The 57,671-nt window shown below is 38.5% G+C and carries 54 protein-coding genes, 1 tRNA gene and 1 riboswitch (2 of these 56 cut by a window edge); of the genes, 13 read left to right on the forward strand and 42 right to left on the reverse strand.

Going from position 1 to position 57,671, the window contains the following annotated elements; all coding sequences use genetic code 11:
* From gpmI to ASE01S_RS07715, 10 genes are all read right to left on the reverse strand, one after another.
* Window positions 1–94 carry the 5' end (the start) of a 2,3-bisphosphoglycerate-independent phosphoglycerate mutase gene (gpmI, locus tag ASE01S_RS07675; RefSeq protein ID WP_067840641.1) on the reverse strand. Its footprint begins 1,442 nt before the window's first position, so the window shows 94 of its 1,536 coding nt (coding positions 1–94); it begins with the start codon at window positions 92–94; its stop codon lies off the left edge, out of view.
* On the reverse strand, window positions 94–849 hold the full coding sequence (gene tpiA, locus ASE01S_RS07680) for a triose-phosphate isomerase (RefSeq protein ID WP_067840643.1): 756 nt from the start codon (window positions 847–849) through the stop codon (window positions 94–96). The genes gpmI and tpiA overlap by 1 nt, the downstream gene beginning before the upstream one ends.
* Window positions 850–887: 38 nt before the next feature.
* Window positions 888–2,078 (reverse strand): phosphoglycerate kinase, encoded by a 1,191-nt coding sequence (locus ASE01S_RS07685; RefSeq protein ID WP_067840645.1) that lies wholly within the window; start codon window positions 2,076–2,078, stop codon window positions 888–890.
* Window positions 2,079–2,181: 103 nt separating this feature from the next.
* Complete coding sequence (gene gap, locus ASE01S_RS07690) at window positions 2,182–3,183, reverse strand: type I glyceraldehyde-3-phosphate dehydrogenase (protein WP_067840647.1); 1,002 nt, start codon at window positions 3,181–3,183, stop codon at window positions 2,182–2,184.
* Window positions 3,184–3,214: 31 nt separating this feature from the next.
* A complete protein-coding gene (locus tag ASE01S_RS07695; protein WP_067840649.1) occupies window positions 3,215–4,246 on the reverse strand; it encodes a sugar-binding transcriptional regulator in 1,032 nt (343 codons plus the stop codon).
* Window positions 4,247–4,695: 449 nt separating this feature from the next.
* The gene (locus ASE01S_RS07700; protein WP_157065169.1) at window positions 4,696–5,658 is read right to left on the reverse strand and encodes an L-lactate dehydrogenase; all 963 of its coding nucleotides are present in this window, start codon (window positions 5,656–5,658) and stop codon (window positions 4,696–4,698) included.
* Window positions 5,659–5,865: 207 nt separating this feature from the next.
* Window positions 5,866–6,066 carry a hypothetical protein gene (locus tag ASE01S_RS07705; protein WP_067840653.1) on the reverse strand — a complete coding sequence of 67 codons (201 nt, stop codon included), beginning with the start codon at window positions 6,064–6,066 and terminating at the stop codon, window positions 5,866–5,868.
* A gap of 96 nt (window positions 6,067–6,162) precedes the next feature.
* On the reverse strand, window positions 6,163–7,521 hold the full coding sequence (gene mgtE / locus ASE01S_RS07710; RefSeq protein ID WP_067840655.1) for a magnesium transporter: 1,359 nt from the start codon (window positions 7,519–7,521) through the stop codon (window positions 6,163–6,165).
* A gap of 406 nt (window positions 7,522–7,927) precedes the next feature.
* Window positions 7,928–8,091: riboswitch (M-box (ykoK) riboswitch) on the reverse strand.
* 315 nt (window positions 8,092–8,406) lie between these two features.
* Window positions 8,407–8,559, reverse strand: a complete 153-nt coding sequence (locus tag ASE01S_RS15765; protein ID WP_157065170.1) for a small acid-soluble spore protein O — start codon at window positions 8,557–8,559, stop codon at window positions 8,407–8,409.
* Between the two features lie 904 nt (window positions 8,560–9,463).
* A tRNA-Arg gene (locus tag ASE01S_RS07715) sits at window positions 9,464–9,536 on the reverse strand.
* A gap of 261 nt (window positions 9,537–9,797) precedes the next feature.
* Between ASE01S_RS07715 and clpP the strand changes: the two genes are divergently transcribed.
* Window positions 9,798–10,379 (forward strand): ATP-dependent Clp endopeptidase proteolytic subunit ClpP, encoded by a 582-nt coding sequence (clpP, locus tag ASE01S_RS07720; RefSeq protein WP_067840657.1) that lies wholly within the window; start codon window positions 9,798–9,800, stop codon window positions 10,377–10,379.
* A gap of 153 nt (window positions 10,380–10,532) precedes the next feature.
* Here the strand turns inward: clpP and ASE01S_RS07725 are convergent, their stop codons facing one another.
* The gene (locus ASE01S_RS07725; RefSeq protein WP_067840661.1) at window positions 10,533–10,877 is read right to left on the reverse strand and encodes a YlbF/YmcA family competence regulator; all 345 of its coding nucleotides are present in this window, start codon (window positions 10,875–10,877) and stop codon (window positions 10,533–10,535) included.
* 251 nt (window positions 10,878–11,128) lie between these two features.
* Here ASE01S_RS07725 and ASE01S_RS07730 point away from each other — a divergent pair, with 251 nt between their 5' ends.
* The 3 genes from ASE01S_RS07730 (at window position 11,129) to ASE01S_RS07740 (ending at window position 13,898) form a co-directional block, all read left to right on the forward strand.
* Window positions 11,129–11,518, forward strand: a complete 390-nt coding sequence (locus tag ASE01S_RS07730; protein WP_067840663.1) for a hypothetical protein — start codon at window positions 11,129–11,131, stop codon at window positions 11,516–11,518.
* 237 nt (window positions 11,519–11,755) lie between these two features.
* Window positions 11,756–12,661: a PucR family transcriptional regulator gene (locus ASE01S_RS07735; RefSeq protein ID WP_067840664.1), complete on the forward strand. Its 906-nt coding sequence runs from the start codon at window positions 11,756–11,758 to the stop codon at window positions 12,659–12,661.
* 133 nt (window positions 12,662–12,794) lie between these two features.
* Window positions 12,795–13,898 (forward strand): ABC transporter ATP-binding protein, encoded by a 1,104-nt coding sequence (locus ASE01S_RS07740; RefSeq protein ID WP_067840669.1) that lies wholly within the window; start codon window positions 12,795–12,797, stop codon window positions 13,896–13,898.
* Window positions 13,899–14,013: 115 nt separating this feature from the next.
* Here the strand turns inward: ASE01S_RS07740 and ASE01S_RS07745 are convergent, their stop codons facing one another.
* From ASE01S_RS07745 to ASE01S_RS07755, 3 genes are all read right to left on the reverse strand, one after another.
* Window positions 14,014–14,214: an alpha/beta-type small acid-soluble spore protein gene (locus tag ASE01S_RS07745; protein WP_067840671.1), complete on the reverse strand. Its 201-nt coding sequence runs from the start codon at window positions 14,212–14,214 to the stop codon at window positions 14,014–14,016.
* 93 nt (window positions 14,215–14,307) lie between these two features.
* Window positions 14,308–15,690, reverse strand: coding sequence for a class II fumarate hydratase (fumC, locus tag ASE01S_RS07750; RefSeq protein ID WP_067840674.1), 1,383 nt, complete (start codon window positions 15,688–15,690; stop codon window positions 14,308–14,310).
* A gap of 445 nt (window positions 15,691–16,135) precedes the next feature.
* Window positions 16,136–16,375: a hypothetical protein gene (locus tag ASE01S_RS07755; RefSeq protein ID WP_067840676.1), complete on the reverse strand. Its 240-nt coding sequence runs from the start codon at window positions 16,373–16,375 to the stop codon at window positions 16,136–16,138.
* Window positions 16,376–16,641: 266 nt separating this feature from the next.
* Between ASE01S_RS07755 and ASE01S_RS07760 the strand changes: the two genes are divergently transcribed.
* Window positions 16,642–17,556, forward strand: a complete 915-nt coding sequence (locus ASE01S_RS07760; protein ID WP_067840678.1) for a cation diffusion facilitator family transporter — start codon at window positions 16,642–16,644, stop codon at window positions 17,554–17,556.
* Here the strand turns inward: ASE01S_RS07760 and ASE01S_RS07765 are convergent.
* From ASE01S_RS07765 to ASE01S_RS07780, 4 genes are all read right to left on the reverse strand, one after another.
* On the reverse strand, window positions 17,512–17,805 hold the full coding sequence (locus ASE01S_RS07765; protein WP_067840681.1) for an AzlD domain-containing protein: 294 nt from the start codon (window positions 17,803–17,805) through the stop codon (window positions 17,512–17,514). The two genes, ASE01S_RS07760 and ASE01S_RS07765, sit on opposite strands and share 45 nt — an antisense overlap.
* The gene (locus ASE01S_RS07770) at window positions 17,805–18,497 is read right to left on the reverse strand and encodes an AzlC family ABC transporter permease (RefSeq protein ID WP_067840683.1); all 693 of its coding nucleotides are present in this window, start codon (window positions 18,495–18,497) and stop codon (window positions 17,805–17,807) included. Before ASE01S_RS07770 ends, ASE01S_RS07765 begins: the two co-directional genes overlap by 1 nt.
* Window positions 18,498–18,765: 268 nt before the next feature.
* Window positions 18,766–19,518, reverse strand: coding sequence for a type I methionyl aminopeptidase (gene map / locus ASE01S_RS07775; protein WP_067840685.1), 753 nt, complete (start codon window positions 19,516–19,518; stop codon window positions 18,766–18,768).
* A 429-nt stretch (window positions 19,519–19,947) separates the two neighbouring features.
* Window positions 19,948–22,212, reverse strand: a complete 2,265-nt coding sequence (locus ASE01S_RS07780) for a glycoside hydrolase family 127 protein (protein WP_067840687.1) — start codon at window positions 22,210–22,212, stop codon at window positions 19,948–19,950.
* 158 nt (window positions 22,213–22,370) lie between these two features.
* Here ASE01S_RS07780 and ASE01S_RS07785 point away from each other — a divergent pair, with 158 nt between their 5' ends.
* Window positions 22,371–23,249 carry an AraC family transcriptional regulator gene (locus ASE01S_RS07785; RefSeq protein ID WP_067840689.1) on the forward strand — a complete coding sequence of 293 codons (879 nt, stop codon included), beginning with the start codon at window positions 22,371–22,373 and terminating at the stop codon, window positions 23,247–23,249.
* Window positions 23,250–23,281: 32 nt separating this feature from the next.
* On the opposite strand, the gene ASE01S_RS15520 is transcribed toward ASE01S_RS07785, so the two are convergent.
* The 6 genes from ASE01S_RS15520 to nadB form a co-directional block, all read right to left on the reverse strand.
* Entirely contained in the window at window positions 23,282–23,386 is a 105-nt protein-coding gene (locus ASE01S_RS15520; protein WP_083512051.1) for a YjcZ family sporulation protein, read from the reverse strand.
* A 194-nt stretch (window positions 23,387–23,580) separates the two neighbouring features.
* On the reverse strand, window positions 23,581–24,339 hold the full coding sequence (locus ASE01S_RS07790) for a (S)-benzoin forming benzil reductase (protein WP_067840691.1): 759 nt from the start codon (window positions 24,337–24,339) through the stop codon (window positions 23,581–23,583).
* Window positions 24,340–24,604: 265 nt separating this feature from the next.
* Window positions 24,605–25,759, reverse strand: coding sequence for a trans-sulfuration enzyme family protein (locus tag ASE01S_RS07795; protein WP_083512052.1), 1,155 nt, complete (start codon window positions 25,757–25,759; stop codon window positions 24,605–24,607).
* 180 nt (window positions 25,760–25,939) lie between these two features.
* The gene (gene nadA, locus ASE01S_RS07800; protein WP_067840694.1) at window positions 25,940–27,043 is read right to left on the reverse strand and encodes a quinolinate synthase NadA; all 1,104 of its coding nucleotides are present in this window, start codon (window positions 27,041–27,043) and stop codon (window positions 25,940–25,942) included.
* Window positions 27,036–27,887, reverse strand: a complete 852-nt coding sequence (nadC, locus tag ASE01S_RS07805; protein ID WP_067840696.1) for a carboxylating nicotinate-nucleotide diphosphorylase — start codon at window positions 27,885–27,887, stop codon at window positions 27,036–27,038. Before nadC ends, nadA begins: the two co-directional genes overlap by 8 nt.
* On the reverse strand, window positions 27,884–29,380 hold the full coding sequence (gene nadB, locus ASE01S_RS07810) for an L-aspartate oxidase (RefSeq protein WP_067840699.1): 1,497 nt from the start codon (window positions 29,378–29,380) through the stop codon (window positions 27,884–27,886). The genes nadC and nadB overlap by 4 nt, the downstream gene beginning before the upstream one ends.
* A 182-nt stretch (window positions 29,381–29,562) precedes the next feature.
* Between nadB and ASE01S_RS07815 the strand changes: the two genes are divergently transcribed.
* On the forward strand, window positions 29,563–30,699 hold the full coding sequence (locus ASE01S_RS07815) for an IscS subfamily cysteine desulfurase (protein ID WP_067840702.1): 1,137 nt from the start codon (window positions 29,563–29,565) through the stop codon (window positions 30,697–30,699).
* 386 nt (window positions 30,700–31,085) lie between these two features.
* Here the strand turns inward: ASE01S_RS07815 and ASE01S_RS07820 are convergent, their stop codons facing one another.
* The 7 genes from ASE01S_RS07820 to ASE01S_RS07850 all read right to left on the reverse strand — a co-directional run bounded on the left by ASE01S_RS07820 (window position 31,086) and on the right by ASE01S_RS07850 (window position 38,224).
* A complete protein-coding gene (locus tag ASE01S_RS07820; protein ID WP_067840704.1) occupies window positions 31,086–32,165 on the reverse strand; it encodes a GerAB/ArcD/ProY family transporter in 1,080 nt (359 codons plus the stop codon).
* 13 nt (window positions 32,166–32,178) lie between these two features.
* Window positions 32,179–32,307, reverse strand: a complete 129-nt coding sequence (locus ASE01S_RS16330; protein ID WP_281176890.1) for a hypothetical protein — start codon at window positions 32,305–32,307, stop codon at window positions 32,179–32,181.
* A gap of 112 nt (window positions 32,308–32,419) precedes the next feature.
* Window positions 32,420–33,628, reverse strand: a complete 1,209-nt coding sequence (locus tag ASE01S_RS07830; RefSeq protein ID WP_169793096.1) for a Ger(x)C family spore germination protein — start codon at window positions 33,626–33,628, stop codon at window positions 32,420–32,422.
* Between the two features lie 4 nt (window positions 33,629–33,632).
* Window positions 33,633–35,195: a spore germination protein gene (locus tag ASE01S_RS07835; protein ID WP_067840711.1), complete on the reverse strand. Its 1,563-nt coding sequence runs from the start codon at window positions 35,193–35,195 to the stop codon at window positions 33,633–33,635.
* 345 nt (window positions 35,196–35,540) lie between these two features.
* Window positions 35,541–36,905, reverse strand: a complete 1,365-nt coding sequence (locus tag ASE01S_RS07840) for a dipeptidase (RefSeq protein ID WP_067840713.1) — start codon at window positions 36,903–36,905, stop codon at window positions 35,541–35,543.
* A gap of 27 nt (window positions 36,906–36,932) precedes the next feature.
* The gene (locus ASE01S_RS07845) at window positions 36,933–37,397 is read right to left on the reverse strand and encodes an S-ribosylhomocysteine lyase (protein WP_067840715.1); all 465 of its coding nucleotides are present in this window, start codon (window positions 37,395–37,397) and stop codon (window positions 36,933–36,935) included.
* Between the two features lie 173 nt (window positions 37,398–37,570).
* Complete coding sequence (locus tag ASE01S_RS07850; RefSeq protein ID WP_067840717.1) at window positions 37,571–38,224, reverse strand: YhcN/YlaJ family sporulation lipoprotein; 654 nt, start codon at window positions 38,222–38,224, stop codon at window positions 37,571–37,573.
* Window positions 38,225–38,388: 164 nt separating this feature from the next.
* Between ASE01S_RS07850 and ASE01S_RS07855 the strand changes: the two genes are divergently transcribed.
* Window positions 38,389–38,619 (forward strand): YhdB family protein, encoded by a 231-nt coding sequence (locus tag ASE01S_RS07855; protein WP_067840720.1) that lies wholly within the window; start codon window positions 38,389–38,391, stop codon window positions 38,617–38,619.
* Window positions 38,620–38,729: 110 nt separating this feature from the next.
* Here the strand turns inward: ASE01S_RS07855 and ASE01S_RS07860 are convergent, their stop codons facing one another.
* Window positions 38,730–39,554 carry a S1C family serine protease gene (locus ASE01S_RS07860; protein WP_083512054.1) on the reverse strand — a complete coding sequence of 275 codons (825 nt, stop codon included), beginning with the start codon at window positions 39,552–39,554 and terminating at the stop codon, window positions 38,730–38,732.
* Between the two features lie 121 nt (window positions 39,555–39,675).
* Between ASE01S_RS07860 and ASE01S_RS07865 the strand changes: the two genes are divergently transcribed.
* Window positions 39,676–40,227, forward strand: coding sequence for a beta-class carbonic anhydrase (locus tag ASE01S_RS07865; protein WP_067840725.1), 552 nt, complete (start codon window positions 39,676–39,678; stop codon window positions 40,225–40,227).
* Window positions 40,228–40,357: 130 nt separating this feature from the next.
* On the opposite strand, the gene murG is transcribed toward ASE01S_RS07865, so the two are convergent.
* The 5 genes from murG to queG all read right to left on the reverse strand — a co-directional run bounded on the left by murG (window position 40,358) and on the right by queG (window position 45,629).
* Entirely contained in the window at window positions 40,358–41,428 is a 1,071-nt protein-coding gene (gene murG, locus ASE01S_RS07870) for an undecaprenyldiphospho-muramoylpentapeptide beta-N-acetylglucosaminyltransferase (RefSeq protein ID WP_067840727.1), read from the reverse strand.
* A gap of 75 nt (window positions 41,429–41,503) precedes the next feature.
* Window positions 41,504–42,007 (reverse strand): hypothetical protein, encoded by a 504-nt coding sequence (locus ASE01S_RS07875; RefSeq protein WP_067840730.1) that lies wholly within the window; start codon window positions 42,005–42,007, stop codon window positions 41,504–41,506.
* Between the two features lie 1,047 nt (window positions 42,008–43,054).
* Window positions 43,055–43,534, reverse strand: a complete 480-nt coding sequence (locus tag ASE01S_RS07880) for a tRNA (cytidine(34)-2'-O)-methyltransferase (protein ID WP_067840732.1) — start codon at window positions 43,532–43,534, stop codon at window positions 43,055–43,057.
* Between the two features lie 35 nt (window positions 43,535–43,569).
* Window positions 43,570–44,436: an amidase domain-containing protein gene (locus ASE01S_RS07885; RefSeq protein WP_067840735.1), complete on the reverse strand. Its 867-nt coding sequence runs from the start codon at window positions 44,434–44,436 to the stop codon at window positions 43,570–43,572.
* 59 nt (window positions 44,437–44,495) lie between these two features.
* The gene (gene queG / locus ASE01S_RS07890) at window positions 44,496–45,629 is read right to left on the reverse strand and encodes a tRNA epoxyqueuosine(34) reductase QueG (protein WP_067840737.1); all 1,134 of its coding nucleotides are present in this window, start codon (window positions 45,627–45,629) and stop codon (window positions 44,496–44,498) included.
* A gap of 418 nt (window positions 45,630–46,047) precedes the next feature.
* On the opposite strand from queG, the gene ASE01S_RS15770 reads away from it, so the two are divergent.
* Together ASE01S_RS15770 and ASE01S_RS07895 are read left to right on the forward strand one after the other, a co-directional pair.
* A complete protein-coding gene (locus tag ASE01S_RS15770; protein ID WP_157065172.1) occupies window positions 46,048–46,197 on the forward strand; it encodes a lmo0937 family membrane protein in 150 nt (49 codons plus the stop codon).
* A 154-nt stretch (window positions 46,198–46,351) separates the two neighbouring features.
* Window positions 46,352–46,792 carry a hypothetical protein gene (locus tag ASE01S_RS07895; protein WP_067840740.1) on the forward strand — a complete coding sequence of 147 codons (441 nt, stop codon included), beginning with the start codon at window positions 46,352–46,354 and terminating at the stop codon, window positions 46,790–46,792.
* Window positions 46,793–47,220: 428 nt separating this feature from the next.
* On the opposite strand, the gene ASE01S_RS07900 is transcribed toward ASE01S_RS07895, so the two are convergent.
* The 3 genes from ASE01S_RS07900 to ASE01S_RS07910 form a co-directional block, all read right to left on the reverse strand.
* Complete coding sequence (locus tag ASE01S_RS07900; protein WP_067840742.1) at window positions 47,221–47,841, reverse strand: SGNH/GDSL hydrolase family protein; 621 nt, start codon at window positions 47,839–47,841, stop codon at window positions 47,221–47,223.
* Window positions 47,842–47,947: 106 nt separating this feature from the next.
* Window positions 47,948–49,600 carry a sensor domain-containing protein gene (locus ASE01S_RS07905; RefSeq protein ID WP_067840744.1) on the reverse strand — a complete coding sequence of 551 codons (1,653 nt, stop codon included), beginning with the start codon at window positions 49,598–49,600 and terminating at the stop codon, window positions 47,948–47,950.
* A 399-nt stretch (window positions 49,601–49,999) separates the two neighbouring features.
* The gene (locus ASE01S_RS07910; RefSeq protein ID WP_067840746.1) at window positions 50,000–52,663 is read right to left on the reverse strand and encodes a cation-translocating P-type ATPase; all 2,664 of its coding nucleotides are present in this window, start codon (window positions 52,661–52,663) and stop codon (window positions 50,000–50,002) included.
* A 398-nt stretch (window positions 52,664–53,061) separates the two neighbouring features.
* On the opposite strand from ASE01S_RS07910, the gene ASE01S_RS07915 reads away from it, so the two are divergent.
* On the forward strand, window positions 53,062–54,192 hold the full coding sequence (locus tag ASE01S_RS07915) for a Fic family protein (RefSeq protein ID WP_067840749.1): 1,131 nt from the start codon (window positions 53,062–53,064) through the stop codon (window positions 54,190–54,192).
* A 451-nt stretch (window positions 54,193–54,643) separates the two neighbouring features.
* On the opposite strand, the gene ASE01S_RS15525 is transcribed toward ASE01S_RS07915, so the two are convergent.
* A complete protein-coding gene (locus ASE01S_RS15525; protein ID WP_083512056.1) occupies window positions 54,644–54,820 on the reverse strand; it encodes a YjfB family protein in 177 nt (58 codons plus the stop codon).
* 184 nt (window positions 54,821–55,004) lie between these two features.
* Here ASE01S_RS15525 and ASE01S_RS07920 point away from each other — a divergent pair, with 184 nt between their 5' ends.
* Window positions 55,005–57,509: a YheC/YheD family protein gene (locus ASE01S_RS07920; RefSeq protein ID WP_067840752.1), complete on the forward strand. Its 2,505-nt coding sequence runs from the start codon at window positions 55,005–55,007 to the stop codon at window positions 57,507–57,509.
* Between the two features lie 122 nt (window positions 57,510–57,631).
* Here ASE01S_RS07920 and ASE01S_RS07925 read toward each other — a convergent pair whose 3' ends face one another.
* On the reverse strand, window positions 57,632–57,671 hold the 3' end of the coding sequence (locus ASE01S_RS07925; protein WP_245630337.1) for a hypothetical protein. 1,055 nt of this gene lie beyond the right edge of the window; the window shows 40 of its 1,095 coding nt (coding positions 1,056–1,095); its start codon lies off the right edge, out of view; it ends in the stop codon at window positions 57,632–57,634.

The following is a 57,671-nucleotide window of genomic DNA, read 5'->3' on the forward strand; positions in this document are numbered from 1 at the left end:
GCGTATTTGCTTGTTTAACCGCATTACCTTTTTCCTCATCACGAAGAGCAAAGCCATCTAATATAATTAAAGCTGCTAGTTTGTCTTGACTCATTATGCACCAGCCTCCACTAATTTAAGGAATGAATCAGCTTCTAAGCTAGCACCACCAACTAACGCACCATCAATATCAGATTGTGCTAGTAACTCATCAATGTTATCAGGTTTAACACTACCACCATATTGAATACGAACAGCCTCTGCTGCATCAGTAGAGACAGCTTCAGCAACAGTTTTACGTACATGTGTACAAACTTCGTTAGCTTGCTCTGAGGTAGCTGTTTTACCTGTTCCAATTGCCCAAATGGGTTCATACGCAATGACAGCTGCCTTAACCTGGTCTTCTGTTAGACCAGCTAACGCTTTTTTAACCTGATCAGCAACTAAATCCATTGTTTGATTAGCTTCACGCTGTTCGAGTGTCTCACCTACACAGATAATGGGTGTAAGACCATATTCAAAAGCAGCATGAGCTTTTTTATTGACTGTTTCATCTGTTTCAGCAAAGTATTCACGGCGTTCAGAGTGGCCTAAGACGACATACTTAACACCTAGATCTTTAAGCATAGCTGGGCTTACTTCTCCAGTAAAAGCACCATTTGCTTCATAGTGCATATTTTGTGCAGCAATAGCAAGGTCAGTTCCTGCTGTTTTAGCAACTAATGTGTGTAAATATGGAAACGGGGCACATACAATTGAATCAACCTTATCCTGTGACGGTACTTTATCCTTTGTATTAGCCACAAACGCTTCTGCCTCTGCCAATACTTTATTCATTTTCCAGTTTCCTGCAATAATTGGTTTACGCATAATCTGCTCCCTTTCTTGCCTGGTTTTTTGATGCTGTATTATTTATCACTAATCGCAGCTAAGCCAGGTAATTCTTTGCCTTCTAAGTATTCTAATGATGCTCCACCACCAGTAGAAATATGTGAGAATTTCTCTGCAAAGCCTAATTGCATCGCTGCAGCAGCTGAATCTCCACCACCAATAATGGTTGTCGCATCGTCTAAATTCGCGATCGCCTCACAAACGCCGATCGTACCTTTAGCAAAGTTAGACATTTCAAAAACACCCATTGGGCCATTCCAAACAACTGTTTTTGCTCCAGCTAGTTCTTGCTCAAACTGTTTGATAGATTCAGGCCCAATATCTAGACCCATTTGATCTGCTGGTATTTGATCAACTGACACGACATTAATATCGCCTTCGTTAGAAAATTCCTTATTAATTGTTGCATCAACCGGTAAAATAATCTTACCGTTTGCACGCTCTAATAAATCTCTAGCAAGTTCTACTTTATCTGCTTCTAATAGAGAAGTCCCAATTTCTTTTCCTTGTGCTTTAAAGAAGGTATAAGACATACCACCACCGATGATAACTTTATCAGCTTTTTCAAGTAGATTTTCGATCACACCGATCTTATCACTTACTTTAGCACCACCAAGAATCGCAACAAATGGACGAACTGGGTTATCAACTGATTCACCAATAAACTTAATTTCCTTTTCCATTAAGAAGCCTGCAGCTGATTCAAGGTTAGAAGCAATTCCTACGTTTGAAGCATGGGCACGATGTGCTGTTCCAAACGCATCGTTAACAAATAAGTCCCCTAAACTTGCCCAATACTTACCAAGTTCAGGATCATTTTTACTCTCTTTCTTCCCATCAACATCTTCAAAACGTGTGTTTTCGAACATTAAAACATCGCCATTGCCCAAAGCGTCAATTGCGTTTTCAAGCTTCTCACCACGTGTTTCACCAACAAAGGTTACCTCTTGTCCGAGTAATTCAGCCAAACGGTTGGCTACGGGTTGAAGTGATTTACCTTCTTTATCTGCTTCTTCTTTTACACGCCCTAGGTGTGAGAAAAGAATCACTTTTGCACCTTCACTTATTAAATGCTTAATGGTTGGAAGGGCTTGAACAATACGATCATCATTCGTAATCTTGCCATCTTTCATTGGGACATTAAAGTCTGCACGAACAAGAACTTTTTTAGCTGTTACATCTAAATCGGTTACGATCTTTTTTGCCATGTTATAATCCTCCATTTATCAAATTTACATAGAAAAACGGGAAGCGCGATCGCTCCCCGCTTTCCTGTGAATGCTATTGGACCTAGCTTATTATTGTTTTGAATTATAATTTAGCAAAGTATTCTAAAGTACGAACCAATTGAGCTGTGTAAGACATTTCATTGTCATACCAAGCAACTGTTTTAACTAATTGCTTGTCACCAACTGTCATTACTTTAGTTTGGGTTGCATCAAATAATGAACCGTAAGAAATTCCAATAATATCTGAAGAAACAATTTGATCTTCAGTGTATCCATAAGACTCATTAGCAGCTTTTTCCATCGCTGCGTTTACTTGATCAGCAGTGACTTCTTTTTCAAGTACAGTCACAAGCTCAGTTAATGAACCTGTTGGTACTGGAACACGTTGAGCCGCACCATCTAATTTACCTTGTAACTCAGGAATAACAAGTCCAATCGCCTTAGCAGCACCAGTTGTGTTAGGAACGATATTGCTAGCTGCCGCACGTGCACGACGGTAGTCACCTTTAGGGTGTGGCGCATCTAAAGTATTTTGGTCACCTGTATAGGCGTGGATTGTAGTCATAAGACCTTCAATGACACCAAATTCTTTGTGTAATGTATCAGCCATTGGTGCTAAGCAGTTTGTTGTACAAGAAGCACCAGAAATAACAGTTTCATTACCTGTTAACGTTTTGTGGTTAACATTGTAAACAATTGTTGGCACATCATTACCACCTGGAGCAGAAATAACAACACGTTTTGCGCCACCTTTAAGGTGAAGCTCTGCTTTTTCCTTAGAAGTAAAGAAACCTGTACATTCTAAAACAATCTCAACTCCTAAGTCAGCCCAAGGTAATTCTGCAGGATTACTGTTTGAAAGGATTTTAACATCCTTACCATTTACTGTGAAATAACCTTCTTTAACGTCAACATCGCCATCAAAACGACCTTGAGTTGTATCATATTTTAATAAATGAGCAAGCATGTTAGCATCAGTTAAGTCGTTGATTGCAACCACTTCGATCCCTTCTACTTGTTGAATACGACGGAAAGCTAAGCGGCCGATACGACCAAAACCATTGATACCTACTTTTACAGTCATTCTTGTTTCCTCCTTGTATTATGCTTTTTATTTATCTAAAGGGAAATCCCTTTATTAATGCCTTAGCAGCCCCCTCATCAGTAATGAGGACATTGCTTTTTCCTTGTCTAAAATAAGAGGCTATAGCAGCTGCCTTAGATTCACCACCGGCAATGGCGATTACCGTTTTAATCTTAGACAGTTCCTCTAATTGCATACCGACAGTTCGAACTTTATAGACAACTTGACCTAACCGATCAAAGTAATAACCAAATGCCTCACTTACTGCGTTACCCGAACTAAGCTTTGCCAAAACATGATCTGACGTTTTTCGCCGCTTTGCCATTGTTAGAGCATCTCCAATACCGTGCATAACAATATCAGCCTGTCTAATGATTTGCAAAACGTCTTTAACGCCTGGCTCATGGATGATCGAGTGGTAAGTCTCTTCACTAAGCGGATCAGGAACATAGAGTAAGCGATAGTTACTTTTGATCTTTTTTGCCATTTCAGCACAAATTGTGTTTGCTTGATTTTCTACCCGTTCACCTAGTCCACCTCGTGCTGGGACAAATAGGCAATTGGCTACATTAGGCAATGGTTGGATCATCTCAGCAACGGTTGCCATGGTAGTCCCACCTGTAACAGCAATCGTCTGATTTGATTTCAATTGAGTACGCAAAAACTCACTAGCCCGACGACCTAAATCAAGCTTAACCCAGTCCTGACTATCACTATCTCCAGGTGTAATTATAACATGGTCAAGTTTTAATGTCTGCTTGATTTGTTCTTCTAATACACGAAATCCATTAACTTCTTCAATATAAGGTGTTAATTCGGAAAGGACTTCTTTACCAGAAGGGGTTAATGAGACACCTTTTGTACTCACTGAGAGCAAGCCTTGTTGCGTTAAAAAATCTAGCTCTGTTCGAACAATTCGTTCTTTTAATGCAATTTGTTCTGCTAAGCTTCGTCGTCCAATTGGCTCAAGCAATTGGATTGTGTGAAGGATGCGATAACGTCTTTGCATGGCTTTTAATAAATCAGGGCATAATAATTTTTGCAAGTCAATCAGCGTAGGCATGATTTATCTTCCTTCCCTTCAATTCCCGGGATAAATTCTATCCCGCCATGACACAATCCGTCCCACATACGACAAAAAATTTTTCTTACACTCTCATTTTAGCAGAAGCTAGTTGATTGCTCAAGCTATTTATTTCTGTCGATATTCAACTTTTGTAGAGAGAGAAAAGAAGTGGATAACTGCTTGTTTTCCCTGATAAAGTGAAACTTCGTTCAGGGGTTCGACGCATTGGATGTGCTCGTGCAGACGTTGCAACACGATGTCGCGAACTTAGTCAGCTTCCTCTCTCCTCCACTAAACGTTAGTTAAAACCAATCGGGCCGTTACTAGCTGTTTGATCTCCCACTTAGACTGACGTGTTCCCTTATTGCTTGAAAGTGGGAGTCAAACAAAAGACCTTCGATGGGGCGAGTAATCGCAGCCCCAGCCAGTTACACTGCGATAAATAGTTAGGTCTGTAAAGCTTTATTGACCATTTCCTTCAATATCTCTGCTGACTTATTTAACTGCTCTTGCTCACGATCCGATAATTGCAGCTGAATAATTTCTCGTACACCAGAAGCATTTACAATTGCAGGGATCCCTAAGAAAATTCCGTTTAAACCATATTCTCCTTCAAATAAGGTTGATATCGTCAGAATGGAGTTTTCATTGTATAAAATAGCTTTTGTCAATCGTGCCAATCCCATCCCAATCCCATAATGTGTCGCTCCTTTTCGTTCAATAATATCATAGGCAGCATCTCTCACGTTTTCAAATGTTTGTTGCATATCTTGATCTTGATAATAATTATCTATTTTGCCATATACATTAAGTGGCAATCCTCCGATTTGAACATGACTCCAAACTGGCAACTCAGAATCACCATGCTCTCCAATAATATAGGCATGAACATTGCGAGAATCAACTTGGAAATATTCACTTAGTAAGTATCGGAAACGCGCCGTATCTAATATCGTACCAGAACCAATAACACGCTCCTTTGGTAATCCTGATGCCTGATAAACGACCTGAGTTAAGACATCGACCGGATTTGTTGCCACTAATAATATCCCATTAAAACCAGTCCTCATAATGTGTTCAACGATATTTTGCATAACTTTTGTATTCTTCGTCACCAAATCTAAGCGTGTTTCTCCTTGCTCTTGGTTTGCACCTGCTGTAATCACAACGAGATCTGCATCTCTACACTCATCATAGTGACCTGCTCTAATCTTCATAGGTGAACCAAAAGGCATACCATGATTTAAATCTCGTGCTTCGCCATCGGCCCGATCGTGATTTAAATCGATTAAAACCATTTCATTCACAATCCCTTGATTTAAAAGTGCGTAAGCATAACTTGATCCAACTAAGCCTACCCCAATAATCACGACCTTACGTGTTTTGGTATTGTTATGTAGCTCTGCCATAATCATTCACTCCCTTTACTCAATGTAATTAAAATGCTGACCTATCTTATCGGAGATATCTTAGATTTGGTGACATTCTGATCCAGCTCTTATCGTTACAATACCCGCTATTCAGTATAATTATGTCTATATTTAGTGATTTGTCTCCAAAATCGAATCCATAGCCATAATAAAAGGTGTCCACTTCTGAGGTGGACACCAGATTTGTTAACTGACCTTTCGTTGGCGTAAATATTTATTTGTTAGTTTATTAAAATCAATTTTTATATTCAATAAATATGCAAAGTAACCGACACTGATAATATTGGCTACGTGCTGCCAAACTGGCGAAAAGTCGAAAATATCTTGTAGGGCATGTGTTTCCCATACTACTAATAATGATAAACAAACCCAGTAGATATATTTCATTGTGTCACCCCCACACCCCTATAATAAACAGATGTCTGTTAGCCTATTATAACCTAAATTGTTTAAAAAGGAAATATAGCAGGTAATCGTATCTCCTTACAAGTAAGAAAGTAGGTGTGTAGCAATTGTAAAATATATCGATAAGCCTAAAATATCGTTAATAGTCGTAATAAACGGACCTGAGGCAATTGCCGGATCAAGATTTATTTTATTAATAATTACCGGTATGACTGATCCAACAATAGCCGATACACTTAATGTCAACAATAATGATACGGCTACAATCACTGATAACATAAAGTTACCATATAAGATTGGTATAACAACAAAAAGAAAAAGTGCTGTGGAAACGCCGAGTAGTAGCCCTGTAAAAAACTCGCGCTTCACCGCATGGAGCAGGCCTTTCTTGGCAAACGTATCAGTGGCTATTGCTCGTACAACAACAGCTAACGATTGTGTCCCGACATTTCCTGCAGAATCCATAATTAATGGGATGAACACAGCTAATAAAACAACCTCTTCTAACGCTTGTTCAAACTGTCTAATAATACTACCGGTAATTAAACCAAATATAAGTAGCAAAATAATCCATGGAGCCCGTTTACGTGCTGCTTTGAAGGAACTAATATTAATATCCATACCCCCATTAGCAGCCGTAAATTCATCAAAATCTTCAGCGACCTCTTCGTCCATGACATCCATCACATCATCAACTGTAATTATACCTGTTAGTATATTATCTTTTGTGACAACTGGTACAGCCAAAAAATCGTAGCGTTTCATAACTTTAGCGACATCCTCTTGATCCATACTGGTTGTGACAGTAACAAGGTCTGTTCTCATAATATTTTCAACCGTTTCAAATACTGGCGCTACTATTAAATCTCGTAGTGATAATACCCCAACCAGACGTGATTGCTGATCTAGCACATAAAGATAATAGATTGTTTCGGCATTTGGGGCTTTGAAACGTAAATTATCAATAACGTCACCCGCTTTATCGGTAGTGTGGACAGCCATAAATTCTTTGGCCATAATCCCACCAGCGGTTTCTAGTGGATAACTTAATAACTCCCGGATCACCATCGCCCGTTTTTTATCCATAGCGTTTAAAAGTCTCGTAACATCCTGTTTTTCTTGATTTGCTAAAAAATCGGTGATTTCATCTGTTGGAAGAGTATTTAACAAAGCAACTAAGTCTTTATGATCTAATTCAAAGATCACCTGTTTTTGCTTTTCAGGTTCTAAACCTTCAAACACCGGAGCAAATTCCTCGGCTGAAATCATTTGATAAAGACGCTTTCTTAAAGGCTGATTTAATTGTACAAAAATACTAATTTGATTCGTTGGGTGTATCGAAAGAAATAATTCTCGAAATTCCTCTGTTTGATTATCTTTGATATATTTTAAAATCTCTAAAGCATAGTTTTCGTAATTAAGTTTTTCCTTCACCATATATTGATCCTCCTTCTAAGCTACCTGGTGATACAGATGAGCTCATTATCCGTTGTTTACTTTTCCTATAACATGAATCAGAATCCTGACTCCTCATCATGTATCCCCCCTTTCAGATCAATGAGTTATAAGAATTTATCTAACAGATAAAATTCTCATAACATTATGGTTTTTTTGATAAACTGATTCCTCTCTGCAAAGGTCGATAAAGGCCCCTTATCCTAACAGCAATAGACAGCTTTTAGGATTGCACTTTTGACGCTTGTCTATCCATTTAAATTCCTTGAGCATCCTTAATCCATCATCAAAAATCCTACGGAAAAAAGCATCTGATTTTTCTAAAAAAAACCAAAAACGCCCACCTCTAATAATGAAGGTGAGCGTAAAAAGCGCAACTTTAACAAACCAATGCCTCCATTCGTAGAGCTTTAGCACTGTGCGGCATAGGATAAACCAGCTACATTAAAAACTACCTTAATTCGATAGTTCCTGTTGACCCATTGGCGTCTTTAGACGTTTTTGGGCAGCAGCGTATCTCCAGCACAGGAGCCTCACCTAACGAGGTTTCATTCAATTATCACTAATAATGTTAAAGCAAGATCAGATGAATGTCAATAAACAAACTTTATATAGCATATTGTCTAAATAAGTACTCGCAAAGAATAAAGACGATAAATAATTGCCTTAATTCTTGAAGTCATTGATACGTATAGATCCTTATTGTATATGCTAAACTGTTCTTGCCCTGCATTGGGGCAAAGGCTCCTTCGTCAGAAAACCTAATATATCTTATTACATCTTTGATCCCTCGCTGTAAGCTCTCTGGAATTTGGGCATAGCCAAAAAAACTTCTCCATTCCTGTGAATGGAGAAGCAAAAGTTATACTAACATCTCTTCTGTATTTTATTTCGATCCAATTCCACTGGTGTCATTGGTTCGTTAGCAAATTCATGCTCAAATTGTCTCGGCGATGTTTCTTTAATTGTTTCATGATCATTGCGTCCTTTTTGTTTACGCTCTTTCTTGTCATGTTTCATTTTATCACCTCCACATCTATAGCTTGCTTAAAAGGAGTTAAACTATACAGAGGTTATAAGCACCAACTGAACCACAAAAGGGGAACAGATGACACGACAAAATGCGCTTTGGCTTATTACGCCTAGATTTTTTTCAGCTTTGCTCGATCAATCTCCCGCAGAGCTTAGAATTTGATCTTTTTTAGGGCAATTTTTTAACAGTAAAAAACCAACGGCTCAAACACAGAAGAAACCGTTGGTCATCATTTGTTTAAACCAAACACGCTGGGAGGGATTATAAAAAATGAACAATATAGCATGATTTCAATTTTAGTGTAAAAAAAATATGTGCGAATTAACGGGGCTTGCAACTATATCATTCCCAAAATAACAGGAAATACCAATAACATAATTAGTATAGTGAAAACTATTCTATACTTCATTTCTTTATGAGTATTTGATTTTTTCTTTCTTGCATAAACAAAAAAGTATACAGCACATACCACCATTAAACATGATGAAGCCAAAGTAAGTAATGTTGCGTTCATGGTTTTACACACCTTCCGATTTTTATAATGGCTCTACATTAAAAATTCCTACCCAAGTTACACCGACATAAACACCATTTCCTTTATTATTTGCATTTACTCTTGCAGCCACAAGAGACCAATCTGAAGGGAAGCTCTCGCAGAAACTTAAGTAGGGAAATCCGCCCAATGATCTCCTTTATTACTACATTATATTCAACGCTATATGTTAAAAACCTCTCTCTTTAATACAAAAAAATATTTTATTTTCGAATATGTATAAAGGTGCTGTGTAATTTATGATTTTCTAATAAAAATAAAAAAAAGCTAAAACATTGATGCAACAACGTTTTAGCCAATTCAGAAACCTTCTAAGCTAAACAAAGTTAACTTAAAAACACGCTCGGAGGGATTCGAACCCCCGACACACGGTACCGGAAACCGATGCTCTATCCCCTGAGCTACGAGCGCATAGTCTTTTTTAAGACAAAGATCATTATAACCGATCTATCATTATATTTCAATTGAAAAAATTTTTATCCAGTTTAAGATTTATTTAGCATATCATGATAAGGGTCTGTTATAATTTTAATCAAGGTTTATTTTGCCAATCATTCGGGGAAAATATCAACTAGGTTTATTGAAGTTATTTTATTTGACCTTTATTGACCAATTAGATATTATAAGGTTAATGAAGCAATCAAGTACACAATGAAGGAGGAAAAATAAAAAATGAATTTAATTCCAACAGTAATTGAACAAACTAATCGTGGAGAGCGCGCTTATGATATTTATTCTCGCTTGCTAAAAGATCGTATTATTATGTTAGGAAGTGCGATTGATGACAATGTAGCTAATAGCATTGTTGCTCAATTATTATTTTTAGAAGCTGAAAGCTCTGATAAAGATATCTCACTTTACATCAACTCTCCTGGAGGGTCGATCACAGCTGGAATGGCGATCTATGATACTATGCAGTTTATTAAAGCAGATGTGTCAACAATTTGTGTAGGAATGGCAGCATCGATGGGAGCTTTCTTATTAGCAGCTGGAGCTCCTGGTAAGCGTTATGCTCTACCAAATAGTGAGGTCATGATCCATCAACCACTTGGTGGAACTCAAGGTCAAGCATCAGATATTCAAATCCATGCAAAACGTATTATTGAAATGCGTGAAAAATTAAATCAAATTTTATCTGATCGTACTGGTCAACCAATTGAAGTTATTGAAAAAGACACAGATCGTGATAATTTCATGTCTGCTACGGCTGCCCAGAAATATGGGTTAATCGACAAAGTCATGGAGAAAAAGTAATAGATAGAAAAACCCGCTAATCTCACGGCTCCAATTCATTTTGGAGAACAGACTTAGCGGGCTTTTTTTCATTTCTATCGCAGTGTTACTGGCTGTTGGCTCAACTAACGTTCAGTTGAGGATGGAAAAAAACCCACTGCACGAAGTTTCACTTTATTGGCCACCATACAGCTCTTCTAAAGGCTTGGTAATGGTACGACTAATATTGTTAATAAGGTCATTAACACGTTGTTCTTGCTCCATTAATTGTGAAATTTGTTCATGTTGCTGAACAGTCTCAACCACTTTACGTGCTTTATCTACTTCTTCTTCAGTAATTTCTAATCCTTGCATTTGTTTTTGTTGAAGTTCGATCTGCGTATTACGAAAATCATCAAACATTCTCTTTGCTATTTCATCATTCATAACCGCGTCATAAGCTGATTTTAATGCATTAAATTCTTCACTTTTACGAATCGCTAGCTCGAGGGCTACTGCACTTTCCTGAATTGCTGACATAAATAAATCCTCCTAAAATATAGTGACCAAGATGGCCGTTCACCTTACACTGTTCCACTATAACAAACTTCGCCTATTAATCCAAATATATTCATTCTTAAAATTCCAATTTTATCTGGGTTCCTTCCTATTCCTAAAACTGTATGATTTGGTTTAACGGTCTTTTTAAACCATAGTAAAAATAGATAAGTCTTTACAAATCTTTGCTATGATTAATAATATAATTAAAGGCATACAAGGAGTTGAAAATCATGAATAAAAAGTTAATATACGGAATAGTTCTCCTATTTACAATGATGAGTCTGGTTGCTTGTAGTGGCTATCAAGCTACATTATACACGTTCCAGCAAACAAATAATCCTGATCAAATATCACTCACTATTAAACGGTTTAGCGGAGATAAAACAGAGCAACTGACTTTGAATCGTTTCTCATCGATTGACCTTGAAGCAACAATTGAACAAGGGGATCTCAACATAAGCTTAATTAGTCCCGAAGGTCAGGTGATATTTGAAGAACAGCTTAATAAAGAATCCGCATTAGCACTTCGCGACGTGCATTACCCTGCAGGTGATTACAACTTAACACTTGCAGCAGATCAAGCACAAGATGTTTCCATTCAATTACTATTTTCAGAATAATATGATTAACTTCCTAAAGCTTTCAACAAGCTTGTCGCACCGTTCCGTATGTAAACGAGTCTGTTCATTTTTAAATGACTGTCACTTGCAGTCGTTTAAAGATGGCAGACTGAAGTGTGATAAGATAAGCTTATCTGTTATGTCTCGATACCAACCGCTATCAGACCACGATTTCAAAGTATGCTCAACAAATCTCATTTGTTATAATTAAAAATAATAATTAAAGGGAGCTCGCATATGATCGATCAATTAAAACAACTTTTTCCTAGTTTATTAACAAATCAGCAGATAAGTCCAGATCAGTCAACTGACTATAAGTGGTTTACAACACCAAATAATGAAGTAATCGGAATAAAAGATACAGAGCTTGTCAATAAAGATCAAGCCTTACTCAGTCTGTTTCTGACACCTTACCACGGTGCTCATCCACCGGTAACTGCCAAAGAGCACGCTTGGTACAAGCTATTATTTGAAAAAGGGTTAAATCAATTAACAGAACGACCAGAGTTTTACCGCCTTGTGTATTTCTCATTGTCAAAGCCACTTGCTGATCCGCTCGCCTTTCGTGAAGCGATTACAGGTTTGTATCCTGAACAGCCGATCATCATTTGGATTGATCAACAAACAGGCATAATCATTGAGCAAGAAGTGTTTAATGATGAGGAAAGTATTTCATATCTTGACATGGTAGAAGTATTCACCAGTGATTTTTTTCTTGACCTTCGCTTTTTTATTGGTCCTTATCTGACTGACTTAACTGATGCTAAAGCTTACTTTCAGTGGATGAAAGCCACCTTTAAACGATTAGAACCATTTAATATTAAGCGTGTTATTACCTATGTCAATGCAGTTCCCTATCTTTTACCCACTTTAACAGCTCAAACCGATCAACACTTCCTAGTAAGATTAATTTTAAAGGATACTTTAGGTGATGAAGAATTACTTAGAACCATTCAAATTTTTCTAGAATGTAATTCAAACATTAGTCTGGCCGCTAAAGAAATGTACATGCACCGGAATAGCCTACAGTATCGAATCGATAAATTTATTGAAAAAACACAGATCGATGTCAAGCAATTTGAAGGCGCACTGGCTGTCTACCTCATTTTACTTCTTAAAAAGCAGTTAGAGCGGATTCAATGATTAATAATATGTAAGCGTGCACAAATAGGTATTGAAGTTTTTGTGCATGGTAACCATTTACCTATTCGCCAAAATTATATAAACTAATGGCATCAAGTGAAACGCTTTCATTTTCTTGAAGGAGGACATTTTAATGGCTGAGTTAGTACTAAAAAATATTGACAAAATTTATGACAAAGATGGGGTCAAAGCAGTTGATGACTTCAACCTTGAAATTAAGGACAAAGAGTTTATCGTATTTGTAGGACCATCTGGTTGTGGTAAGTCAACAACTTTACGTATGATTGCAGGACTTGAGGAAATTACATCTGGTGAGTTTTATATCGATGATAAACTAATGAATGATGTCGCTCCTAAGGATCGTGACATTGCGATGGTATTCCAAAACTATGCCCTTTACCCACACATGAATGTATACGATAACATGGCATTTGGGTTAAAGCTCCGTAAGTTCCGTAAAGACGAAATTGAACGCCGAGTGAAAAATGCAGCACAAATTCTTGGCTTAGAGGCATATTTAGATCGTAAGCCTAAGGCACTTTCGGGTGGACAGCGCCAACGTGTAGCATTAGGTCGGGCGATTGTACGTGATGCAAAAGTGTTCTTAATGGATGAGCCGTTATCAAACCTTGACGCTAAGCTGCGTGGACAGATGCGTGCAGAAATTCAAAAGTTACACCAACGCCTACAAACTACTACTATTTATGTAACACACGATCAAACCGAAGCAATGACAATGGCAACACGTATTGTCGTACTTAAAGATGGTGTTATTCAACAAGTTGGTGCACCTAAAGAGGTTTATGACAAGCCTGATAATATCTTTGTAGCAGGTTTTATAGGTTCACCTGCGATGAACTTCTTTAACGGTAAGCTTGAGGAGAATGGTTTTAGCGTTTCTCCAAAACAAACGATTAGCATACCAGAAGGTAAAATGAAAGTCTTGCGTGAACAAGGCTACGTAGGAAAAGATGTCGTTCTCGGTATTCGCCCTGAAGATATTCATGATGAGCCTGTTTTCCTTGATGCAAACCCTGGCTCAACGATCACTGCAGAGATAGAAGTAGCCGAATTAATGGGTTCAGAATCTTACTTATATTCTAAGCTAGCTGATCAAGAATTTATTGCACGTGTTGATTCACGTACAGATATTCAAGGCGGCGAGTCCTTAAAGCTAGCATTCGATATGCATAAATGTCATTTCTTTGATGTTGAAACAGAGCAAACCATAAGATAATTTAGTATACCCCCCTTTTATATATAGAGAGACATCCTCTAAATTGGATGTCTCTCTTTTATGTTTTGATATTCAGTTAACGATCGTTTTTATTATCGAAATGAATTTAAACCTATTATGCTCTAGGCCCAATTTGTTGTTGTGCTTCCTGCACAAGTCTTTTCGTAATTTCACCACCAATTGATCCATTGGCACGTGATGTTTCACTAGGACCTGGATTTACTCCAAACTCCTGAGCAATTTCATACTTCATTTGTTCGAGTTGGGCTTCAACACCAGGAACAACTAATTTGTTAGAGCTACTTCTATCAGCCATTGTTGTCCACCTCCTTAATCGTTAGTGTAAAACAATCGCTGAAAATTATGACTGTGTTTGACTGGTTGTAAAGGAATATTCCGCTAAGTCTGATTAGATCATGCGTTTAGGATCAACGAGTTGATCAAATTCCGATGCGGTCAACATCCCTAAAGCTATGGCGGCCTGCTTCAATGTCGTTCCCTCATGATAGGCCTTTTTTACAATTTTAGCTGTTTGCTCATAACCGAGATGAGGGGTTAACGCTGTTACGAGCATAAGCGAGGCGTTAAGGTAGTCAGTCATTTTCTCTTCATTAGCCTTTAGACCGATTAAGCATCGATCCGTAAATGAACGCATCGCATCACTTAGTAACCGAACCGATTGTAGAAAATTATAAGCAATAACGGGTTTGAACACATTTAATTGAAATTGCCCTTGACTGGCTGCAATACCAATCGTTGTATCGTTGCCCATGACTTGGACAGTGACCATCGTTAATGCCTCAGCTTGAGTCGGATTAACTTTCCCTGGCATAATTGAACTACCAGGTTCATTAGCAGGGAGTTCAATTTCACCAATTCCCGCACGTGGTCCACTGGCTAGCCATCTAATATCATTTGCTATTTTCATTAAGTCAGCTGCTAATGCCTTAAGCGTACCGTGGGCCCGCACTAACTGATCATGACTTGTTAGGGCATGAAATTTATTTGCTGCTGAGCAAAAAGTAGTTTCGGTTAGGTTACTTAATTCCACAGCAACTTCATATCCAAAGCTTGGATCTGCATTAAGCCCTGTTCCAACTGCTGTCCCGCCGATGGCAAGCTCACGAAGATAAGTTAAATCCTCTAATATCATTTGCTTCATTTTTTCCAACATATGCTGCCATCCGCTCACCTCTTGACCAAACGTTAGCGGTGTGGCATCTTGTAGATGTGTTCTACCTATTTTAATCAAATCTTGATACTGTTGACTAAGCTCAGCTAGCGTTGCTTCCATATTACTCATTGCCGGTAGTAATTCCTCTTCCAATGCTAATACACTCGCAACATGCATAGCAGTTGGAAACGTGTCATTTGAACTTTGTGATCGATTTAAGTCATCGTTGGGATGAAGCGTTTCAGAAGCGTTTTTTTCTTTTAGGATGCTATTCCCTATGTAAGCTAACACTTCGTTAATATTCATGTTCGTTTGTGTCCCACTACCTGTTTGCCAAACAACAAGCGGGAAATGCTCAATTACTTGTTCTTTCTGGTTTAATACATAATCACAAGCTTGTTTTATCGCCTCTACTTTTTCTTCTGTTAAACGACCTAGTCTACCATTAACAATTGCTGCACTCCGTTTGAGCATGACAAAAGCGTAAATGAGCCGTTCTGGTATCATTTCCTGACCAATTGGGAAATTTTCTAAACTACGTTGGGTTTGAGCACCCCAAAATTTAGTCTGATCAACATGGACTTCTCCTAGAGTATCATGTTCTACCCGTGTTCTCATCATATCTCCCCCTGCTATTTTCCTCTATTCTATCACAACAACTTATCAATATATTTGCCATATTTTTCGAATGTATCTGAGTAACCTATCCCTAACGCTTGAGTTCGTGGCTTTTATTTTACAAAAAAACTGTTGAAGTCAAATTACATTAACTTCAACAGTCAAAACGTAATCCTGCAGAGTCAAGTCCTGCTGATATATTTCGCTATCGGAATTCCCACATACCCGTAAGTGCCAAAGGTCATTAAAATGAATAACAACCTCATGTTCCAACACCTCTTCTTTTAGGTAAGGTCACTATACACAATCAGGCTATCTTCAAGGAAGTTAGCTAATAGCTACATGCTAGTCGAAATATTATACTTAGAACAAACTAAGTAGCGGACAAGCTTAAGCTGTCCGCTGCTAGTTCCAGTGCTGAACCATTTTCTTGTGTTCAGACACCTTAATACTCCCATGAATAGTGTTTATTTTGTTCACAAATTCGTTTAAATTGAGCAGGATCGTTGCTGTCAATAGCTTTATTAATCTTCCGATCAAAGTTAGCTTTATTATGCTCCGAAACAAGTGCGTCCATAACAAGTTGTGCGATCAGTTTGACTTCAAACGGCATCTCACGCTTAGCTATAAGAGGATAGCTAAAGAAGTTACGACGTAAACAATAATTTACTTTTTGTTTCTTCAACGATCTCAACTCCTTCTTAAGGACTAACAAAATTTATTTCTATATACCCATTATATCGGATTTGTAAACGATTTACTAATGGGTTTTTTTCATTAAAACAGGGGAAAGTATGATTAAGCGTACCAAACGAATAGATTTTGGCATCCACCAACTTGATTGGAGCCGATCAGTTATGATGATTAAACGAACTATTTTTTCTCTAGACCCACAGGAATTCTGCATGATAAGCTATTTTTATGAAATCAGAGAAGGGAAAAAATAAAAAAATGAATCAATATGATCAATTAAAAAGAGGAGAAACCGGTGCATGGTTAAGCATTACAGTCTATCTCCTACTAGCTGCAATAAAAGTCATTATTGGTAACTTATCAAATTCTCAAGCTTTACAAGCTGATGGATTAAATAATACAACAGATGTGATCGCATCTTTAGCCGTCCTGATTGGCTTGCGTATTTCGCGTAAGCCACCTGATAGTGATCATCATTATGGACACTTTCGCGCTGAACTAATTGCCTCATTAATCGCATCATTTATTATGGTGACAGTCGGCTTTCAAGTTATCGTTCAGTCGATTCAACTCATTTGGAATCGATCTCATACCCAGCCAGATATGATAGCTGCGTGGATAGCCTTAGCTTCATCGCTAATTATGTTAGCTGTCTATTGGTTTAATTCACGATTGGCTAAGCGGATCAATAGTTCATCTTTACATGCAGCTTCACAAGATAATCGATCAGATGCACTAATTAGTTTTGGAGCATTTATTGGCATTATCGGAGCCCAAATTGGTTGGTATTGGCTTGATCCGGTAGCTGGGCTGATTGTCGGAATTCTGATCGTTCATACCGCTTGGAGTATTTTTAGAAATTCCAGCCATTCATTAACGGATGGCTTTGATCAAGATTTAATCGAGGTTATACGAGAGCATATCGCTAAAGATCAAGAAGTTATTGAGGTACGAGATATTAAAGGTCGACGCCATGGAAATCAAACATTACTCGATATTATTATTTACGTCGACCCAAATATAACGGTTGAGCATGGACACAAAATTACCGATCGTATTGAGGAAACGTTAGAGCAGGAGCTAAATATTCCATATGCTCACATCCATGTTGAGCCTTATCACCAAGAATCAAAGCATAAAATAAACAACAGCAGAGGCTCCAAGTACGATTAAAACAGTATGAACACGTAAAAGTGACAATACAATGGCTACAATACCACCTATTAATCCTACAAGGGGACGATCTGGTAAGACGTTCAAAATACCAGGAAATATTAATGCGCCAAGCGCTGCATAAGGAACGGCTTCAAGCCAACGTCCAACCCAGTTAGGAAATTTAATGAGATCAACAATAAAAGCAGGAATAATTCTTGGTCCAATCGTGACAACTGCCATTAAAATAATAACAAATATTGGCGACATTAATCTTCCCTCCTAATCAGAAAAATCCCTAAAAAGCTAGCAGTAACTGTCGCCAAAACGATTGACCAGCCTTCTTGCCAGATCTTGGAGAAACCATAATTTAACAGCATCGCCAAACATGCAATGAGGCCATATCGTACATTTGATTTAATGGCTGGTACGAGTAATGCAATAAACATCGCATACAAGGCTATACCTAAGCTTTGGCTTATTGAGCTCGGCATAATATCACCAACGATACCTCCGAGAAATGAACCCGTTATCCAAGATAGATACGCACCAGTAAATAGAGCGATATAGAAGTAATACCCCTTATCTTCTTGCAACGCTTTTGGCTGAGTGGAAGCGACTGAAAAGGATTCATCGGTTAGCCCCATGGCAAGTAGAGCTTTCCAGCGAAGCGGGAAAGCCCTTGCTCGATGCATAAAAGATAAACTCAAAACAAAATGCCGAAAATTTAAGACAAATGTAGCAAGGATAATTTCAATTGAACCTGCACCAATGGCGAGCATATTGGTTCCCATAAATTGTGCCGCTCCTGCATAAACAAGTACGCTCATACTTGTTAATTCTAGCAAACTCAGCCCTGCTTGCTGTGCAATGACACCATAAGTGACTGCAATTGGAAAGTAGCCAAGCATAATCGGTATTCCAACGGCTAGTCCTTTTTTAATTTGTAGCTTTGCTTGCATAGCTACTCCCCCTCTATCTATTTTTTCTCTGTATCCACCTATTTTTTTATGATCAAAAAAATTATAACTCATCACAAAAATACCGTCATCGAACTTGACTAAATTCATAAAGTTAAGGCTTGCCTGGGTGTTAGTAAAGACAAGAGCAGTTGCTGCCATCCTCTGAATAAAACATTCATGACCGATACTCTCTTAACCGAATTTAGATGTTTGTTTGGAAAGATGGTTTACTCCGACATTTAAGGTATACAAAAAGCTAGCTAATTAGCTAGCTTTCTTGTTCAGTTAAAATTAATGGGCCATCTTGTGTAATGATAATGGTATGTTCAAATTGTGCTGAACGCTCACCGTCTACTGTACGTGCGGTCCAGTTATTATCATCCATTTTACTATGCCATGACCCTTCATTCAGCATCGGTTCGATAGTAATGGCCATCCCCTCTTTAAGACGAGTACCTTTACCAGGCAAACCGTAGTGCGGAATATGGGGCGCCTCGTGGATTGATGGTCCAATTCCATGTCCGGTAAAATCACGGACCACTGCATACCCTTCTGCCTCAGCATATTGTTGGATTGCATGGCCAATATCACCGATTCGATTGCCAACCTGTGCTTGCTCAATTCCTTTATATAGAGAAGTCTTCGTGACATTCAAAAAACGTTCTGTTTTTTCATCTACATCACCTACTGCGTATGTCCAAGCCGAGTCTGCTAGACCACCATTAAGATTAACGACCATATCAATCGTGACAATATCACCATTCTTTAATGCTTCATCACGCGGAAAACCGTGACAAATCTCATCATTGATTGAGGCGCATGTGGCATATTTATAGCCATTATACCCCTTCTGTTCAGGCGTTGCTCCATGTTCAGCTAAATATTTTTCTACAAATTGATCAATTTGTTTAGTTGTCACTCCTGGTTTAATCAGCTTAGCGAGTTCTTTATGGACTTCAGCGAGCAATTTACCTGCTTCAGCCATCATTTCTATTTCACGTTTACTTTTACGCTGAATCATTTAATCTTATTCCCCCCTTCTATCCATACATACTATATCATATTTTATTGATAAATGTGCTAATACTTTCTAAACAAGAGCTTTGGTTATTTAGCAATACATTGATGTAAAAGTAGGTATTTCCAACCAGACATCGAGACAGACTTAAACATTCCTCATTAGGAGCCCCGTTCTCCTGTCTAAAGCAAAACGTGATCCCCTTTTCTCGTTAACTTATCCAATTAATTTCCAATGAAATAAACAAAACTGTACTCCAGCCCCTAGATCATCTAGCCTGAAGCACAGTTGATTCGTTGTCCGATTACACGAAATTGATGTACGGTACATCCCCCTCTTGCCCTCTTACATACTTACATTTGTTAATCGTTATTTGACCCGTTTCTTAACCTTATCATTTAACAACTTCTTGGATCATAGCTAGGCTTTGATTTAATTTCTAATCACACGCACACCGTAAACACCACCGGCAATTTTTCCTTCTGGAGCCTCAAAACATACGTGGACGCTATTCTTTCCATTTGTTAAAGACTGAGGTATTGGATAAGCCTGATCAACTAACTGTTTGGGATTGGTTCCAGTTAACGTTTCTGTTGCGATGCATGCTTGATCGACTAAAATATTAAATTGTCTCGGGTAGCTCTTTCCATCAATAAATATTTCTTGGTCATTCCCATAGTAAGTCACAATTAAAGTATTGGCTTGTTCAGCCTCTACAGCAAGCTGATAGCTAAAATAGCCTCCATCACGAGCATCACGATAGTGGCGATCAACAAGATTCAAATAGCCGGTTGAGGATTGCTTAGCTTGAATATCATGCTCGATCTCAGGCTGTTGCTCTCCTGGCTGGACATAATCCACGGTCATGCTGCGTAATTTTTTCGCCTTTTGGTCAGCATCTTGCTGGTAAGACTGATAGTCTTGCTCGCTCATGACTTGCCAATAAATAGTGTAACGCTCATGATGTAGACGATAGAACGGAATCATTGTCACACTTTTTTGACCTGGTTCCCCGATTGGCCTTGATGTAAAAGTTAGTGTAGCTGGATCAGTTAATTCCAGCCAAGCGCTTGGTTCTTCAGTGGTGACTAAAGTTGGTACATCAATTAGAGGATAATTATTGTAGACTAAATGATCTGCTACAATATCTGTTTCCGGAAAACGGTCATGACCAAGCTTGCCAGCTAATACAATTGGACCATACAGAAACGCTTTATGATGAGGATTATCCTTAGCTGTATATGTGTGTAAGCTCATCGGTAAATCCCACGTTATACAGTCTCCTTGATGCCAGTGACGTGTCAGCTTAAGGTAGCCATGCTCAACATGAGCTTCAACATTTTCACCATTAATGCTAACATTCATCTCACCTGTTAACCAATAAGGAACACGAATTAAAATCGTATGCGTAGCTCCATTTGCTTCGGTTACCAGTAACTTGCTCTTCTGCTGATATGGAAATTGCGTTTCTTGTTTCAACTTAATTTGATTAGCTAGGGTAAACTCTGAAGCAATAAATAAATTAACATAAATTTTATCATCTATTCGCGTATAAATATTTTTAGCATAGCGTGCAGGATTCTCCATACCCGAACCTGTACAACACCAAAAGGATTGATCTGGTGTACAGTAAACTTTAAAGTGACCGGGTTCTGTAGAGATAAAATACGTTTTCATCCCTGACTCAGGGTCCTGTGATGCCAAAATATGATTAAATAAGGCGTTCTCATAATAATCCATATAGCGACTGTCAGGTGACCAAGCAAATAAATACTCCGTCAGCTTTAACATATTATACGTATTACATGTTTCAGTTGTTAAGATACCAAGTGGCTCAGTATCAACAGGACCAAAGTGCTCAGCATTACTGTTACCTCCAATCACATAGGAGTGATGATGAATAACTTGCTCCCAGAAAAATCGAGCTATTTTTTGATACTCTTCTTTTTCTGTTACATCGTAAAGCCGAGCTACCCCAATGACTTTTGGAATTTGTGTATTGGCATGTTTGCCTGCTAAATCATCAACTTCGTTTAACAGTGGGGATAGTATCCTTAAGTCATTAAAACGTTCAGCTAAATTAAGAAAACGTTTATCTCCAGTAATCGTGTATACATCAGCGAATACCTCGTTCATTCCTCCAAACTCACAGATCAGCATATGTTGAAATTGTTGATCTGTAAGCTTAGCTAGTCCTTTGTCTGCCCAATCTGATAGCTTTTCTAAAACCAATCTTGCTTTTTGACAATCTGCTAGTTGATAAGCATCAATAAGTCCTGCAAAAATTTTATGCAGACTATACCATGGAACCCACGATCCCCCTAGCTCAAAGTGTCCGACCCGAAAATCACCTGAAAAAACCTCGTCAAAGCAAGCTCGATTAAAGCCACTAACATAGCCTGATGTATCAAATGATTGAACATGTGCTAATTCATCGACTGCATATTCGAGCTTATCCTTAAGGATCTGATCTCCGGTCACTTTATACATCATCGCTGCTGCTGACAACCAATGACCAATCGAGTGACCAGCAATCTCTTTTTCCTCCCAGCCACCGTAACGTTTCGCTTTAGGCTTCTGTCCTGCTGCTTCATAACAAGGGGCAATTAATCGATCTAGATCAAGAACAACGAGATAAGTCTTACCTTTTTGTTCGGAATCCTTAAATAATCCTTGCGTCAATATCACTTTTTCCATATCTAACATCCTTCTTCTGTTTTTAAATCCAATATGCCATCAACATGGTGGTATGAACATGTCATGTTTTTTAAAAAAGATATCTTTTTTTAATATCTATCCAAAGGATCAGATCTATTTCCATCCATCTATGCTAAAATGAGAGGGAGGTGATTGATTTGCACACGATAGAAATAGCGTCTTATCACATTCCCATGCTCCATGAGATCGGTTATATGGAAGATTTGAATGGAGAATTTCGTCATCCTGATCGATTAATGAAAAGGCTACATGTCTTTATTTTTGTTGTAGCTGGTCAGATGGAGGTTATCGAAGACGGGCAAACATACACGTTAACAGCTGGTCACTTTTTGTTCTTACATAGAGGGGTTAAGCATTGGGGAAACAAATTTTATCAACCTGGTACCAAATGGTACTTTATTCATTTTTTCACTCCTGATCATAAGCAGCTATCGACATGGAATGAGTATCAAACTCCACATTTGCAAACGATGATTCCAGAGGATGGTTATTTTAAGAAGCTGACCTTACCTAAGCATGGTCAAGTACAGTACCTGTCCTATGTAAGACAGCAGCTTAATCAGATGATAACAAATCAAAAGAGTGATGCGATCGAGCGCTCTGTCCAATGTCATAACCTTTTTTTACAACTCTATGCCCTAGCAAAGCAGGCACAGGCTCAGCCACGGCATCAACAAATCGTCAAAGCCATTATTGAGCTTTGTCATCAAAGCGACCATAAGTTAACAAGCGATGACATTGTAGCTCAGATCCATTTAAGCTATCCCTACATTTCCACTATTTTCAAAAAAGAAACAGGACAGACCATTCGACAATATCAAAATCATATTTTAATCGAGCAGGCCATCGATCTGTTCAATAGTACGGATTTCAACATAACTGAAGTGAGTGATCGGTTAGGCTTTGCTAATCCTTATTATTTTAGTCGCATTTTTAAAAAGGTTACCGGGATTAGTCCTTCCCAGTATTTGAATCAACGCTATATTAGAAGTATCCATCGTAAAAATGAGAATTGAAAAGAGGATCCAGAAGAATCCTCTTTTACTATTTAATAGCCGCCGTATCCCCAAGATGCTCCAATAATGATCAGTAAGATAAATAAAACAACAACTAAAGCAAAGCCTGATCCATAACCACCGTATCCTGCACCCATTTATGAACCCTCCTTTTCCTACGAGTCACTTATAGAATATGTTGTTCAGTCTAAAATGGGAAGGGATAACGTAAAAATGGGTAAATGCCTTAAGATTTGTTGGTGATAACCTCTGTTAGATCGGCTTTTTTTTGGTTAACATCTCGCTACTTGAGAGAGATGTTCTCGTTTCACCTCTGTTATGCTTTGGCTCACTAAACATACTGCTTGATACTATAATATTTCCCGTTCTCGATCTGATCGTCATCTACGAGTAGGTTAACCAGAACTTCAGCTACCACTGTCGTATCGCGTAATTGCTTTTCCTCTTTGTATCGTTTAAATTGCTCGACATCAGCAAAAGCCTCCTTATCCACAGAACGGATATCTTGCTGCATACTCGTGTCCATTATACTTGGATCAAATAGGATGGCTTTATTATTTGTATTAAGCTCCTGTTCCTCTAGTGCTACCGTATTTGTATATCGATCTAAACCAGCCTTTGAAGCACCATATGCACTCCAACCATAAGTCGAGCGATTCGCTGCGCCTGAAGTAATATTAACGACTACAGTAGGAATGGCATATGACTTAGCCTTTTTAAGAACAAGCGAAGTGGTCAGCATTGGTGCAACTAAATTGATTTGCATATGAGCCTGGATCGCTTCCATCGTATGATTTGCTACTGTATCAATCGGATTGACTGTGGCGGCATTATTAATTAAATACACTCTTTGCGTCCCTGTTTTAAATATTTGATCATTAATCGTAGCGAATACGTGATCAATCTGATCACCATTGGCTAAATCACATATAAAATGCTGATAGCTAACATTGCGTTCAGTTGCAACCTTTATTAATTCCTTATTTCGATTTCTTGCAATACCAATGACATGTATTCCTTGTTCAAGCAAATGTCGAGCAATGGCAGCTCCCAAGCCTTTCGACGTTCCTGTCACAATCGCATATCTCATTCACCTGATACCTCCATTAGCATTTAATATTAATTTAAGTATAGCTCATTATAAAAGATATGAAAAATCATTGCTGAGTTTTAATGGAGCAAAATCAGTATCTAAGAATAGATAATTGTTTAACCAGCAATAACAGTCACCTACCAGGTAATTAAGAAGTCCTCTAATTAGATTACAAAAAGTGTGTTGCGTATCTTGAAGATCTTTTTTAACCTTCATCATACCAGCATACATGGAATATTTTTGCCAAAGAAAAAGACGATCATTAAGATCGTCCTGTTGCCTCTTCAATCGCTGCTTGAAAAACATCGATAATATCTTTAGCATCTTCAATACCTACTGAAATTCTAACAAGTCCTTTGGTAATGCCTAGCTTTTCCTGCTCAATATTTGATAAGGCACGGTGTGAAGTTGTCCTCGGATAAGACACACTTGTTTCCACACCGGCCAATGTAGGAACAAGCTTTACCCATGCTAAAGATTTAAAGAAGCGTTCAATATCACAGTCCTCATTCAAATCAATGGTAACAATTGCCCCATTCCCCTTAATAGAAGCATATTTGGGATAATAAACTTGCTTAACTTTAGGATTTTGTCTGAACGCCCGAGCAAGTTTTTCAGCATTTCCAACCTGTCGTTCCATTCTTACATCAAGTGTCTTAACTCCTCGACATGCTAACCATGCTTCAAATGGACTGAGTGTTGTTCCAAGATTAACCATTCGCTTTCTTGCTTTGGCTAATAATGTTTGGTGTCCTACCAATACACCTGCTGTCACATCACTATGTCCACCAAGATATTTCGTCGCACTATGCACGACTAAATCAACTCCAAGTTGATAAGGCTGGATCAAATAAGGAGTAGCAAAGGTGTTATCGATCATAGTCAAAAGCTGATGCTGTTTAGCCAGCTCAACGATTGTTGGCAGATGCTCTACCCTTAATAATGGGTTGGTTATCGATTCAGAATATAACAGAGTTGTGTTGGGTTTAATGGCAGATTTAACGGCTGAAATGTTAGTAAAATCAACAAAACTAACCGCTATATTAAAATGAGCAAGCTCATTCACCAAAAGCTCATAGGTACCCCCATATATATCTGATGAAGCGATGATATGATCACCAGCCTTAGTAGTGGCCAAAATGCCAATTAAAATGGCAGACAAGCCTGATGAAGTGGCTATACCTGTAGGTGCTCCCTCTAAAATCGCGACCGCCTGACCCAATTCATCCGTATTAGGGTTGCCGACCCGAGAATATAAATAGCCTTTATCTTCTTGGTAAAATGCCTCTATTTCAGCCAAATCTTTAAATTTGAAGGCTGTTGTTTGATAAATAGGTGTCACTTTGCTCTCTATTGTATCTTTCTTGTTAGTAGAAAAATGAACCGAACGTGTTGCGAAATTATCCTTCAAAACCATTTCCCCCTCTTCACTTTGTTAATACTTTACCTTAGGGGATATTATAATTGCAAGCTTATTCAACTTAAAAAATAGCAGTAAAATTGGATTAAACAGATCATAATATGAGATAACTTTATGCTGTACCGTGGTCTGAAGTTGTCTGAAAAGCAACATTTCGGACTAATGAGATTAGCAATACTATAACATCAGCATTCTCTCAATGGCTAGCAAGGCTTCATCTGCAACTTTTTTGTCCACCGTTATTTGGTTTGGACATCTACCTGCATAAAGTTCATCTAGTACCCAAACAAAATGAGGCAAATCGATTCTATTCATAGTCAGACAAGGGCACATCTCTGGATTGAGTGAGTCGATCGATTGCTCTGGGTACTGCTTTTTTAACCGTTTGACAAGATTCATCTCGGTACCGATTGCCCATTTTGACCCTGGCGGTGCGGCTTTAACCTGTTCAATAATAAAACGTGTCGATCCAGCTAGATCTGCTGCCTGAGTCACCTCCCATGAGCATTCGGGATGGACGATAATATTCCGATCAGGCTCACTTGCCCGATATGACTGGATATGCTCGATTCTGAAATTGGCATGTACTGAGCAATGTCCCTGCCACAAAATCATTTGGACTTGATCTAATGGCTGATCCCCTTCAAGCTCTTCATAAATCGGGTCCCATACCCGCATATGTTCAAGTGGAATACCTAAACGATAAGCTGTGTTTCGGCCTAAATGCTGATCTGGCAAAAAGAGGATCCGTTTCTTTTGTTTGAAAGCCCATGTCAATATTTTTTCCGCATTAGATGAAGTAACTGTAGCACCTCCATACCTGCCCACAAATGCTTTAATTTCTGCAGATGAGTTAACATATGTTATTGGAATAATTGTCTCCCCAAACATATCGATCAGTTTTTCCCATGCACGTTCGATTTGGTTTTGATTTGCCATATCTGCCATGGAGCAGCCTGCTCTTAAATCTGGCAAAATCACTTGCTGGTCGTCACCAGTTAGAATGTCGGCTGTTTCAGCCATAAAATGAACCCCGCAAAAGACGACAAATGATGCTTGACGATTGGTGGCTGATCCTTGTGCCAACTGAAGCGAATCACCAATTTCATCAGCAAACTGGATCACATTGTCCTTCTGATAATGATGACCTGGGATAAACAAATCCTTACCGAGTTGCCTTTTTCGCTCCCATGCTCGTTCACTAAGCTCCTGATCATCCGCTTCTTTGTACGAATCAGGTAACTGTGACTGCACTTCTTTGAATAAATTTGGACTAAGCATGCCCGCCACCTTCCTTAACTAATATATTCATACTAATATCCTTTGCTTTTACTGAATGGGTTAAAGCTCCCATCGATATCACATCAACCCCTGTTTTGGCATAATCTTTTAATTGCTCTTTCGTCATTCGGCCTGATAATTCAACGGTAATAGACTCTGGAATGAGCTTGCACCAATCAGCTGCTTGTTTAGGGCTGCAATTGTCGAGCATAATCAGATCAGGCTTTTCTTCGATAGCTTCCTTCAACTGTTCTTCATTTTCCACTTCCACTTCTATCTTGACCAGATGACCAATCGCACGTTTTACTTGCTGTAGGGTTGCTGAGACTGATCCAGTTTGGGCAATATGATTATCTTTAATGAGTACAGCATGGTCTAAACCAAAGCGATGATTTATCCCACCGCCACACACAACAGCGTATTTCTCCAGCATTCTGAGACCTGGCGTTGTTTTTCTGGTATCAGATATTTTTACACCAGTACCAGCAACCAGTTGGACAGCTTCATGAGTAAGTGAAGCTATTCCTGAGAGACGCTGTATTAAATTCAATACCACCCGCTCAGTACTGAGTAGTTCGATAATTGGTCCATTAATACGTGCCAACTCTTCGCCTGTAACGAAGGCCTCTCCATCCTTTTTATACATCTTTACCTTTATTTGATCAGAAACCAGTCGATACGCTTCTATAATCACGTCTGTTCCACAAAAAATGCCCTGACTTTTGGCAGATATAACAGCTACCCCGATTTCATCGCCAAAAATGGCTTGAGATGTTTGATCACCAAATCCAATGTCCTCATTTAAAAAACCGATTAATTGTTGTCTCAGCCAGATTCTATTCATAGCCTAACCTCTCCTTCAATGGTTTCTATCGTATGAAAGCCGCATGAATCTTTATTATTAACAGCTGCTTTTGCAATTAAGTTAGCTGCTATCAGCATCTGAACTTTTTTTATATCGGTGAATGCTTTCTGATTATCCGTTATCTGATCGGTGTGATCCAAATATGTTTCCGTCCATAAAATAAATTCTTTAAGCATTGATTCACGACGTAAAACACCTAAAGATCTGGAAACACGTTGACGAATCTCCGCTATTTTTGGAAGCTGATGGCTTGATTTGAGTCTCGTCTGCCATGTCCGCGGTTTATTACACTGAATCTCTCCCCAGTCACTTCCCTCTAGAATTCCTTCACCTGTTCTTTCACCAAACACAATTGCTTCGAGCAATGAGTTACTGGCAAGTCGGTTCGCACCATGAACTCCTGTACACGCCACTTCCCCTACAGCATATAGTCTTTTTACCGTTGTTCGGCCCCAAAGATCTGTTTTAATTCCGCCCATATGGAAGTGGGCACCGGGTTTGACTGGAAGATAACCTTCTTGCCAGTTAATTCCGGCATGACTACATAGTTGGGCAATTTGAGGAAAGCGCTCATTAAACTGATTTATTGATGAAATATCGAGAAAAACCCTTTTTCCATTTTGAATATAGTTATCCAAAGTTCTTGCTACCACATCGCGAGGGGCTAAATCTTTCATCGGGTGAATCCCATCCATAATGGCTCTTCCATCCTCGCTTCGTAGAACAGCTCCCTCCCCTCGCAAAGCTTCAGAGGCAAGACCGACAGTTCGATTTTGTGAAGTGATGAGCGTAGGGTGGAATTGAATGTACTCTAAATCTTTTAAGTCAGCTCCGGCCTGCCAAGCGATAACTAGGCCGGAACCTATTAAACTTGTGTCATTGGATGTCTCACTAAACAGCCCGCCAATTCCGCCTGTTGCTAAAATCGTAAAATTAGCAGAGATCGCTAGTTCTAATCCATCTTTATTAATAAATCTAGCCCCAGCACATTGTCCATCCTTTATCATTAATTCCGTTGCTGCAAAACCAGTTAAATACTCAACACGTCCGTTTAATTTTTCTGTAAAAAAGGTCATCAATCTTTTTCCGGTCTGGTCTCCACCTGCATGAAGGATACGCCTCATACTATGAGCTCCTTCTCGAGCAAAGTCGAATCCTCCATCTTGTGTTCGATCAAATGAAAGTCCCTGATTGATCCAGTGACTTACCCTGTTCTTACCCTCCTGTGTTAAAACATGGACAGAAGAAGAATCATTTTTATAATAACCCGCCTGCAATGTATCAGCTGCATGCAGGTCAGCACAGTCAGTCTTAGCAAGAGCCGCGGCGATACCACCTTGTGCTTTCCAAGAGTTCCCCTCATTTCCGTCTCCTTGCATGACCACGGTAACCTGCATGCAATCTACTAGCTTAAGAGCCGTTATCACTCCGGCCAGACCGCCTCCCACAATCAATACATCAGTCTTTTTCATGCCCTCACCCACATTTTCAGAAATAAACTTTACATATGTCTTGACATCTATCTTTACATAAAATTAAACTAATGACAAGATCTTTATCGGTTTCCGACAGAAAACTCCGTCTTCTGTTACGAAAAGGCTTTTTAGCCCAGCAATAAGGATTGGGAGAATGTTGATAAGAAAGTGAGGCAATCATGATATATTTAGATTATGCTGCAACAACTCCGATATCAAAATCGGCTATCAATGTCTGGATTAAAACAAATGAGGACTATTTTGCCAATTCAAGCAGTCTCCATGAGGCAGGAAGCCATGCAAATCAGCTTATTCAGACATGTAAAGAGCAACTTGCTTCTTTAGTAGGTGTACGGCAGGAGCATGTTTTTTTCACAAGTGGGGGAACAGAAGCAAATCAACTGGCCTTAAGAAGTTTGTACAAGGCACATAAACATAAAGGCAATCATGTTATAACATCAGAAATTGAACACCCATCCGTACACGCATTTTTTCAAGAGCTTAAGGAAGATGGGGTTGATGTCAGCTATGTACCCGTTAACGCTCAAGGTCTCATCGAAGTAGAGGATGTAAAACGACTTACCCGTTCGGATACTTGCCTTGCTTCTATTCAGCACGTCAATTCGGAAATTGGTGTTATCCAACCGATTGCATTATTGGGCAAATGGTTCCGAATGCACGGAATTCCATTTCACAGTGATTGTGTCCAATCATTTGGAAAAATACCACTAGATCTTTACTCCTTTCATACTGATGCTATTTCCGTGGCTAGTCATAAAATTCATGGTCCTAAGGGAATGGGGGCTGTTTTTTTCTCAAAAGACTGCAACTGGGTATCCACTGTACCTTTAACCACACATCAATCGGGCTTTCGTCCAGGCACATTAAATACGCCAGGAATTGTAGCATTTACCCAAGCAGCGATCGATTCCCAGCAAAGCATCACGGAAAACCTCCAACATAGCTGGCAACTTCGCGACTTATTTTTAAATAAGCTAGCACCACTCGGTGAGCGACTCGTTATCGAGGGAGCAACAAATAAACAACAGCAACTGCCATCGATTATCGGTTTAGCTATTCATGGCGTTCAGGGTCAATATATGTTACTTTCACTAGATCGATATCATATTTGCATTTCCACCGGGAGCGCCTGTCAGTCTCAAAAGCAAGACGCTTCCCCAGTCATGCGTGCCATTTATGCAACTGAGCAAGAACGACTTCGATTTTTTCGAATATCTTTTGGGAGGATGACCCGTGAATCCGATTTAATTTATACGGCAGAAAAAATAATAGAAATTGCTAATGACTACCAATAAGTTAACTTGATCAAAGGCTGACAACTAATTGAAATAATCAGCATAATCGGATCAGCTCAAGAAAGAGGGTAGTGAAAAGTATAACTAGTTTTTTACTCAAAACTATTGACGATAAAGTGAAACTTCGTTCAGTGGGGGTTTCGACGTATAGGATGTGCTCGTACAGCCGTTGCGACAGGACGTAGCGAACTTTGTCCTCCCCCTGAACGTTAGATGAACCAGTCGGGCTGTTATTGACTGTTGGATCTCCCATTTTCTTGATGTGGCAGTCTTACAAAAGCCCTTCGATGGAGCGAGTAATCGCAGAATGCGATAAATCATTTTAGCTCGGTATCACCCTAATGTGTACGACAGTTAGTGAACATACCTCTATTTATAGATTGATGCTATGTTTTTTTAAATACACGTACTACAGCTAATATGAATGGAATAATTAAACCAATAAACAAAGCGAATACCACATATGTAGAATTAATTAACTTTAAATCGCTTAATACACTTAGAAAATTTGTAATAGCCGACGCAAACGCAAAAATAGTTAATGGAATTGTGATGACCTTATAGCTCTTAAAATTAAACAAGTGTTGTCCAGTCCGATTAAGAAAATAAATCGACGTACATACTTTAAAAAAGATCGTGAAAAACCAAATAAAGGCGACAAGAACCTCTATGCGTTCAAAGAAGTTTGCAAATCGAATATTCTGTCCAAGGACATAGATGGGATAGGTATGGCGTAATGTTCCCCCAACTCCTAATACAGCTATACATGCTAAGGTTACAATAGTCATACTAAAGCCTGCTAATAATCCACCAATAAAAAATGCTTTTTTAGCTGCTTTACGGTTATTTACTGACGTGCAAATAACTAGCATATAAAACAATTCTAAAAAGGTGATTGCTAGGACTGGGATAACGCCAACAAAGGTACCGGCCTGTTGAAATTGCATGATTGGTTGAATATTTTCCATACGTGCTTCTGGCAATACAAATAAGGTTAGTAACACTAGACTAACGATAGTAAATGGAAAAAATATCTCACACGCTCTACTAATGCTTTCGATTCCATACCTTACCGCAATTAAACTTGATAAAAGAGTGATTAACGCAATAATCTCAGCTGGGGTCTCCATTAATATTTGTAGACTAATAAATTGAGATAAGGCCCACACGTTACCAATTGCAGAGATATAAGTGAACAGAAACATTAGCACAAAAATGACCTTCGCTATTAATTGTCCAACTAAACCTTCTATTATTTGGAAAAAATTTAATTGGTTATTATTATCTAGTATTTTAATGTAGATAAATATGGTTGCTAAGCCAGCAATTGAGCTTAAAATTAAAGTAACCCAGCCATTTTCACCACCGTATCTTGTAGCAATCGTTGGGATAAACACAACGGCTGTGCCTAATGTATTCATAAAAACAAGAATAGCAAACTGTTTTGCACTAATCACTTCTTTCATCAACGTACTCCCCTTATAATTGATACTTTATCAACCAAGATTCTAATGGGTCAACAATTGGTTTCAACACTTGCTGAATCAAGTCGACAAAATTCAAATCAAGCTCCTCGTTTAGTGCAAGCGTAACATAAATTGCTCCCAATATTACTCCACCTATGAAAAACTTACGTTCTTGCCCTCGATAGCGCTTTACATCATAAACAAACAGCAAACTAAGCAATCCTAGTATTAAAAGAACTTTCAGAAAACCCACCTCAATTCTTCTTTTCATCAAGTTTCTTTTGAAATTCTCGATCAAACGGGTCTGTAACCATTCCAGACTGTCTAATCTCAATTAACATGTCGTAACTAATCTCCGCATTGGCAAATGCTTCTGGCCAATTTTTCTCAAGAGCAGTCCAAGCTTTTGGATCCTGTCTTCTTAACTGATCACCAAAGCCAAATATATCGATTTGTTCTTTTTGCGCGACATCAATGGTTGATTGCATTAAATCCTTTAGCTTATCCCCTAAATGTTTCTCAATCTCTGACAACGTCTCTAAATCTCTAATTGATACATTAGCTGCTACATCACCAATATTGGCTATAGTAGAAACACTTAGCTTCACCTTAACTTGATCATCCTTCGCACTTACATCCATCTTGGTTTGATTCCTGATCAGTTCAAGCGTAATGGTACCACCCTCAGGCCAATCAATGTGCTCAACTGTATTCTGCACATTATCTACAACGAAATTAAGGCCTTGACTCTCTTCTCTTGTTAACCAGCCAATTAATTGATCATGCTTAAGTACCCCTAAGCTGTCCACGTACACCAACGCTAACGGGCTCGTACGTTCAACACTGCTTTGCTCCTTTCCTTTTTCAATGTCACCTCGGACTGAAACACCTGTTAATACGGCTTCTTTACCGTTGGATAAGATACTATCCATTAATTCATCTAATTCTACCCTTTGGGTCGATGCCCAGTTTCTTTCGGACGATTCGATACTGGTATAAACTTTCTCAGCTAAGGTTTTTTCAAGTGGTGACATGATCCCCAGAACATCCTTTGCTGACAGACCTTTGGCGACTGTAATTACGAAGTCTGATCGAATTTCATGATCACGTAACAGAAAGTCTAAGGTATCCCCAATTCCTTCTCTTGCCAGCTCTTCACCATAAACTAAGAGTCGTAGATGGCTAAGAAAAACTTTTCTCGGCGTAGTAACCGTCAATTGCCGAATTGCTTCAAAAAGCGTATCAGCGGTCACCGTATAATTGGTTATTGTGCTTCTGGTTGAAGTTCCTTCGTTAGCAGCGACTTCTGCTGGGTCTAATACTTGAAGAGTCACTTGGTATTGATCATCAACTAAATCAATACCTAATGCCACGCCAATCAAAATATCAGCTAACTCTCTGCCACTCCAGCATCCGGATAAAAGTATAAGTGATAGTGATAAAGAAATAATGAACCCTTTCATCATACTACCTTCCTTTCGGAGGCTGAGGTGAATCGGTTTGATTACGGACAATATTTTTCTGACTCTGCAAAGGCTGCCTTGTTCGTTGTAGCCAGAAAGGGGCACGAACAAATACATCCTTTTGTCCGCTTAGAGAAAATGGCCCTAAAGGTGTTAAATAAGGGACACCGAAGGAGCGTAAACTAACCATATGAAGCACCATAATAATTAAACCTGTAAATATCCCATACAATCCTAAAGTTGCAGCTAGGAGCATGTAACCGAATCGTAGCATGCGTACAGTAATGGCTAAATTGTAGCTTGGAAAGACAAAGCTACTAATGGCAGTAAAAGATACAATAATCACCATCATCGCTGACACAATCCCGGCATCTACCGCTGCCTGTCCAAGCACTAGGGCGCCAACAATTGATATGGCTGAACCAACCGTTGAAGGAAGACGAATCCCAGCTTCCCTTAGTAGCTCAAACGTAAATTCCATTAATACCGCTTCAATAAATGCCGGAAATGGTATACCTTCTCGTTGTGCTGCTAAGCTAATTAATAATGTCGTTGGGACCATCTCTTGATGGAAAATAGTCAATGCAATATAAAGAGATGGTGTCAATAAGGCTAAAAAAAATGAAATCGTTCTTAAAACACGGATAAAAGTAGCAATGTCTGCACGTTGATAGTAATCCTCACTAGATTGAAGAAAATCAATAAACAATGCTGGGATAAGGAGGACAAAGGGGGTTCCATCGACAAATATAGCAATTTTGCCTTCAAGAATACCTGCTGCAATTGTATCAGGTCTTTCCGTATTGTATACCGTTGGAAAAGGAGTGTACACCCCATCTTGGACTAATTCTTCAATATAAGCTCCTTCTAAAATACTATCAATGTCAATGTCTTTTAAGCGTTTGTCCAATTCTTGAACAATATCATCATTTGCTACACCATTTAAATAGGCAACCGTAACATCTGTTTGTGTTTTGTTTCCTATTTTGTAATTTTTCATCCACAGATTTGGATCTTTTATTTTACGTCTAATTAGTGCAATATTTAAATTAATCCGTTCTGAAAAAGCTTCCTTTGGACCACGAACGACTTCTTGAGTTGTAACACTAGCAATCCCTCGGTTTTCACCCCCACGGGTATCAAGAGAAAAACCTTTAGCATAACCATCAATCAGTAAAATTGAATCACCTGACAATAAATGCTTAAACAAATCAGTAATCGTTTCGACATGATTAACCATCCCAATAGCCAGAAGATGTTTTTCTAACAATTCGAGCCGATCGATTTGATTACTTTGTTCTGCTTCTCTGCTCTCAATCATTAACCCCTTTAATAGATCGTGGTGAATAATCACTGAATCGACGATTCCATCAATATAAAACAACTGTGCTTTAACCGGCTTTTGCACACCAATCATAAAAGAACGGGAAACAAAATCAACGCTTTCGCCTAGCATATTAGAGATTATCCTACTGTTCTCGGTTAAATCAGTTGATAGTGGTACGTTATGATCCTTTGATATATTTTCAACAATGGCTTTTTGCTTCTTTTTTGATCGAAATTGCATATAAATGGCTCCCAAAACTTGTTTTGCCTTAGTATAAGCAAGTCATTTAGAATTATGTATGTACAATTAGAAGTTATACAGAGAGGGGATTGTTTCGAAATTTACATATAATTAACTTGACCTTCACAGTTTAAAAAAGTTGATTAGCCGTAAATTGACGGTCTACCTAAACATTTTAAAATAAATTGGGAGTGAGTTTTTCACAGGTGAAATAATAGGGGGAGATTAGAAAGGAGTTGAAAACCGGTAAAACCTGCCCGCTACGCTTGCTTTATCTATTGATTAACCGCTTAGAAACACTAAGGGTCAGAAATCTTAATTAGATTTCTGACCCATTAAAAGATACTAGCCAAGCGAAGCATAAAAGTCTACTAATGTTACCATACCTTGATCAAAGCTTGAAAGTGGGAAGCTCTCATTAGGGGAATGCAAACGATCATCCGGGGTACCAAATCCTAGTAATACAACAGGAATATTGAAAATATGGTCGATCGACTCAACTACTGGAATAGAGCCACCCATGCGGACATAAACAACATCGCGACCAAAAGCTTTACTGTAGCTATCTGCCGCTTGCTTAATAAGTGGATGATCTGGATCGACCTTATAAGCTTTTGCTGATATAGGTTCACGTTTAATTGATACTGTCACACCACTAGGTAAATGTTGTTTGATATGATCAACTAAGTAGTCTTGAATCTTATTTGGATCTTGACCTGGAACTAAGCGACAGGTAATTTTTGCTGTGGCGGATGCTGGAATAATGGTTTTAGTGCCTTCTCCTTGATAGCCTCCAAACATCCCATTCACTTCAAGAGTCGGTCGTCCCATTGTGTGTTCTGCTGCTGTATAGCTCTGCTCAGAAACCGTGGACGTCACTCCAGTTGTAACTGAGTAATCCTCTATTGGTACCTGGGCCATTAATGTCCGTTCTTGTTCTGTTAAAGGTTCAACATCATCATAAAAATGTTGAATTTGGATCACTTCATTTTGATCCTTCATTGAAGCGAGAATATGAGCTAATGCCATTAATGGATTACGAACAGCACCACCATATAGCCCAGAGTGCAGGTCGTTATCTGGTCCATTGACAGTAAATTCAACTCCAGTAAACCCCTTTAATCCATAAAGAATCGTTGGCTGATCATTGGCAACCATTCCTGAATCTGAAATAACAGCAAAATCAGCTTTAAACTGTTCCTTTTTATTAGCTAATTGTTGATGAAGGTGTTCACTTCCGATTTCTTCTTCACCTTCAATACAAACCTTTACATTGATCGGTAACTGACCATCTGTTTTCATAAACGCCTTAAATACAGCTAAATGCATAAACACTTGTCCCTTATCATCACTTGATCCACGTGCATACAAGCGGTTATTTCTAAGTGTTGGTTCAAATGGTTCAGTTTCCCACAATTCAAGTGGATCAGCCGGCTGGACATCATAATGACCATATACTAATACAGTTGGAGCGTCGGGCCCAGCATTCAACCATTCAGCATAGACAAGCGGATGACCTGGTGTATCTTGAATTTCGACCTTATCAAAACCGATCTCGGTCAAATAATCTGAGACAAATTGAGCTGCCTTTCTAATATCAGTGCGATGCAATGGGTCCGTACTGACACTAGGAATACGTAAAAAATTGCAAAGTGCTTCTAAATGTTGGTCACGGTTGTCTTTCAAGTATTGAATAACAGATTCTGTCATTTCAAACATCCTTCTCTCTATACAAAATTATTCTGAAAATACATTTGGCCAGCTTGATTTTTTAGCCAGCATTTGCTTAGCAATCTTTTGTGCTCCAGATAAACTGTGGTTTGCAGCCCAACCACATTGTACTTCATTACAGGCTGGTACTTCTGTCGCATTTAACACATCATTCAATGTTTTTTCCAGTGCATCACTAACTGCCTCAAATGAATCATTGTTAAGCAGACTTAAATAAAAGCCCGTCTGACAACCCATTGGTCCAATATCAAGAACATGATCTAAATGGTTTCGAATGTTTTCAGCCATTAAATGCTCAAGTGAATGTAAGCCTGGCATCTCCATATGGTCTTGATTAGGCTGGCAAAAGCGAATATCGTATTTATATACTTGATCACCTTTTGCTCCTGTTGTGACACCTACTAAGCGGATGTACGGTGCGACAACCTTAGTGTGATCTAAATTAAAACTTTCCACGTTCATTTTATTCATGACCACTTCTCTCCCTTACTTTATTCTATATATTAAGATATCACAAACAACAAGGCATTCCAATTTTAATTCTTATTAGGTTTATTCGAATTTAATTTTCGCTCTTAAACGTAAATAGTCTAAAGGAACTTAACATAGAAAAAAGCAGTGAACATCTGCTCACTGCTTTTCACCTAGCGGTTCATCCCTGGGAAAATACGATCAATCATTTCACCAAACTGATCAAAAAAGCCTTCGACTGGTCGCCCTCGATCAACATCTCTCATATAGTTAGAAGTTAAGTTGACAAAATCAGGATTAGAAGAGACAAATACATTTTCAATGTCTTGGTCAGCGTCCTGAACTGCTTCTGTAACTTTTTGTTCAATATCATCGGCGAGGTCATCTTGATTAGCTGTTTGCTCATTGTTGTCAATCTCACAAGCCACATAAGCCGTATCACCCATAGTTAACACATAGGCTTGATCGATCTCATCAACATTTTGATTGACTTGCTCTGCAATACGATCAGCGACCTGATATTGATTTTGCCCTTGATTGCCCCCATTAGCACCATTATTTGTCCCATTAAGAGTGTCACTATTATTCATCGTTCCATTTTGATAAGCAGGATCTTGTTGATTTCGATCTAGTACTTGTCCAGGTGCTCCTGGATATTGATTGGTTCCATTGTACGTGTCGTACTGCTCCATTTGATTTGGACGATTTCGAACGGGCTCAACATTATTATCCCAATTACGATCATTTAGCGATTGATCATTATTGGTACCACAGGCTACCAAAGTAGAAAGGACAAGCCCAGTTACTACTATATCCTTTACACGCATTTTTACGCCTCCTTTTGATTTAAAGTCGTTTTTAATATGTTCGCAAATAAAAAAAACATACAAAGAAATGACAACCTTTGTTACCAAACTTCACCATGCTTTTTTTCATTTATTTAGGCCAAAATAATAGTGTCCCGACTTGTTCTGTAAAAGGAGCGAATGATATGGGCATTGCGGATTATGATAAGGCACTATACTATACAATGTGGCAGCAGTGGGACGATTTATTAGTCATCATGGTCCGTACAAAAGATGACTTTTTATCCAAAAAGATCGAAGATTTCCTCCATGCTTTTCGATTTGAAAAGAATACTGCTAAGATCATACGATTGCATGATGATTTGCTACAATATTTAGATCATGCGATGCAGAGCCAGTCTGCTGTAGTGACCTAAAGCAAAGGAGCCCCTAGAGGCTCCTTCTTTAGGTTAATGCAATTTTCACCATACATAGATATTACAGCTAGTCATTATACTACTGATCAAGTATTGTAGTATAGAAAAGGCTATTGCTTTTCAATAAAACGATCAATTTGATAAACCGGAATAGCTAATCCTACCTTGCCCATCTCTGGATCATTTCTCGTTGCATAGATCACACCAATCACTTTACCATCCTGATTAATAACTGGACTCCCGCTATTTCCACGATAGACCGGGGCTTGCAATAACATAATGTCGGTATCGAGCTGCGTACTCTCGATAAAACCGTTCCAGGTCCCTTCATTTACTATTCCATTGAAACGAAGCGGATTACCAATAAACATAATCGCTTCTTCTCCCTGATAGTTAACATCGTTAGCTAGCTCCAAATACGGTAACTGAGCTCCATTGACCTTCAACAAAGCTAAGTCGACTGAAGGATCATTGAAAATGACTTCACCTACATACAAGCCTTGATCAGGAAAAGCGACGGTCACCTCTTCTTCATCTTCAACGATGTGGTGATTTGTGACAATTAAACCATCCTCACTTATACTAAAGCCTGTACCTTTACGATCATCTGTTTCAATAACGACAACAGCATCCTTATATATTTGCACCTCTTGATTGCTGCTTAAACGAACTGAAGTAATTAAAAAATCAATGGCAGGTATTGAGAACGTTAGCGGAAATAAAGCCATAACATTAAGCAAAAGGGTAAATACAATAAGCCAGAAAAACCAACGAGGAAAGCTGACCTTTTTCTTTGTCTCAACTCCGTTTACTTCCATCTCAAGTTTTGCCTGATCTTCGGATACTAGTAATTCTTCCATTTGCTCAGGCTCAATATCCTCATAAAGATCTTGATCAATCCTATCTTCTTTAGAATCAGAATCAGTAGGTTGCATAGACACACCACCTTGTGGTAACATTTCCCGGGAAATAACGACAATTATTTTTGAAAACTAAATACTTGATCAACTTATTAATGATCGACTATCATATTAGATAGGGATGGGAGGAATTAAAATGCTATTAGATAATATTTTAGAACACAACTATCGTTTTGTTGAGGATAAAGAGTACAAGCTTTACGAAACCGATAGTGTACCAAACAAACATGCCGTTATTTTAACTTGTATGGATACAAGATTAACAGAACTTTTACCTAAGGCAATGAACTTTAAAAACGGTGATGTAAAAATATTAAAAACAGCTGGAGCTATTATAAAAAATCCGTATGGTAGTGTGATGCGCAGTATTCTTGTTGCTGTACACGCCCTTCAGGCAGATGAGGTATATGTGGTAGGTCACCATCATTGTGGTATGAGCAACCTCGATACTAATGATTTGCTTGAGCGAATGAAAATTAACGGGATCAGTGCGGATGCGATTAACAACCTCGATCTGGACGTTAGGGAATGGTTTAAAGGCTTTGATAAAATTGAAGACTCTGTTAAAAGTTCTGTTGAACTCATTGAAAACCACCCGCTTTTACCTGATGATGTACCTGTTCATGGTCTTGTGATTGATCCCTCAACAGGCAAGCTTGATCTTGTCGTAAATGGGTATCAATCATAAGAATAAGAAAACATAAGGTTTATTGTAATTTAAAGTATCGTATTTTTTGAAATGTGGCGGAGTAACATTTACTCCACCACATTTGTTTTTTTATACTCCCTTGGAGCATGTAATCATAGCAATGCTCGCCTTATTTTGCCAGCTGGTATATCGTTTCAATCACACGCTCCGTAGCATCCTGACGTTGATATTCAACCATTTTTTGTTTTATCTCAGTTTCTGAATCGACTAATTGTTTGACAGCTTGGAGAAAGCTAGTTTCATTTAAATCCTCTTCAAATAACACTTGTGCATATCCCTGCTTTTTAAAGGCTTCAGCATTTAGAATTTGGTCTCCTCGACTTGCTTGACGCGATAATGGAATCAAGAGCATTGGCTTTTGTAAAGCTAAAAATTCAAAAATAGCATTTGCTCCTGCTCTCGAAATCACAATATCCGTAGCAGCTAATAAGTCAGGTAATTCCTGATTGACATACTCAAATTGCTGATAACCAAACCGATTAATGGAATGATCAACGTTATCTTTGCCGCAAATATGAATGATATGGTGAGTTTCAAGCAACTGATCGAGCTGTGCCCGAACTGCTTCATTTATACGCTGAGCTCCAGCGCTCCCACCCATAATCATGATAACAGGTTTACCCTCGGTTAAATTTGCAAACCTCAGTCCACGTTTATAATCACCTTTAAAAAGCTCAGATCGAACAACAGCACCAATCCAGCTAGCCTTATCTTCAGGTAGATACTTCAATGTCTCCGGAAAAGTCGCCAATATTTTTTTGGCAAATGGCATCGCTAGCTTATTCGCTAACCCTGGTGTAATGTCTGATTCATGAATGACAGCAGGCACCCGTTTAAAACGAGCAGCTATTAATACCGGCACAGAAACAAAGCCACCTTTAGAAAATATCACTTGTGGCTTAGTTCGTCGTAAAATACCTAAGGTTTGTCTAATCCCATTTAAGACCTTAAAAGGGTCTTTAAAGTTTTCAATTGACATATACCGGCGTAATTTCCCTGTTGAAATGGGGTGGTAGTTCACCCCTTCAACCTGCTCAATTAATTCTCGTTCAATTCCATTTTTTGATCCAATATAATCAATTTTCCAGCCATCCTGTTGAAGGATTGGAATGATCGCTAAATTTACCATAACGTGCCCAGCTGTTCCACCACCAGTTAAAACAATTTGTTTTTTCTTCATTTATGTCATACCTCTTTCAAATTCTTCTTAGTTATTCCATCCCAATTTTAGCATATTAATTGAAAGAAGTAGAGACTATGATTGAAAAGACTGTGCAACTCGAACTAGGTCATCCTTTGTAATGAACTTAGCTGGATCATCCTTGCCGATTACGCTTGAGCGAAATTCAAGTTTATAAGATAGCCCCTCTTTTTGCCAAACTAAAGTCTTGGCAAAATCATTATCTAAATAATGCGCAGTCACATTCTGTTCCAGTTTAATCTCTTCTCCCTCAAATGGCCATTGATCAGAACCTTCAACAACTTGGTAAGTTAATAGATCATTATCTCTTGAATAAAAACTAATATCGAGCGCTTCCTTAGTTGTTCCTTCAATGGTGTATGGGTCTGAAATAATAAATTCAACAGGGATGGGCACAAATTGAGGTACTTCTGGTTCAAAGTTAACCAATGATAAAGCCTGTTCAACCTCTGATTGCTGATAGCTATAATATCCATCTGGAATTGCTTCTTCACTCTGACAGCCAACCAAGAGGAAAAGACTGAAAATAAATCCAATTATCCACTTCTTAACAAGCATCATGACCCTCCCCGTCTTATTTTAACAAAAAATCCCACTATAAACTAGACGTCTGGTTATTAAAAATTGTTACATAATTTCCAAGCATTCATACATAAAGTGAAAGTTCGTTCAGTGGGGGATCAACGCATAGGATGTGCTCGTACAGACGTTGCGACACGACGTCACGAACTTAGTCAGCTTCCTCTCTCCCCCACCGAACGTTAGTTGAACCAATCGGGCCGTTACTGGCTGTTGGATCTCCCACTTTGACATGACATGTTCCCTTATTTCTTGAGTGGGAGGCTTACAAAAGCCCTTCGATGGGGCGAGTAATCGCAGCCCCAGCCAGTTACACTGCGATAAATACTTATTATTCTTAATGGATAGGTTTAATCTTAAAACAAACTGAGCGAGGTCTGACAGTCTATGTAACGCAACATATACTCTTAAATCTGTAAGTTAGTAGTTAGCCTAACGATCAATTGTCCGATCGTATCCACAAAATTGAGCAAAGCGAAAAGCAGGTAAGTCTAAGTTTACCTGCTTTTCGAATCTTTTTCTGAACTACTTTGCTATTTTTGATTTCCCATTTAAAAAATCTTATATTAACCATGTCCTTCGCTCTGTTATGTTTTTTTGAAGCTTTAAACCATTCGCCTGCTTTTCCCATCTTATTAGAATAAGATTAGCAGCCTGATCCTAAGCTATATTCTGAAATATCAACTTGATCTTGGTAATCTGACAAAACAGAAGCGGTTATCTCGAAGCAAAATATTAAAGAGATGGAGCCAAACATGTGCACTAAGGATTTTTCTTATTTTTTCTCGTGAAAGTTCCTGGTACGTATTACTTTACGGGTTCAGCTAATGAAGAGTAAGGGTTTATATGTCCCATCAGCCTAGATTTGATATAGTCGAGAAAGCATTACTAAATGGCGCTAAAGTGCTTAAAAGAATAAGTAAATGTAGCTTGATACAATGAAGTGAAGCTGTTGATTACCTAAGGCTTTGTTCGTTTTATTCTTCTGTAACATTCCTTACTGATAATATATCAGTCACTTCTTTATTAATGCATATCTGGAAAGCCTTGCTGCTTAAGGACATCATAAACAATAATCGCAGCTGTATTCGAAAGATTTAGGGAGCGTACTTTATCATTTGCAGCCATATGAATTCTTAGACAATGGTCCTCTTTGCCAACCAACAATTCTTTTGGAATGCCATTGGTCTCTCTGCCAAATACAAAAAACCATTCTTGCTCATGGTCGCTAAAATCATAATCCGTATAATATTTTTTGCCAAAGTTCTCAATATAGTAGAACTTTCCATTCGGGTAAGTTTGATAAAGTTCTTCAATTGAATCATAATAGCGAATGTTTACATCATGCCAGTAATCTAACCCTGATCGTCTTAACATTTTATCGTCAGTAGAAAAACCTAGCGGATGAATTAAATGTAATGTTGCATTTGTCGCCAAGCAAGTTCGAGCAATATTACCTGTATTTGCTGGGATTTCTGGTTGATATAGGACGACATTAATACTCAATTTATTCACCTCGTTCTCTAATTAACACGTGCTTATTATAGCACATCTGTTCCAATCCGAAAAAATTTATATACACAGTTAGGTGTCCAAGCCATTGAATCTTGATAATCCCAATAGCGTCGTCGACTATTGTTGGTATGGGCATTAACCAAGGGCATATTGTCTTGGTCTTTTGCAACTACAATTGTGTTGTGATCAAAGCGACCATCCCCTTGAAAATCATAGCAAATGACATCTCCTGGATGAAGCTTTTCTGGAGCATCGACTTCAAAGCCACGTAATCCTTTTGTTGACCCGCTTAAATACCAGCGAAGTGAATGGGCAACTGACCAACTAAAACTCCAGTTGTTTTCTTGATACCACCAGCCTGTCGATCGATTTGGATAGCCACGCATTGGCGCACCACCTGCTCTTAAACACTGGGAAACAAAATTTGTACAGTCATTATCCTCAAAAAAATGGTAAGCAGGATTAGCATCGTTCCACCACCGTTCAGCATACTGAACAGCTGCCCGCCGATCATAATCAAACCGGATTGCCTCAGGAACTGGTGTTAATTCGATTGCTGGGTTCGTACGTATTTCTTGGTCTAGTTCGGCTGGAGCAAGCTCTTGGTGTGTGTGAATTTCGTTGTCAGAAAAGATCACTTGATGGTCTCGAACCTGCTCCTCTAAATAAAAGTCTGCTTCCTGTTTAATTAAAAAAACTACCCGTAGCTTGTAATCCATACGAACTTCTTGATCTGGTAAAAGTCTTTGACTATAAATCTGTCCAGTACCTGTCAACCGCGCTACCGTTCGACCACGGTTTTCATGCAGCATCCTCACTTTGTTAACCCAGTTTTCAGCTCGGTTTTCCAATAGTTGACGCCACAAACGATTAAGCATAGCCTGAAAGCTCATATCCGATCACTCCTTTTACAGACACTGTATGAAGGAGTTGACGTTTGCATGTCTAAAATTTATTGAAGCTCAAAGGCAAGGCCCTTCTCCATTTCAATAAGCACATCTGGATCCGTCTCTTTCGATTTAGCTATTCTGATTGCTTCATAACTATCTGCTCGACCAATTTTACCAATTGCCCAAGCAGCAGTCCCACGAATGACGGGGCGGGGATCTTCATTCATTAAACGAATTAATTCATCAACCGCTTCTTCCTCTTTGTAATGAGCTAAGGCGATGATCGCATTACGCTGAATTGGATTTTTCCCACGCCAAGAGCCGGCCATCCTGCCAAACTTTTCTTTAAATTGACGATTTGATAAAGAAAGTAATGGTAATAATTCTGGCTTAACCAAATCCGGGTCAGGCTCTAATTCCGGGTGCAAATGCGTATCAATATGTTTATTTTTTGGACAAACAAGTTGGCAGGTATCAAAGCCATAGAGTTGGTTTCCTATTTTTTCTCGATAATCATCTGGCATAAAGCCTTTAGTTTGTGTGACAAAGGCAATACATTGCTGAGCATTCAAACGACCTGGGGCTACTAATGCTCCAGTTGGACATGAATCAAGACATATCGTGCAATCACCACAGCTATCATCAACTGGCTGGTCTGAAGGAAATGGGATATTGGTGATCATTTCACCAAGGTAAACGTATGATCCAAATTCAGGTGTGATTATAAAACAGTTTTTTCCGCTAAAACCGATTCCCGCTCGTTCTGCAACAGCACGATCAGAAAGCTCACCTGTATCAACCATTGAGCGCCATCTAAAACCTGGAACTCTTGCGGCAATATAAGCACTTAACTGTTCAAGGCGCTCATTCAATACGATGTGATAGTCCATCCCCCATGAGGCCCGACAGAAATTCCCTCTACGCTTTCCTCTTTTATTCTTTGGTTTGTCTTTCATGCGAGAAGGATATGCAATAGCGATAGCAATGATCGATTCAGCATCCTCTAAGTGTAGTTTAGGTTCAGTTCGCTCTGCAATGGTTCCTTTTTCAAATCCGGATTGATAGCCAGACTCTTGCTGTAGCTCGAGACGTGCCTTCATCTCAGCAAACGGATTAGCAGAGGTAAAGCCAATCTTATCGATTCCAATCGAATGAGCATATTCAATAATATCTTGTTTAAGCTGTTCGTTAGCCATGCTACCGCCTCATTCCTTATAAGAATATTTGCCCACACACATATAAAAAACGCAACACTTCGTTGTCATTTCAACGAAATACTGCGTTAATAACAAAAATAATTCCAAACACTCAAAACAATTAGACAAAATTCGATGTTTATTATTATATCAGCATCTTAAGCCTGTTGCAATACCCTAATACCAAATAACTATTTTTCTCAAAAATTGTTTAACCAATAGAATGTAGGGAATAGTAACACACAAGAAAGCATTCACAGGCTAAAAGGACCCATCTAAGCAAACGTGTTAGATCCTCTGTCAATGATGTGAATGAAAATATCACTAAAGAAGTAAACAGTCCGTTTATCATGAAACTCGTTTGGACTATGGATCAAAGTTTTAGTTTTTCGTAAACAATACAAAAAGGAGTGTAACAATGATTTGGACAATTATTGGTATATTGATTTTAGCTTGGTTGTTGGGCTTTTTGTTTGAATTTGCGGGTGGTTTAATTCACATTTTACTCGTGATTGCCTTAATTGTTTTCATAGTCAATCTCATTACCGGAAGAAAAAGGGATGTCTAACAGGTTTGAAAAATCTAACCTGAATCAGTTTATAAACCGCCTTTAATGAGAATGAATATAGCAGGAAGCGTCGTCCTAAATGGGGCTTTGAGGCATAGCTAAGAATGAAGGAACTAGTTAGAGCCTTTAACATTATATGAGGAGAGTTAGGATTATGAAGGAAACAGATGAATCCATTGATATGCTTAATGAAATATATCAAGCTGCCACCATGGGAGTTCAAGGGTCCGAACTTCTGATTAATAAGACAGAGGATAGTCGAATGTCAGATAAACTACATGAGTATAGTTCCCGTTACAATGAAGTAAAAAAGGAAGCGGCTGAATTATTAGCAGAACAAGGTGAAGTTCCTCGTGATGCTTCCGAAATGAAGAAAGCTAGCTTGTGGATGGGAGTAGAAATGAATACATTATTAGACAAATCCTCGTCACATATCGCAGAAATGCTTATAGAGGGAAGTACAAAGGGAATTATTCAAAGTATTAAACATAAAAATAACCATAAACAAGTAGACATGCACTGTTATGCCCTTGAAAATAAACTTCTCTCACTCCAACAAGAGCAAATTGATGACATGAAGAAATTTCTGCTTTAACTAACTTCATTCAGCAGAATGCAAATATGTATTCCATTAAGTGGGCGTACTAACCCCGGCTGAACGTTAGTGGAACCAATCGGGCCATTACTGGCTGACGGTGGATCCACATATTTTCAGCAGAAATTTATCGAGGAAGCCCAATAGAACCTGAGCACAAATACGCCAAGGCGCATTGGATTTCTTCGTTCAAAAATTACTGCCTAGATTAGGATCCTCCCTAACCTATAAGGGCTAAAACTGAAAGTTATTGATTTGAAATCATTGGGGAATCACCTACACTATTAATACCATTATGATAAATGAAAAAGTCAGTAGAATGGACAAATTTCTCTATTTCTACTGGCTCTTTCAGTGGACTCACGCTTACGAATGAGGGGTTATTATTTATTTAATATCAGCTTGGAGACTTTCTAATAGCTACTTACTTATTGCCAAAGGTTTAGTGCTTCTAACCATGTCCGGGCCATCAGATAATCACCAGCACTGTTGGTATGGACACCATCTATCGTAAGTGGATAAGGGGATGATGTCGCTAAATAGCTAAGAAAAGCTTGATGTGTGGGCACAATCGTTAACTCGTATTCTTTAGCTAATTTATTGATAATCTCAACATAAGGCTTTAATTTTTGATTACCTTCTGCTTGAATATCCTCTTCAATAATGGTCGGCTCCATCAGTACAATTCTTGCCCCTGTCTTCGCCTTAGTCTGATCAATCAATTGACGATATAATCTTTCAAACTGATCTGGATAAACTTGCTCCATTTGTGGATTATCTAGTTGCCGCCATACATCATTAATACCAACTGAAATCGATAGCAAATCAGGCTGATGTGCAATCACATCCTCTTGCCAACGTTCGACTAAATCGGTCACACGATTACCACCAATCCCACGATTTATAATAATCGGAAATTGCTCAGGCTTGGTAATCGCAAGATGGTCCCTAATCAGACGTACATAGTTATCGCCAATCCCTTCATCATCTTCAAAACGGCCCCATTCCGTAATACTATCTCCTATAAACAAATACCGTTCTCTTACCATCGTGTCTCTCCTCCATTACACCAATCAAGAAATCGTTTTCTTTACTATTATGCCACAGAAAAATAGAGATTGTAAATATCTAGTTGAGACACTCTACCAATTGAGACTATACACTATAAAAGATCGCTTTATTCTTCCCCGTTCGTTTTGCTTCATATAACGCTTGGTCAGCTTTGATCACAATATCTTGAAGCCTCCTTGTTGGCGTCTCAGGCATGACGACACCAATACTAACACTTACTGTCGTCTGTTTATTTTTAATTGACCAAGGCATTTGGATAGCTTGTTCAATTCGGTTAACAACGTTTAGAAGATGTGATTTGTGCTGTAATTCAGGAAGAAGAATGATAAATTCGTCTCCCCCCAATCGTGCCACTGTATCCATTTCTCTGACACTATGCTTCAAGCGTTTACCTAATTCAACGATAACTAAATCCCCAGCCTCGTGGCCATTTTGATCATTAATCCCCTTAAAGTTATCAAGGTCAAGCATAATTACACCGAAAGGATTTTTCTTCCTTTCATACATCGTGATAACCTGCTCTAATCGAGCATTAAATAGACGTCGATTTGCTAGACCGGTTAACGGATCATGATAAGCTAACCGACGAAGCTCCTCCTCATAGCTTTTTCGTTCCTCTATATCACGCGCTACCACGATTGTATGTTTAAATGAACCATCCTCAGTAAATACCGGTTCTAATTGAAGCTCAAACCAACGCACATTATGCTTTATATCCTGAAATTTCGCTTCATATTTTTGAAGGCATCGGTGTTCTAAGGCAACGTGTAAGCACTCGATTAATGGTTGACGAAACTCTGGAATAACGAGATCAAATAAAGTGATACGAGTTAAATTGTCTAAATCATAGCCCAATACCTTGTGATGAGAGGGGGAAACATAGACAAGTTCACCTTGTTGATTTAAAAGCTGAATTAAATCTGATGAGTGCTCAGCAATTAACCGAAATCTTTCCTCACTTGCTAACAAGGCTTTTTTGGCAAAGCGTTCTGTTGTCATATCTTTAAAAATGGCATAAACGCCCTGCACTTCTTGCTCCATAATCATTGGAATAAACTTAACTTGAAGGCTAATTTGATAATGATCACCATTACAAAGCGAAGTATTAATCACTGTCGGTTTGCCAGAGAGTGTCTGTTGAAGAGTGGTAAGGACATCCTCTCTATCTTCTGGTCGTATTAAATCAAACACATTATAATTGCGCTCCGATTGACTAACTAAACTGATTAGCTGTCGACAGGCTTTGTTCATTTTTATTAGTCTGCCTTTTCCATTCATATAAGCAATGGCGTCTGTATTCTCATCAAACAATGACTTATAGCGTTTCCGACTAAGCTGAAGGCGTTTATTACTAATAAAAGTTTGCTGCTCTGCTTTTTTAATCGCTGTAATATCTCTCGTAACGGCCACAATCATTGTCACTTTCCCTTCCTCAATGATAGGCGTTAACGTTGTTTCACTCACTCTATAGCTATTTATATTATAGTAGGTATCTTCATAGGTACTCGGTTTTTTACTGATGGCTGTTTCCTGATACTGTTTAACGACGGTAGCCACTTTATCTTTTGCTAGAACTTCCCTTAGTTCACAACCAATCAGTTCATTTGACATACCTAGTTGCTCCCTAGCTTTCTTATTGATCAATAGGTAAAAAAATTGATTAGCATCTGCGCTGACACGCATGACAAAAACCATTTCTTGGATGCCATCAATGATGTTCTGGTTCATGATCTCCATGCGCCCCATTCCTTTCAGGCTATGATAGTTATCATTATAGCATTCTAAACTATTCCTACGAAATTATATGTAACAATGAACAAAATAATCAGTGAATCGGATGCAACTCCTTCACTGATTATTCTATCACCATAATATAAGCAATCGTATCTAATTAGAACGGAGATGGGATTGTTATTCCAACATGGGAAAAGGTAAGCGAACATGAACAGTCTCTTCCCCGATTAGAAAATGCATGTTAAAGTGTGCCATAACAAGCTAGCATGACTAAATGGATTTTCAAAACAGTCAAAAGTCCCAATTTAGCAAACAGTTCATATGGTGCTCAGGATCGTGGAATTTCTCACTTTGTGATTTTGATCAAACTTGATCTAGCCAATTCGCTTAAGCTAATCGATACTAATTAAGATGCTTTTCATTTCTTTTGCTAAAGACATGAAAGATCACTTTGACTACTTCCATAATAAGAACAGCTCCTAATGCTAATGCTGTGGCAATGATCCAGTGACGAAAGCCGAAATCATCAGGAATAGCAAAGACAAGCCGCAAGCCTGGCAGAACTGTAAGTAAATACAAACCAAAACATAAACCCACAGCCCCTAGCACATACTTGTTCGTTGTCAAACCAATCGCCAGAATCGTCTGCTTATTCGAGCGGGCTGCAAATGTTTGAAGTGTTCTTGATAGAATCAAGGTTGTGAAGGCCATGGCAACACCTACTTCTGTTGAATATTGCAACCCAATCAAATGTGCTATGATAACGGCAATCCCAATAATTGATCCTCTCGAAATGACTGAACGTAATGTTTCTCCAGCAAATATTCCCTCATCAATAGAACGTGGCGCCCTTTTCATCACATCGGGTTCAGATTGCTCCATTCCTAATGCAATTGCAGGCAAGGAATCATTAACTAAGTTGATAAAAAGTAGCTGTAATGCGGTAAAAGGATTCGGTAAGCCGACGAAAACAGCAAACAAAATGGCCAAAATAGCCCCTAAGTTTCCTGAAAATAAATAGGCAATCGCTTTTTTTATGTTATCAAATACCGTTCTTCCGACTTCAACTGCTTTGACAATTGAAACAAAATTGTCATCAGTCAAGATCATGGCAGAAGCATCCTTACTGACATCTGTGCCACTCCCCATTGCGATGCCAATATCCGCTTGCTTAAGGGCAGGGGCATCATTAACTCCATCACCCGTCATCGCAGAAATTTGATTTTTCCTCTGCCATGCTTTAACAATCCGAATTTTATTTTCAGGGGACACACGGGCATAGACGGTAATATGTTCTAACTTTTGATCTAGTTCCGGTTCAGACATGTTATCTAACTCTTGGCCTGTTACAGCAAAGTCATCTACGGCCATTAAGCCAATATCTCGTCCAATGGCTTCAGCGGTTGTTTTATGATCTCCAGTGATCATGACTGTTCTTATGCCTGCTGATTTGGTCTCTTCAATCGCATGATAAACAGCTTCTCGCGGTGGATCAATCATCGCCATTAGTCCGATCAGAACAAGGTTATATTCATCATCAAAGCTGATCTGCTCCTTTGCTTGATCAAATTTTTTATAAGCAAAAGCAAGTACACGTAAAGCCTGAGCAGAAAATGCTTCATTCTGTTCACGAAGTTTTGCCATCCAGTGATCATCCAATGGCTGCTCCTTACCATTAATTAAAATCGATTTGGCCCGATCAAACATCACATCAGGTCCGCCTTTAGTTAGCATCATCCGTTCACCTTGAATATTGTGCAATGTGGACATTAGCTTTCGATCAGAGTCAAATGGTAGCTCATCGATTCGTTGATGCAATTCTCGTAATTGAATATAACTTTGCTGATGCTTTTCTGCAAAGTTAATCAAAGCTACTTCGGTCGGGTCACCAACCTCTGCTCCTTTGGCATTGATGTAACTATCATTACACAATACGGCTACATCGATTAATCGGCTTTCCGCCATCGACCATTTTTCAGGACCTTGATCAATCATTTGCTTACTCTGAGCAGGAATATAATAATCGGTCACCGTCATTTTATTCTGAGTTAGCGTCCCTGTCTTATCTGTACAAATGACACTCGTTGAACCTAACGTCTCAACAGCAGGAAGCTTACGAATGATGGCATGCTGCTTTGCCATCTTATTCGTCCCAACGGACAAAACAATTGTCACAATCGATTGCAAGGCCTCAGGTATGGCGGCTACAGCTACCGCAACAGCAAACATCAATGCCTCAAGTAACTCTGTTGCTAAATCGGGTGTTTGTTCCCAAAACCAAATTCGTGCTGCCTGAACAGCAAAAATCGCAATACATAGAAACAGAATCCAGATACCAAGCTTTTTACTAAAGGCATCCAGCTTGCGTTGTAACGGTGTTTGCTTCTGCTCAGCCGTATTCAGCATGTTAGCAATTTTTCCAATCTCAGTCTTAGCTCCAATCTCAGTTACGACAAATGTAGCCCGTCCGTTGGTAACAAGGGCGCTACTAAACACCATGTTCGTCCGATCACCAAGGGCAACATTCTCTGTGATAGCTGCATTCGTTTTATCTACTACCTGAGATTCACCTGTCAGCATCCCTTCATTCACCTGTAACGATCCGGACTCAATGATACGACCGTCGGCAGGGATGTAATCACCAGCTTCTAAGTAAACGATATCCCCTCGAACCAATTCTCTAGCTGGAATGGTATGCTTCTCACCAGCACGAATGACCTTAGCCTCTGGTGCAGACATTTGGCGTAAGGCTTCCAGCGAACCTTCAGCCTTTTTCGTCTGAATCACACTAATGATAGCATTGAGCATTAGCACCAATATAATAACAATGGCTTCAATATATTCCCCTAAGAGGAGCTGAACCAATACGGCGACCAACAAGACGATCACCATCGCATCCTTAAATGAATCTAGAAAAAGTTTCAAAATCGAATCCTTCTTACCTTCTTCTAGCTCATTAAAGCCTTCTGCTTGTTGACGCTTTTCAACTTCTGGATTGGACAGCCCTACCTTATTAGAAGCTAACGCTTTGAGGACAGCTTCTTTCTCCTGTCGATAATACTCCATCTCTCCACCATCTCCTGACTTTATCTTTAGTTATAACCATTCCAACGCTAATCCACTCATAAAGCTTATCAAAAAGGGGACCATTTTTTTCCTTTTTAAAACAACAAAAAAGACCCTTACCAATAAGCTTCCGAATAGAAGTCGGAAAATCATTGGTAAAGGTCTTGCTAACAACGGTTGTTGCCAGTAACGCCGGAGAAAATATATATCCCGTAATGACGACATCACTGTATAAGCTACTCCCCTTTATTGTCATTATTTTAAGTCCTAGCTTTACGAAAGTCAAGTTAAACTAAAGCTATACCAAAAAAAAATTAACGCAATTCTATTTATTTTTTGTGCTAAATCAGGTTATAATAAAGATATAAACAAATTTTATCAAAAAAAGGTGATTATAAATGACCAAGACAGGGATTACTAAGTTGCCAATTGCTGTTCCTGTTTCTAAAGCATTGGATATCATGCATAAACTTTCGGTTGTAAGCAGAAAAATCGGCCAATTAGATGAGCGATTCAAACATTCCGTCGTTAGCGAAGCATTAATACAACTTCTATCACTGAATGAATCCGTCGAATCTACTAGGATAGAAGGAACACAAGTAACATTTACCGATATGGTTGAAGAACAGCATGATAAGCATCCGAGATGGGAAGTTATTGAAGTAAATAACTATAGACATGCTCTTCTCAATGGTTACGAGCAAATTAAAAATGGGTACCCTCTGACATCACGTTTAATTAAACAGCTACACACATTTCTAATGGATGGGGCTAGGGGATCGATTCAAGCACCTGGTGAATATAGAAAAATTCAAAATTTCATCGGACCAACTAAAAAAATTGAGGATGCAACTTATATTCCTATTACAGCTGATTCTATCGAAGACTACATGCAAAATCTAGAATATTTTATTAATCATCATCCTTATGATAAAGCTTTATCCACAAATCATTTAGACCCAGAAGATTATATTTTTGATGAATATAGTGATGCTTTAGTTAAAACAGCAATTATGCATGCTCAATTTGAATCTATTCATCCTTTTTTAGATGGAAACGGTCGTCTTGGCAGAATTATGATTGTACTAAATCTTGTCCAATCTGGTCTAATTAGCCAACCTATCTTTTTTGTTAGTGAAGAATTAGAAAAGGAACGGGCTTATTATTATAGCTTATTAAATGGCGTTAGAGGAGATAACCCGGATTGGGGAAGTTGGATTCTGTTTTTTCTTAATGCCAGCGAACGTATGGCTGATCAAATCAACCGTAAGTTAGAAGCAGTAGAAAAACTAGCAAGAAGTGGATTAGCCAAATGCTCGACTCATTCTGAAAAAGCAGTTTGGATCTACACCTTTACCGATCCGTTTACAACCGTTCGGAAAACATCTGAAATAACTCAGTTATCCCCTAATACTGTGCGTAGAGCGTTAAATAATTTAGTAGAGAACCAATTACTATTTACTGATCATGATGTCGTAAGGAATAAAAAGTATCGAAATTATGATCTAATGCGTATACTACGCGACTAAAAAGCGACGGCAACTGCCGTCGCTTTTGGTTAAGAAGGATAAAGTGAAACTTCGTTCAGTGGGGGTTTCGACGCATAGGATGTACTCGTGCAGATGTTGCGACACGACGTCTCGAACTTAGACAGCTTCCACTTTCCCCCACTGAACGTTAGTTGAACTAATCGGCTGTTACTGGCTGTTGGATCTCCCACTTAGACATGACGTTCCCTTACTGCTTGAAGTGGGAGTCTTACAAAAGCCCTTGCGAGTTATCGCAGCCCCAGCCAGTTACACTGCGATAAAGATTTTATCAATAGCTTAGAACTTGCCAACGTCTAATTAGCTAAAGAAAACAGTGGTAAGCTAGCTACAAACAGATCAGCACTTTTTTTGTAGAAATTAGCATTGAATTAAAAAAGCCTGCTTCTATTTCTACAGATCAATCCTTCTGCTTTAGTCTCCATCTAAGCAATCATGCTTGGACATCAATGGTTTGTCCTAAATAAGGGTGTACGGATTTCTCCAGCATTTCGATTAAACCATCACTTTGCATCTCAACTTGGTCCATTGTTTTTCCCATCACACTTAATGAAACTTGTTGTTGAACATTCGCCTGACTCATTGCCATTGATAAACGGGCAATATCCATCTCTTGTTCACCTCACTTGTTGTTTTGACCTGTTATGTTTAGTCTATCATAAACAAAGATGGTAGACGAGGGTAAAAATGTCATTAGTATTCACAGCTCACTTTTCTAAAGATAATGCAAATAAAGTCGATATTACTGGTATAATTGAAGTATATTTTTCTAAAAAAATGCAAGGAGGAAAAGAATGAACGCTTTAGATGAAAAAAATCTAACCCAAATTTCAAATATAGTAGATACTTTAATAGAAGCAACTGAACATTTAAGCCAACTTGTTAAAGCAAAAGAGCTAACACAAAGTATTTATATCTTTAGCTCTATGGTTGATGGCGTTACAGCCATTTGTCAATCATTACCGGAACAGTATGCTGACGACAAACAAGCGATAGAAAAAATTATTTTACTAATGGCTCAAGAGATTGAACAAAACCAGTTTCTAAAAGTATCGGAAATGATTCAATTTACCTTAATGCCTCGACTAAGAGGATTAAAGAAACAAATCAATCAAAATCATTCTAACAATCAACAAACCATTTCTATTGGGGTATTTTTAAATCACATTAGCCCACGTAAGGCTTACTCAAAAGATAGAATTAAAGCATTAGTTGACGAAGCAAATCAACAAGAAACGGAACTTTTTTTCTTCTCCTCAGAAAACGTTGATTTTGATCAGGAAGTGATAAATGGGGAGTATTACATAGATGGGACATGGCAAACTAAAGCCTTTCCTTATCCTAGTGTGATCATTAATATTGGGATGTCATCCCGATTAAATCAATCACATACAGAAAGAAAGCTTCGACGGCTCATTCCATTTACTAGCTTTGGCCTAGAAAATAAATTCTACTTACCTAAGCGAATTTTAGAAAATAAGAAATTTGCTGACTTACTCGTTTTCTTCAAGGTTATTCAAAATGAAGATACTATCTTTGATTTCTTTAACGAATATAACCAAGCTGTTATTAAACCTATCGTGGGTAGACAGGGGCAGCGCATCTATTTCGTTGAGAAGCAAGAAGACTCTTTCATTTTAAAGGATCATACTAAATCAGAAAAACTTGATCGAGGACAATTTAGTAGTTGGATTAAGCAAAATATCCCAATGGACAAATATAGTTTTCTTATTCAACGTTATGTCAATGCACGGACTAAAGACAATGAACCTTATGATATCAGAGCTCATGTTCAAAAAAATGCCGATGGTAAATGGCAGATAACCAAAATATACCCACGAATTGGTAACAAAAAAAGTATTTTAAGTAATATTAGTCGTGGTGGAAGAACGCTTGATCTTGATGCTTTTTTAGTTGAAGAATTTGGTTCACAAAAGGGGAAGGCGCATGCGGCTAAATTAAAGGAACTATCTCTTAATCTAACCCACCATCTTGATAAAATTTATGGTTTCGCTCTTGACGAGCTTGGACTAGATTTAGCTATTGACCAAAACCAAAGCTACTGGATACATGAGGTGAACAATGGACCACAGTCCACTTACCATGAAAAAGAACGAGCAGTAAATTCGATCGGTTACGCAAAGTATATTGCTGCTAACGGCATCTACATCACAAATCAATCCCAACGCCAGAAATATTTTGCAGGTCAGTTTAATGCTAGAAGTTCCCAGTTAGAGATCGCTAATTTAACTGACCGCACAACAGTTGGTATGCTGGTTGCAAAGGAGGAAATGAACGAGCTAGCTATTGCTTGTGCTTATGTAGCTAACTTTGAGCAAGTTAATTTCTTTTGCTTTGGACCGGAAGATATAGATTTTGACGAAATGCAGATTAGAGGACACTTTTATCAAGATAATGAATGGGTAGCTAAAATTGTCGAGTACCCAGATGTTGTTTACGATCGTCTACGCTTAAGAGGAGTAAAAAAATATAACGTCATCTACGAAGAATTTGAAGAAATTCCTGTAACTAACGAGTTTTTTGGTAATTCGATAAATAAATTAGAAGTCTATAACAAATTGAATGACGCAGGAGTGATCAATCAGCATATTATTCCTTACCAACAGGTCCAGAAAACTCGAGATGTATTTCACTATCTAAATAAATATGGTGCCGTTATCCTTAAGCCAGAGGTTGGTTCTTTTGCTAGAGGTGTACATTTAATAGAAAAACAGACAACCGATCAGTATCTTTTAGTTGAAGGAGAAAATCAAGAACAATATAATGAATTTGCTTTATCTAACTATTTAAGAACCCTGTTGAAAAAAGGCAGTTTCATTGTTCAGAAATATATATCAACACGGACAAAAGAAGGCAATCCTTTCGATATTCGTGTCCATTTAATGAAGGATGGTAGCGGAAATTGGTCGTTTGTTAAAAGGTATCCTAGAATTGGCTTTAATTATGCTACGATTTCAGCAATGTCAAATGGTGGATATATTGGAACTCTAGATGGTTTTATTAAGCGAAACTTTTCAATTAAACCCGATTTGTTATTAGACCAAATAGATGAATTATCATTAATTGTAGCTAAAATGTTTGAAAGTTTTTATAGCCATGATTTTAACGAATTAGCATTGGACATTGCAATTGATTCCGAATCAAATCTCTATCTAATTGAAGTCAACACGAACAAGCCAGGAATAGTTTACATCGAATTTGAAGTAGCTCGTTTGGTTATTCCGTACTGTATTTTCCTTGCTCAAACTGCTGATAAAAATAGTGTGGTGGAACATTAGGTAAGATAAAAATAAAGAAGCGGACTTTTACTCAGCAATCTCAAACGGATTCAATCAAATTTACGTTAATATTTAGTAAGCCTGTCGACAATCACAAAGATGCATGTCGACAGGCTATTAAATTAATTAAGATAAGTAATTGTAGGAATTGACTCAGCACCA

The organism is Amphibacillus sediminis NBRC 103570, from assembly GCF_001552275.1.
GTDB lineage: Bacteria > Bacillota > Bacilli > Bacillales > Amphibacillaceae > Amphibacillus_B > Amphibacillus_B sediminis.

Bases quoted from the DNA above. Each gene is read 5' to 3' on its own strand.
- tpiA (WP_067840643.1), bottom strand. From the start codon at position 849: ATGCGTAAACCAATTATTGCAGGAAACTGGAAAATGAATAAAGTATTG.
- ASE01S_RS07685 (WP_067840645.1), bottom strand. From the start codon at position 2,078: ATGGCAAAAAAGATCGTAACCGATTTAGATGTAACAGCTAAAAAAGTT.
- gap (WP_067840647.1), bottom strand. From the start codon at position 3,183: ATGACTGTAAAAGTAGGTATCAATGGTTTTGGTCGTATCGGCCGCTTA.
- ASE01S_RS07695 (WP_067840649.1), bottom strand. From the start codon at position 4,246: ATGCCTACGCTGATTGACTTGCAAAAATTATTATGCCCTGATTTATTA.
- ASE01S_RS07700 (WP_157065169.1), bottom strand. From the start codon at position 5,658: ATGGCAGAGCTACATAACAATACCAAAACACGTAAGGTCGTGATTATT.
- ASE01S_RS07705 (WP_067840653.1), bottom strand. From the start codon at position 6,066: ATGAAATATATCTACTGGGTTTGTTTATCATTATTAGTAGTATGGGAA.
- mgtE (WP_067840655.1), bottom strand. From the start codon at position 7,521: ATGGTGAAGGAAAAACTTAATTACGAAAACTATGCTTTAGAGATTTTA.
- ASE01S_RS15765 (WP_157065170.1), bottom strand. From the start codon at position 8,559: ATGAAACATGACAAGAAAGAGCGTAAACAAAAAGGACGCAATGATCAT.
- clpP (WP_067840657.1), top strand. From the start codon at position 9,798: ATGAATTTAATTCCAACAGTAATTGAACAAACTAATCGTGGAGAGCGC.
- ASE01S_RS07725 (WP_067840661.1), bottom strand. From the start codon at position 10,877: ATGTCAGCAATTCAGGAAAGTGCAGTAGCCCTCGAGCTAGCGATTCGT.
- ASE01S_RS07730 (WP_067840663.1), top strand. From the start codon at position 11,129: ATGAATAAAAAGTTAATATACGGAATAGTTCTCCTATTTACAATGATG.
- ASE01S_RS07735 (WP_067840664.1), top strand. From the start codon at position 11,756: ATGATCGATCAATTAAAACAACTTTTTCCTAGTTTATTAACAAATCAG.
- ASE01S_RS07740 (WP_067840669.1), top strand. From the start codon at position 12,795: ATGGCTGAGTTAGTACTAAAAAATATTGACAAAATTTATGACAAAGAT.
- ASE01S_RS07745 (WP_067840671.1), bottom strand. From the start codon at position 14,214: ATGGCTGATAGAAGTAGCTCTAACAAATTAGTTGTTCCTGGTGTTGAA.
- fumC (WP_067840674.1), bottom strand. From the start codon at position 15,690: ATGAGAACACGGGTAGAACATGATACTCTAGGAGAAGTCCATGTTGAT.
- ASE01S_RS07760 (WP_067840678.1), top strand. From the start codon at position 16,642: ATGAATCAATATGATCAATTAAAAAGAGGAGAAACCGGTGCATGGTTA.
- ASE01S_RS07765 (WP_067840681.1), bottom strand. From the start codon at position 17,805: ATGTCGCCAATATTTGTTATTATTTTAATGGCAGTTGTCACGATTGGA.
- ASE01S_RS07770 (WP_067840683.1), bottom strand. From the start codon at position 18,497: ATGCAAGCAAAGCTACAAATTAAAAAAGGACTAGCCGTTGGAATACCG.
- map (WP_067840685.1), bottom strand. From the start codon at position 19,518: ATGATTCAGCGTAAAAGTAAACGTGAAATAGAAATGATGGCTGAAGCA.
- ASE01S_RS07780 (WP_067840687.1), bottom strand. From the start codon at position 22,212: ATGGAAAAAGTGATATTGACGCAAGGATTATTTAAGGATTCCGAACAA.
- ASE01S_RS15520 (WP_083512051.1), bottom strand. From the start codon at position 23,386: ATGGGTGCAGGATACGGTGGTTATGGATCAGGCTTTGCTTTAGTTGTT.
- ASE01S_RS07790 (WP_067840691.1), bottom strand. From the start codon at position 24,339: ATGAGATATGCGATTGTGACAGGAACGTCGAAAGGCTTGGGAGCTGCC.
- ASE01S_RS07795 (WP_083512052.1), bottom strand. From the start codon at position 25,759: ATGGTTTTGAAGGATAATTTCGCAACACGTTCGGTTCATTTTTCTACT.
- nadA (WP_067840694.1), bottom strand. From the start codon at position 27,043: ATGCTTAGTCCAAATTTATTCAAAGAAGTGCAGTCACAGTTACCTGAT.
- nadC (WP_067840696.1), bottom strand. From the start codon at position 27,887: ATGAATAGAATCTGGCTGAGACAACAATTAATCGGTTTTTTAAATGAG.
- nadB (WP_067840699.1), bottom strand. From the start codon at position 29,380: ATGAAAAAGACTGATGTATTGATTGTGGGAGGCGGTCTGGCCGGAGTG.
- ASE01S_RS07815 (WP_067840702.1), top strand. From the start codon at position 29,563: ATGATATATTTAGATTATGCTGCAACAACTCCGATATCAAAATCGGCT.
- ASE01S_RS07820 (WP_067840704.1), bottom strand. From the start codon at position 32,165: ATGAAAGAAGTGATTAGTGCAAAACAGTTTGCTATTCTTGTTTTTATG.
- ASE01S_RS07830 (WP_169793096.1), bottom strand. From the start codon at position 33,628: ATGAAAGGGTTCATTATTTCTTTATCACTATCACTTATACTTTTATCC.
- ASE01S_RS07835 (WP_067840711.1), bottom strand. From the start codon at position 35,195: ATGCAATTTCGATCAAAAAAGAAGCAAAAAGCCATTGTTGAAAATATA.
- ASE01S_RS07840 (WP_067840713.1), bottom strand. From the start codon at position 36,905: ATGACAGAATCTGTTATTCAATACTTGAAAGACAACCGTGACCAACAT.
- ASE01S_RS07845 (WP_067840715.1), bottom strand. From the start codon at position 37,397: ATGAATAAAATGAACGTGGAAAGTTTTAATTTAGATCACACTAAGGTT.
- ASE01S_RS07850 (WP_067840717.1), bottom strand. From the start codon at position 38,224: ATGCGTGTAAAGGATATAGTAGTAACTGGGCTTGTCCTTTCTACTTTG.
- ASE01S_RS07855 (WP_067840720.1), top strand. From the start codon at position 38,389: ATGGGCATTGCGGATTATGATAAGGCACTATACTATACAATGTGGCAG.
- ASE01S_RS07860 (WP_083512054.1), bottom strand. From the start codon at position 39,554: ATGCAACCTACTGATTCTGATTCTAAAGAAGATAGGATTGATCAAGAT.
- ASE01S_RS07865 (WP_067840725.1), top strand. From the start codon at position 39,676: ATGCTATTAGATAATATTTTAGAACACAACTATCGTTTTGTTGAGGAT.
- murG (WP_067840727.1), bottom strand. From the start codon at position 41,428: ATGAAGAAAAAACAAATTGTTTTAACTGGTGGTGGAACAGCTGGGCAC.
- ASE01S_RS07875 (WP_067840730.1), bottom strand. From the start codon at position 42,007: ATGCTTGTTAAGAAGTGGATAATTGGATTTATTTTCAGTCTTTTCCTC.
- ASE01S_RS07885 (WP_067840735.1), bottom strand. From the start codon at position 44,436: ATGAGCTTTCAGGCTATGCTTAATCGTTTGTGGCGTCAACTATTGGAA.
- queG (WP_067840737.1), bottom strand. From the start codon at position 45,629: ATGGCTAACGAACAGCTTAAACAAGATATTATTGAATATGCTCATTCG.
- ASE01S_RS15770 (WP_157065172.1), top strand. From the start codon at position 46,048: ATGATTTGGACAATTATTGGTATATTGATTTTAGCTTGGTTGTTGGGC.
- ASE01S_RS07895 (WP_067840740.1), top strand. From the start codon at position 46,352: ATGAAGGAAACAGATGAATCCATTGATATGCTTAATGAAATATATCAA.
- ASE01S_RS07900 (WP_067840742.1), bottom strand. From the start codon at position 47,841: ATGGTAAGAGAACGGTATTTGTTTATAGGAGATAGTATTACGGAATGG.
- ASE01S_RS07905 (WP_067840744.1), bottom strand. From the start codon at position 49,600: ATGGAGATCATGAACCAGAACATCATTGATGGCATCCAAGAAATGGTT.
- ASE01S_RS07910 (WP_067840746.1), bottom strand. From the start codon at position 52,663: ATGGAGTATTATCGACAGGAGAAAGAAGCTGTCCTCAAAGCGTTAGCT.
- ASE01S_RS07915 (WP_067840749.1), top strand. From the start codon at position 53,062: ATGACCAAGACAGGGATTACTAAGTTGCCAATTGCTGTTCCTGTTTCT.
- ASE01S_RS15525 (WP_083512056.1), bottom strand. From the start codon at position 54,820: ATGGATATTGCCCGTTTATCAATGGCAATGAGTCAGGCGAATGTTCAA.
- ASE01S_RS07920 (WP_067840752.1), top strand. From the start codon at position 55,005: ATGAACGCTTTAGATGAAAAAAATCTAACCCAAATTTCAAATATAGTA.